The following is a 55,432-nucleotide window of genomic DNA, read 5'->3' on the forward strand; positions in this document are numbered from 1 at the left end:
CCCTACTGCTTCACCGGCCGCTTTGCCAGCTTCCTTTGCAGCGTCCGCCGATGCATATTGAGCGCCCTCGCCGTGGCCGAAATGTTGCCGCCGTTCTCGGCCAGCGCGCGCTGAATATGCTCCCATTCGAGCCGCGCCACCGAAAGCAGCGCCGGGCTTTCGAGTGCCGCTTCCGCCTGCTCGACGCTCGCTTCTTCCTTCAGCGCGCTCAAGATCGACTCGATATTGGCCGGCTTCGCAAGGTAATTGTCTGCCCCGTCCTTGACCGCCTGCACAGCCGTAGCGATGCTCGCATAGCCGGTCAGCACCAGCATGCGCGCGTCGGGCTGAAGCTCGCGCAGCGGCGCGACGAGGTTCAAGCCGGAGTCGCCGCCCAGATGCAGATCGACCGTGATCAGATCGAACTTGTGTGCATTGGCAAGGTGGATCGCCTCCTGCGCGTTATGCGCCTGATGAACCTCGTAGCCGCGGCGCGTCAGACCGCGCGCAAGAATGCCCGAGAACACTTCGTCATCGTCGATGACGAGAAAAGGGGTGTCGCTCATCGTAGGGTCTCCCTGGAATCGGATGAAGAAGAGGCGGCGGGCACGCGCAGAATCGCGCGCGTGCCTCGCGGCACGCCATCGGCCAGCTCGATCGAGCCGCCCAGGCGCGCTGCCGCCGAAAACGCGAGATAAAGCCCGACGCCATGACCGCCTTGGGCGCTATCGACCGGCGTCGCGCCGAGTTGCGCACGCAGCGCGGGCGCGATGCCGGGCCCGCAGTCGCGCACTTCGAATTCAATGACGCCCGCCGACACCATCGCCGCAAGCGTCACGCTGTCGCGACTCACGCGCGCCGCGTTGTCGAGAAGGATGGTGAGGATCTGCCCAACGGCCGTCGTATCGTCGACCCACGCTTCGGCGCAAGGTGCGCCGAGCCGCTCGTATTTCACGTGGGGATGGCGCAGGCGCCATTGCTCGGAAAAACCGCCCAACCATTGCTCGAGATTTTCGCGATGCGAAGATTCGGAGGCACGGCTGCGCAGCCGTGCGAGCGCCGACGTGCAAAGCATCATCTGCTGCTCCAGCAGATCGAGGTCCGGCGCATAGGGCGCGAGTCCCTTGTCGTGCTGGGCTGACACGCGCAGCTCCTCGGTCAGCATGGCGATCGTCGAAAGCGGCGTGCCCATCTCGTGCGCGACGGTTGCCGCCTGCACCCCGAGCGCCACGGCGCGCTCGTCGCGCAAGAGCCGCTGCTGCGCCTCGCCGAGCGCGGCGTCGCGCTGGCGCAGCGCATTCGACATGCGTGCGACGAACCAGGCGATGAGCCCGACGCTCACCATGAAGTTGACCCACATGCCGGCGCGGTAGTAATCGAACAGATTGGCCGGGTTGTCCATATTGAGCGGCACGGAATCGAAGCCGAGCGCGACATAGCAACACATCGCAAAAATGGCCAGCCAGATCATGTGTCGCCAGGGCAGCACGGCGGCGGCGATCGCAAGCGAGGGCAGATAAAGCGAAACGAATGGATTCGTCGTGCCGCCCGACAGAAAGAGCAGCCCCGAAAGCGCCGCGAGATCCACCCAAAGCTGGCCGAGCAACTCGAGATCGGTTTCCGGCCGGGCGCTGGCGACGCGAACCCAGGTCAACGCATTGAAAAGCACCTCGAGCCCGATGATCGCGAGCATCGCCGGCAGCGGCAGATGGACGCCGAAGAACTGCTCGACGACGGCGATCGTCGCAAGCTGACCGATGATGGCCAGCGAGCGGAGCCAGAACAGATGGGCCAGGTTCACGCGGCCGGTATTGGTGATTCGGTGCATCGAAAGACTCAGTCGGGAAACGCAGGCGTGGGCGGGCAGCGCGGCGCGCTCGCTTCGGCGAGACACCGCGGGCACAGGCACCCACACCCCGGTACGAGCCGCTCGGCCGCCACCGGCGGCAGCGAAGCACACCAGCACTCGAGGGGCTTCGCATCGCGGCCGCAATCGAACGGCGTACCGCACCGGGGACACCGGGCAGGGCGCGCCGCCGCGCACTCGGGCGATTTGTGCTGCGAACGGCTCATGACGATTGCCCGCAAAAAACCGAAACATGGACGACAAGTGCATCATGCCAGCGTTCCCGGCACGGCGCATGCGTGCCCTCCCGCCAAGCCGCATGCGGCCGTGGGACCTGCGACCAAAAACCGCGGAACATAGCACCAGTCCTGTACAATTCGGCCTGTTTTCGCCTGTCCCACTCGTTCGAACCCCTGTTGCCTGCCGAGCTTGCCGCCATGTCCGAGCCTCACGACCTCGCCCAGATCGCGCCTACACTGAAAGCCGAAATACTGGCCGAGGCCCTGCCTTATATCCGTCAGTACCACGGCAAGACCGTCGTCATCAAATACGGCGGCAATGCGATGACGGAAGAGAGGTTAAAGCAAGGATTCGCACGCGATGTGATCTTGCTCAAACTTGTCGGCATCAATCCCGTCATCGTGCACGGCGGCGGCCCCCAGATCGATCAGGCGCTCAAGAAGATCGGCAAGCAAGGCACGTTCATCCAGGGCATGCGGGTGACCGACGAAGAAACGATGGAAGTCGTCGAATGGGTGCTGGGCGGTGAAGTCCAGCAGGACATCGTCACGCTCATCAATCACTTCGGCGGCCAGGCCGTAGGTCTGACAGGCAAGGACGGCGGCCTCATCCATGCGCGCAAGCTGATGATGCCGGATCGGGACAACCCCGGGCAGTACGTCGATATCGGCCAGGTGGGCGAGGTGGAGGCGATCAATCCGGCCGTCGTGAAGGCGCTGCAGGACGACGCGTTCATCCCCGTCATTTCGCCGATCGGCTTCGGCGAGGACGGCCTGTCGTACAACATCAACGCGGACCTCGTGGCCGGCAAGCTGGCCGTCGTTCTCAATGCCGAAAAGCTCGTCATGATGACGAACATTCCCGGCGTCATGGACAAGGCCGGCAATCTGCTGACCGATCTTTCGGCACGCGAGATCGACGCGCTTTTCGCCGACGGCACGATCTCGGGCGGCATGCTGCCGAAGATCGCCTCGGCGCTCGACGCCGCTAAAAGCGGTGTGCGCTCGGTACACATCATCGACGGCCGGATCGAGCACTCGGTGCTGCTGGAAATTCTGACCGAGCAGCCGTTCGGCACGATGATCCGCTCTCACTGAGGCCACGAGCGCGGCGCGGCTGCCTGCGGCCCCGGCGCGCCGCGCCGCCCCCTGCCCGCCCACGTCATGCCAATTCCCGCTTCCCGCCGGCGCCGTCCCGCACATCGCGGCGGCGGCCCCGTCTGGCTGTTCGATCTCGACAACACCCTCCATAGCGCATCGCACGCGATCTTTCCGTCGATCAACGAGGGGATGACGCGCTACATCATCGACGCGCTCGGCATCGGGCGCGCCGAAGCCGATGAATTGCGGCTCGCCTATGTGCGGCGCTACGGGGCAACGCTGCTCGGCCTCGCGCGCCATCATCCGATCGATCCGCACGAATTCCTGCGCGTGGCGCACGCGATGCCCGAACTGCGCCAGATGCTGCGCGCCGAGCGGGGGTTGGCGCGCCTGATCGACGCGCTGCCGGGCCGCAAGATCGTGTTGACCAACGCGCCCGAGGGCTACGCGCGGGCCGTGCTCGATGAACTCGGCATCGAGCGCCTGTTCGAGCGAGTCATCGCGATCGAACATATGCGCCGGCGCGGCCAGTGGCACGCGAAACCCGATCTCGCGATGCTGCGCCACGTGCTGCGAGCCGCGCGCGTGCGGCTCGCCGAAGCCGTGCTCGTGGAAGATACGCGCTCCCATCTGAAGCGCTACCGGCGCCTCGGCATCGGCACCGTGTGGATCGTCGGACACCTCGTCGCACCGGTGCGCGGCGCAGGCGGCGAGCGCCGCGCGGCTCGAATGCCCGGTACAGGACGCCCCCACTATATCGATAGCCGCATTCGTTCGCTAAAATCGCTCCGACGGGTCATCTCGCGGAGCTCCCATGCGCTCGACTGAACGGCAAGCAGCGATCCTCGACGGCGAGGCCGAAGGTGTAGCGAACCCCGTGGGGGCCGGCAAAGCGCCGCGCATGAAACCGGGCGAGCGGCGCGTGCATATCCTGCAGACGCTCGCCACGATGCTCGAAGCCCCGAAAGGCGAGAAAATCACGACGGCGGCGCTCGCCGCCCGGCTCGGCGTCTCCGAGGCGGCGCTTTATCGGCAGTTCGCGAGTAAGGCGCAAATGTTCGAAGCGCTGATCGAGTTCATCGAAAGCACCTTTTTCGGGCTCATCAACCAGATCGCGGCCAAGGAGCCGAACGGCGTGCTGCAGGCGCGCGCGATCGGCGTCATGCTGCTGAACTTCGCGGCCAAAAATCCCGGCATGACACGGGTGCTGACGGGCGAGGCGCTCGTCGGCGAGCACGAACGCCTGAGCGCGCGCGTCACGCAGATGCTCGAACGCGTGGAGACCTCCGTGAAGCAGTGCCTGCGCGTCGCGCTCATGGAGGCGAACCAGGGCGCGCACGACGCGGCCGCGCCGCTGCCGGCCGACTACGATCCCGCGCTCCGAGCCAGTCTGCTCGTCAGCTACGTGCTCGGCCGCTGGCACCGCTATGCGCGAAGCGGCTTTGCGCGCGCGCCGGCCGAACACGCCGAAGCCGAATTGCGGCTGATTCTCCAATAGCGCAAGCACCGGATTTCCGCTATTCTTTGCCGTCTGCTTGCTGGATGCGGCCCCGGTCATGGGGTACCGTGTCGGGTGGCTCGAGGGTTCGAGCTCAAGCTGCGCGCCGATTTGTCGACTTGATTGCGGGCGCGCGAATCCCCCGAGACGGGATTCACTATAAATGCGGCTAAAGAGGTCGTCAGCCGCGCCCGCCTTGCCCCGCGCATCGCCGACACCATTTAGCCGCCCTGTCATGAGGCGGAATGAATGGAATCGATCGGTATCGTCACGCCACAACGTATGCAGTTCAATGAGCCGCTCGCGCTGCAAAACGGCAGCACGCTCGCAGGCTACGATCTCATGGTCGAAACGTATGGCACGCTCAACGCCGCGCGCTCGAACGCGGTGCTCGTCTGCCATGCGCTCAATGCCTCCCATCACGTCGCAGGCTTCTATGCGGATCAACCCAAGGACATCGGCTGGTGGGACAACCTCGTCGGCCCCGGCAAGCCGCTCGATACGAACCGGTTCTTCGTCATCGGCGTGAACAACCTGGGCTCGTGCTTCGGCTCGACGGGGCCGATGAGCATCGATCCGGCCACCGGACGCCCGTATGGCGCGAGTTTTCCCGTCGTGACCGTCGAGGACTGGGTCAACGCGCAGGCGCGCGTGGCCGATGCGTTCGGCATCGAGCGTTTCGCCGCCGTCATGGGCGGCAGCCTCGGCGGCATGCAGGCGCTCGCCTGGAGCACGATGTATCCGGAGCGCATCGCGCACTGCATCGACATCGCTTCGACGCCGAAGCTTTCGGCACAGAACATCGCGTTCAACGAAGTGGCGCGCTCGGCGATCCTGTCCGATCCGGATTTTCACGGCGGCGACTACTACGCTCACGGCGTCAAACCGAGGCGAGGCCTGCGGGTCGCCCGCATGATCGGGCATATCACCTACCTGTCCGACGACGACATGGCGACGAAATTCGGCCGAGCGCTGCGGCGGGAGAACGGCGAGAACGGAGCCGCCGGTGGCGCCGCCTACAACTTCAACTTCGAGGTCGAATTCGAAGTGGAGTCGTACCTGCGCTATCAGGGCGATAAGTTCGCCGATTACTTCGATGCGAACACCTACTTGCTGATCACGCGCGCGCTCGATTATTTCGATCCCGCCCGCGCTTTCGGCGGCGATCTGACGGCCGCGCTCGCCGCGACGCGCGCGAAATATCTGGTCGTCAGCTTCACCACCGACTGGCGCTTCGCGCCGGCGCGCTCGCGCGAGCTCGTCAAGGCGCTGCTCGATCACAAGCGGCAAGTCACTTACGCGGAAATCGACGCGCCGCACGGTCACGACGCGTTCCTGCTCGACGACGCGCGCTATCACAATCTGCTACGCGCCTATTACGCGCGCATTGCCGAGGAGGTCGGCGCATGAACCAGTCCGCTATCGATTCGCTCGCCACACGCGCCGATTTTCGCGCCATCGCGCGCTGGGTCGAGCCCCGCTCGACCGTGCTCGACCTCGGCTGCGCGGACGGCACGCTGCTCGCGCTGCTCACCGAGGAGCTCGAGGTGCGCGGCTACGGCATCGAGATCAACGACGCCGGCGTGCTGGCGTGCGTCAAGCACGGCGTGAACGTCATTCAGCAGAATCTCGAAGATGGCCTGCGACTCTTCGAAGACGACAGCTTCGATTTCGCGATCCTCTCGCAAACGCTGCAGACGATCCATCAAACGGCGGCGATCCTGCGCGAAACGGTGCGCGTCGGCAAGGAATGCATCGTCTCCTTTCCGAATTTCGGTTACTGGCCGCATCGCCTGTCGGTGCTGTGCGGACGCATGCCCGTTTCGCGTTCGCTACCTTATCAATGGCACAACACGCCGAACGTGCGCGTACTGACGATCGAGGATTTCGAAGCGCTCGCTCCCGAAGTGGGAATCGAGATCCTCGATCGCGTCGTCCTGCATGAAGGCCGGACGGTGCGCTGGGGCCGAAACTGGCGTGGTAGTCTTGCGGTCTATCGCGTGAAGCGCGCCGCACCGGGTGTTCCGTCCCCGGGCTGACGCCGCACCAATCCGAGAGGCCGCCTATCAAACGAGATATTCCGAACCCGCCGCACGAGCATGCCCCGCTGGGCGCTCACGAGGACCATCCCGGCTGGCGGGCATTCCTGAACCGGCACATGCTGATTTGCGTCTTTCTCGGCTTCACGTCGGGATTGCCGCTTTTTACGCTCGTCTATCTCGTACAAGCCTGGCTGCGCTCCGAAGGCGTCAATCTCAAGGAAATCGGCCTGTTCGCACTGATCCAGTTTCCCTATACGTGGAAGTTCGTCTGGGCGCCGTTGATGGACCGGTACGTCCCACGGCTGCCGGGCTGGCGTCCGGGGCGCCGTCGCGGCTGGATGCTCGTTACTCAGTTGCTCGTCGCCGGCGCGATCGCGGCGCTCGGGTTCGTGTCGCCGCGCGAGGAAATCTGGACCGTCGCGGCACTGACGGCGCTCGTCGCGTTTTTCGGGGCGAGCCAGGACATCGTCATCGATGCCTATCGACGCGAGTTGCTCGCCGATACCGAGCAGGGGCTGGGCAACGCGATACATGTGAATGCCTACAAGGTCGCGGCGCTCATTCCGGGCTCGCTTTCGCTGATCCTTTCCGATCACCTGCCGTGGACCGTCGTGTTCGCTGCGACCGCCGCATTCATGCTGCCGGGCATCGTCCTGACGCTCGTGGTGAGGGAGCCGCAGGTCAGCGGTAAGCCGCCGAAAAACCTGCGCGCGGCTATCGTGGAGCCATTCACCGAGTTCATTTCGCGCGACGGCTGGAGCGCAGCACTGCTGATCCTCGCGTTCATCTTCCTCTACAAGCTCGGGGATGTGATGGCGACCACGCTGTCCACTTCGTTCTTTCTCGACATCGGCTTCGACAAGACCGCGATCGGGGTGATCGCCAAAACGACGGCGTTCTGGGCAAGCCTCGCGGGCGGCATCATCGGCGGCGCCTGGCTCGTGAAAGTCGGCATCGCCCGTGGGCTTTGGGTGTTCGGCGTGGTACAGATCGTCTCCACGCTCGGCTTCGCCTGGCTGGCCAAGATCGGCCCGTCGCCCGCGGCACTCGCGCTCATCTACGGGTTCGAGACATTTGCCACGGGTTTGACGCTGGCAGCCTTCACGGCCTATATCGCCAGCACCACCGATCCGCGCTACACCGCGACACAATTCGCGCTGTTCACGAGCCTCGCTTCCGTTCCACGAACGCTTGCCTCGGCGGCGAGCGGTTACATCGTCACGGAAATCGGCTGGTTCGACTATTTCTTTCTCTGCGCCTTGCTTGCGGTACCCGGCATGCTGCTATTGCCGAAAGTAGCCCCATGGAACTCGCGCGCATGAAGCGAGGGGCCACCTCGCGCCGTTCCCGCCACTGCACGGTGCGGCCCCTCGTGCGAATACCCGCGCTGGCATCGGCCGCCCTCGTGTTGCTGGCGGCGCAACCGGTGCAGGCCGCCAATCCCGGCGCCAGCTCGGCGGCGAGTGCGCCGGCCGCGGCACCCGCCCCGGCATCGAGCCCACTCGCGCCGAATGCGACCGTGCGTTTCGGCAGCGGCCCGACGTTCCGCAGCCTCGTTCCGTCGCCGCTTCTCGAAGCGCAGTCGGCCGTCGAGTACACGCAGTTGATCGAGCGGGCGCGCGGCGAGGGACGTCTGCTGCCGGCGAGCGACCCGCGCGTCGAGCGCGTGCATTCGATCCTCATGCGCGTGGCGCCTTACGGCGATAAATGGAGCGAGCGCGTCAAGGATTGGCGATGGGAAGTCAACGTCGTACGCTCGCGCGAGATCGGCATGTTTTGTCTGCCGGGCGGCAAGCTCGTCGTCTATAGCGGCCTGCTCGATCGCATGCGCCTCAAGGACGACGAACTCGGCGTACTGTTCGGCCACATGATCGCCCATGCGCTGCGCGAGCAGGTGCGCGACCGGCTCAGCGCTCAACAAGCGGCACCGTTCGGTACCGATCCGCTGCCGCAGCTGTTCGGCGTGACCGAGTTCGACGGCTCACCGCCCCAGGCGCCGGGCCTCGGCAGTCCGATCCTGGCCATGCGCTACGATGCGACCGACGAAACGGAGGCCGACGTGATCGGCGCCGACATCGCGGCGCGCGCCGGCTTCGATCCCCGCGCGGCGCTTTCGCTCTGGGACAAGCTGGCCGACGCGACACGCGGCGACCGTGGCACCGGCTTCATTCACATCCATCCTTACAGCGAAGCACGCAGGCTCGATATCATCAAGCGCCTGCCCGACATGCTCGCGCAGTACGCGAAAGCGCGCGGCGTCGACCCCGACCGGCTGCCCGACTATCCCGGCGTCAAATCGCCGAAGGCGCGGCCTACGCGCGATCGTTGACCGCGACGCCCCGTCGCGATCAGCCCCAGTGATCGTAATCGACGGTAAGCGGCGCGTGATCGCTGAACTTGATGTCGCGGAAGATGGAGGTCCGTTTGGCCTTCGCGGCAATACCGGGTGTCGCGATCTGATAATCGATCCGCCACCCGACGTTCTTGGCGTAGGCTTGGCCCCGGTTGCTCCACCACGTGTACTGCTCGGGGCGCGGATCGAGCGTGCGAAAGACATCGACATAACCGACTTCGTCGAACAGCGTCGTGAGCCATGCCCGCTCCTCGGGCAGGCAACCGGAGTTCTTCTGGTTGCTCTTCCAGTTCTTGATGTCGATTTCCTTGTGGACGATATTGACGTCCCCGCAGAGAATGACCTCGCGCGATTCGCGCAGCTTGGCCAGATGCGGCATGAATTCGCCCATGAAGCGGTACTTGGCCTGCTGGCGCTCGTCGCCGCTCGAGCCGGACGGCACATACACCGAAACGATCGACAGTTCGCCGAAACGCGCTTCGACATAACGACCTTCCGGATCGAATTCCGCGCTGCCGAACCCGATGACGACATCGTCGGGCTGGCGCCGCGTGTAAAGGCCCGCGCCGCTATAGCCCTTTTTGACGGCGTGCTGGAAATAGCCCGTGAAATCGTGCGGCGCAAGGAACTCGGGCGTCATGTCCTCCTGCGAACATTTGACTTCCTGTACGCACAGAACATCGGCTTCCTGGTTGCCGAACCATTCGAAGAAGCCTTTTTTCGCGGCAGACCGAATGCCGTTCAGGTTGGCGGTAATCACGCGCAGCATGCTCGTTTTCCTTTCGTTGCTCGTTGTTCGTTGATTCGACTGCGGCCCGCGATACCGAGGCACGCGTCAGACGACGGTCACGCCCGTCAGGGACGCCTTGGCGGGCGGATACTCGAGCGAAAGACTTTCGAATACGCGCAGCAGCAATGCCGCCACCATCACGTTCCGATGCGATTTCGAGTCCGCCGGCACCACGTACCAAGGGGCGTAGTCGGTCGATGTGGCCGCCAACGTATCGCGGTACGCCTTCTGGTAGTCATCCCATTGTTTGCGCGCATCCAGATCGGACACGTCGAATTTCCAATGTTTGGTCGGGTCGTCGATGCGCGCCTGCAGGCGGCCGCGCTGCTCTTCCTTCGAGATGTGCAGGAAACACTTGAGAATCGCCGTCCCGGAATCCGCAAGGAGCGCCTCGAAATGACGGATATGGCGCGTGCGGGCGGCGAACGCCTCGTCGTTCAGTTGTCCGTGCACACGCGGCACGAGCAAATCCTCGTAGTGGCTCCGATTGAAGATCGTCAGCTCGCCCGCCGCGGGCGCGTGGACATGCACGCGCCAAAGAAAGTCATGCGCGGCTTCGTCGAGTGTCGGCGCGCGAAACTGCACGATGCGCAGGCCCAGCGGGTCGACCTCGTGGAACACCGCGCGAATCGTGCCGTCCTTGCCGCTCGTATCCATGCCCTGCAAGATCAGCAGGACACGCTCGCGGCGTTGCGCGTGCAAGCGCTCCTGCATTTCGTCGAGTTGGACGGCGAGCGCCGCCAGCCGCTCGCGATCGGCCTGCTTCGAGCGGGCGGAGAACGGCTTGCCGGCCGGATCGAAGTCCGTCAGATTGAAGGCGTCGCTTTTCTTGCCGCTGTCGAAGAAGGGGACTCGGAAGTCGTCCAGATGCACTTGTTTTGCCATGACTTCATTCACGCCTTTCGAAGCCGCCGCCGTACCGCTTCATGAGAGCTTCTTCTTCAGTAGCTCGTTGACCTGCTGCGGATTGGCCTTTCCTTTCGTCGCCTTCATCGCCTGCCCGATCAGCGCGTTGAACGCCTTTTCCTTGCCGGCCCGATACTCGTCGACCGATTTCGGATTGGCCGCCAGCACTTCATCGATGATCGCTTCGAGTGCGCCCGTATCGGATATCTGCTTCAAGCCCTTGGCTTCGATGATGCGGTCCGCCGCAGCGTCGTCGGTCGCCTTCTCGTCCCAGATCGCAAGGAAGATCTCCTTGGCGATCTTGTTCGATATGGTGCCGTCGGCGATCCGTTGCAGCACAAGCGCCAACTGCGCCGCCGACACCGGGCACGCGCCGATCTCGAGACCATCGCGGTTCAGTTGCGACGAGACCTCGCCCATCAGCCAGTTCGCGGCCGTTTTCGCCTGCGAGGCGCCGAGCTTCGCCACGACAGCCTCGAAGTAGGCCGCCATTGCCTTGCTCGATGTCAGTACAGCGGCATCGTAGGGCGTCAACCCATACTGCTGCACGAACCGTTCCTGCATCGCGGCCGGCAATTCGGGCATCTCGAGCTTCACGCGCTCGATCCAGCCCGCATCGATCACGAGCGGCATCAGATCCGGGTCGGGGAAATAGCGATAGTCGTGCGCGTCTTCCTTGCTGCGCATCGAGCGCGTCTCGCGCTTATCCGGATCGTAAAGACGCGTTTCCTGCACCACGGTGCCCCCGTCTTCGATCAGTTCGATCTGCCGGCGCACCTCGTATTGAATCGCCTCTTCGAGAAAACGGAACGAATTGAGGTTCTTGATCTCGGCGCGCGTACCGAACTGCTCCTGGCCTACCGGGCGCACCGATACGTTGGCATCGCAGCGGAACGAGCCTTCCTGCATGTTGCCATCGCAAATGCCCAGCCAGACGACGAGCGCGTGGAGCGACTTCGCGTAAGCGACGGCCTCCGCCGCGCTGCGCATGTCGGGCTCCGTCACGATCTCGAGCAGCGGCGTGCCGGCACGGTTCAGATCGATACCCGTCATGCCGGCGAAATCCTCGTGCAGCGACTTGCCGGCATCTTCCTCGAGGTGCGCGCGCGTCAAATGGATCGTCTTTTCATAGGCGGCGGTGCCCGTCTTCTCGTTGGCCGGAACCTGGATCGTGATCGCGCCGCCCTGCACGACGGGGATTTCGTACTGGCTGATCTGGTAGCCCTTGGGCAGATCGGGGTAGAAGTAGTTCTTGCGCGCAAAAATGCTGCGCGGCGCGACCGTCGCCCCGACGGCGAGTCCCAGGCGGATGGCCCGCTCGACCGCGCCCTTGTTCATGACCGGCAACACGCCGGGCAGCGCCAGATCGACGGCGCATGCCTGCGTGTTGGGCTCGGCGCCGAAGCGCGTCGAGGCGCCCGAAAAGATCTTGGAGGCCGTCGAGAGCTGCGCGTGCGTCTCGATGCCGATTACGACTTCCCATTGCATGGTCATGCCTCCGGCGCTCGTTGGTGCCAGTCGGTCGCGCGCTGATACGCGTGAGCGATCTGCAACATACGGGCCTCGTTGAAGTAATTGCCGATGATCTGCAAGCCCACCGGGCGCTTCGCGCCCGCACCGGCGCCGAAACCGCAAGGCACGCTCATGCCGGGCAGGCCGGCCAGGCTCACCGAGAGCGTGTAGACATCCGCCAGATACATCTGCACGGGGTCGTCGCCTTTTGCGCCGATATCCCATGCGACCGTCGGCGCGACGGGCCCCATGATGACATCGCAGTGGTGGAAGGCTTCCTGGAAATCCTGCGCGATGATGCGGCGAATCTTCTGTGCCTGCAGGTAGTAGGCATCGTAGTACCCGTGCGAGAGCACGTACGTGCCGACGAGAATGCGGCGCTTGACCTCGGGGCCGAACCCTTCGGCGCGCGACTTCTTGTACATTTCGAGAAGGTCACCGTACTGAGCCGCGCGATGACCGTAGCGCACGCCGTCGAAACGCGACAGGTTCGATGAGGCCTCGGCCGGCGCGATCACGTAGTAGACCGGGATCGACAGCTCGGTCTTCGGCAGCGAAACGGGCACGAGCGTCGCGCCGAGCGCCTCGTACTCCTTGAGCGCTGCGTCGACGGCCGCGCGGACGTCATCGGCCAGACCGGCGCCGAAATACTCGTTCGGCAAGCCGATACGCAGGCCGGCAAGCGGTTTGTCCGCGCTGCCCGACGCACCCCAAGGCTTGTCGAGATAACGCCCGAAATCCTCGTCCTCTCTCGCGAGGCTCGTGGAATCGCGTTCATCGAAACCGGCCATCGCATTGAGCAGCAGCGCGCAATCCGCGGCGCTCTGGGCCATGGGCCCGCCCTGGTCCAGCGACGACGCGAACGCGATCATGCCGTAACGCGATACGCGGCCGTAGGTGGGCTTGATGCCCGTCACGCCTGAAAACGACGCCGGCTGACGAATCGAGCCGCCCGTATCGGTGGCGGTCGCGGCGGGCGCGAGCCGGGCGGCGACGGCCGCGGCCGAGCCGCCCGACGAGCCCCCCGGTACGGCTCGCGTATCCCACGGATTACGCACCGGCCCGAAGGCGGAGTTCTCGTTCGACGAACCCATCGCGAATTCGTCCATGTTCGTCTTGCCGAGCGTCACCATGCCGGCTCGCGCGAGCCGCTCGACGACGGTCGCATCGAACGGGCTCTCGTAGCCGGCGAGCATTTTCGAGCCGGCCGTGGAGTGCCAGCCGCGTGTCACGAACACGTCCTTGTGGGCCACCGGCACCCCGGTGAGCGGGCCGGCGTCGCCCGAGGCGATCCGGGCGTCGGCCGCGCGCGCGGCCTCGAGCGTGCGCTCCGGCGCGACTTCGATGAAGGCGTTCAATTCGCGCGCGGATTCGATGCGCTCGAGAAAGAGCTGCGCGAGCTCGACGGCCGAGATCTGCCGCGTCGCGAGCGCGCGGGAGAGCTCGGTCAAACTGTTGGCGTGCATGTCTGGTTCGTTCCTGTCTTGAAGACGATTCGGTTACTCGATCACCTTCGGTACGAGGTAAAGGCCGTCCTGGACGGCCGGCGCGCACTGCTGGTTGCCTTCGCGGGCGACTGTTTCCGTGACGACATCGTCCCTGAGCCGCAACGCGACATCCTCGATCTGCTCGATCGGATGCGCGAGCGGGGCGATGCCGGCCGTGTCGACCGCCTGCATCTGCTCGACGAGGCCGAAAAACTCGTTGAGCTGGGCGAGCGTCGGCTCGGCGTCGGCCTCGGGCAGCTCGAGCCGCGCGAGATGGGCGATGCGTTTCACATCGGTCAGGGTCAAGGCCATGCGTCTCACCGGAGAAAAAGGGGCCTCGCGCGGTGCCCGAAACGGCGCCGCGCGAAACTGTTGGAGTGCCGCTCCAGACCCCCGAACAGCGGGCCGGGAACGGCAAAAAGGACCGTCCGTTTACTACAAATAGGTCGAAATTATAAGGTATCATTACGCGTTCGAACCAAACCCGGACCGTCCCTCGCAGGGGGTTTTGGCGCTGAAAACCACGCTGCCGCCTCGCCTCGTGCGGCCTTCCGGTCGAATTCATCGCAGCTTCGCGCTCGCGGTGGGCGGTACGCAGGTATCGGCGCACCGTTCACGCCCGATCCCGAGGCTTTTATTTTTTCCGCTGCCGCGGCAGCGCCCAAGGTGGCGAAGCCCGGCTCTTCCCCGGCGAGACAGGAATTTCATGTTCGGCTTTTTGCGCAGCTACTTCTCGAACGATCTGGCGATCGATCTCGGCACCGCCAACACCCTCATCTACATGCGCGGCAAGGGCATCGTCCTCGACGAACCTTCCGTGGTATCGATCCGCCAGGAGGGTGGTCCGAACGGCAAGAAAACCATCCAGGCGGTGGGCCGGGAAGCCAAGCAGATGCTCGGCAAGGTGCCGGGCAACATCGAGGCGATCCGGCCGATGAAAGACGGCGTCATCGCCGATTTCACGGTCACCGAGCAGATGATCAAGCAGTTCATCAAGACGGCGCATGAATCGCGCATGTTCTCGCCGTCGCCGCGCATCATCATCTGCGTGCCCTGCGGCTCGACCCAGGTCGAGCGCCGCGCGATCAAGGAAGCCGCGCACGGTGCCGGTGCCTCGCAGGTCTACCTCATCGAAGAACCGATGGCCGCGGCGATCGGCGCGGGCCTGCCGGTGTCGGAGGCCACGGGGTCGATGGTCGTCGATATCGGCGGCGGTACCACGGAAGTCGGCGTCATCTCGCTCGGCGGCATCGTCTACAAAGGCTCGGTGCGTGTCGGCGGCGACAAATTCGACGAAGCCATCGTCAACTATATCCGCCGCAATTACGGCATGCTCATCGGCGAACAAACCGCCGAAGCCATCAAAAAGGAAATCGGCTCCGCGTTCCCGGGCTCGGAAGTCAAGGAAATGGAAGTCAAAGGGCGCAACCTGTCCGAAGGCATTCCGCGCAGCTTCACGATTTCGAGCAACGAAATCCTCGAAGCGCTGACCGATCCGCTGAATCAGATCGTCTCCTCGGTCAAGATCGCGCTCGAGCAGACCCCGCCGGAACTCGGCGCCGATATCGCCGAGCGCGGCATGATGCTCACGGGCGGCGGCGCGCTGTTGCGCGATCTCGATCGCCTGCTCGCCGAAGAAACGGGACTGCCCGTGCTCGTGGCAGAAGATCCGCTCACCTGCGTGGTCCGCGGCTCGGGCATGGCGCTCGAGCGGATGGACAAGCTCGGCAGCATCTTCTCGTACGAGTGATGAGCTTCGCGGGCGCGGCGCATACGCCATCGCCGGGTCTCCCGGTGCGCTGAAGCACTGCGCCGCCGCCCGCTCACGATCACGCCCCCGGCGTCGACCATGGAATACAGTCCGCCGCCTCTGTTCAAGCAAGGCCCGTCCGCGCTTGCGCGGCTCATTTTCTTCGTTGCACTCGCGCTTGCGCTGCTGATCTCGGACGCGCGTTTCAAAACGCTCGAAATCGTGCGCGGCGTGCTCGACGTCGGACTCTACCCGCTGCAGCGCGCGGCGCTGATCCCGCGCGATCTCGCGCTCGGTGCCACGAGCTTTGCGGTGTCGACGGTTACGTTGCGCAGCGACAACCAGAAGCTCGCCGCAAAAAACCTTCAGCTTTCGGTCGAAGCCAATCTGAACGCCTCGCTGGCGGCGCAAAACGCTCACCTGCGGGCATTGCTCGATCTGAGCCACGAAATCGGCACCCAAACGACACCTGCTGAAATCCAATACGACACGCGCGATCCGTTCACGCAAAAGGTCGTGATCGGCCGCGGTTCGCAGCAAGGCATTCAGAACGGCTCGCCCGTCGTCAGCGAAGACGGCATGATCGGCCAGGTCACGCGCGTATTCCCGATGCAATCCGAGGTGACGCTGCTCACGGACAAGGATCAGGCAGTGCCCGTGCAGATCGTCCGCACGGGGCTGCGTGGCGTCGTCTACGGCACGCCCGCGGGCAATGCGCTGGAGCTGCGCTTCGTGCCGATCAGCGCCGATATCGTCGCCGGCGACGAACTCGTGACGAGCGGGCTCGATGGCGTCTATCCGCCGGGATTGCCCGTTGCGAAGGTAGCGCGCGTCGACAAACTGGCCGATACGGCGTTCGCGCGCGTGATTTGCGTGCCTGTGGCCAAAGTGCGCGGTGCGCGCGCCGTCCTCGTTCTTCATTACCAGAGCAATCTGCCGCCACGTCCGGAGCCGCAGCCGGAGCCTGGCGCGAAAGACCCGAAAGGCAAGAAAACCGGCAAGGGCGCGGATAAAGGGCAAAAGGGCGAGAAAGCGGCAGACAAGGCAGCAGACAAGGACGCGGAAAAAAGCCCGGGCTCGGAAAAGGGCGCGACGAACAGCGTGCCGAAAGCCGGCGAGAAACCTGCGGCTTCCCAGCCGCCCGCCGCGAAGCCGGCCGATCGCGCAACGACGCAAGCCGCGGCGCCGGCAGGAGCGCGGCGATGAACCGTCCGCAATACATTCTGCTGCCGGTCAATCCGTACTTCATCGCGTTCAGCCTCGCCGCGGCGTTCTTACTGAATCTGATGCCGTGGGGTCATCTCATCGGCGTGCCGGACTTCGTCGCGCTCGTCGTGCTGTTCTGGAACGTGCATCAGCCGCGCAAGGTCGGCATGGGCATCGCGTTTTTTCTCGGCTTGCTGATGGATGTACACGATGCGAGCCTGCTCGGCGAGCACGCCCTCGCTTACACGTTGCTTTCTTACGGGGCCATCACGATCCACCGGCGCGTACTGTGGATGCCGCGCGGTCTGCAGGTGTTCGCCGTGGCGCCGTTGCTCGTCATCGCCCAACTCGTGCCGTTCATTACACGGCTTTTGATGGGCGCGGCATTCCCGGGCTGGGGCTATCTCGTGCACGGCTTCGTGGAAGCGGCGCTCTGGCCGCTTGCCTGCACGCTGCTGTTGATGCCGCAACGCCGTCCGGCGGATCCCGACGACACGCGGCCCATCTGAGCATGCAGAGCTCGCGCGCATGACCGAATTCAAGAACACCCAGCAGCAGCTCTCGCGGTTTCGCGTGCGCGTCGCGGCCGCGGGCCTGTTCGTGCTCGTGTGCTTCGGGCTGCTCGTCTTCCGTTTTCTGTTTCTGCAGGTCTGGCATTACAGCAAGTACTCGCTGCAGGCCGACGAAAACCGCATCTCGGTGGCGCCGATCGTGCCGAACCGCGGCGTCATCACCGATCGCAACGGCGTCGTACTCGCGCGCAACTACTCGGCTTATACGCTCGAAATCACGCCCTCGAAGCTCGACGATTCGCTCGAAAACGTCATCGACAAACTCGCCACCGTCGTCAACATCGACGCGGTCGACCGGCGCCGCTTCAAAAAGCTTCTCGAGGATTCGAAGAATTTCGAGAGCCTGCCGATCCGCACCCGGCTCACCGACGAGGAAGTCGCGCGCTTCACGGCGCAGCGCTTTCGTTTTCCGGGTGTCGACGTCCGCGCGCGGCTGTTCCGTCAATATCCGCTCGGCATGACGGCGGCACACGTAATCGGCTATATCGGGCGGATCTCGCAGCGCGATCAGGAGCGCATCGACGCGGCCAGCGAGCAAAACGACAGCGACCCGGATCATTACGATCCGCGGCTCGACGCGAACAACTACAAGGGCACCGACTACATCGGCAAGATCGGCGTCGAGCAAAGCTACGAAACAGAGCTGCACGGCCTGACGGGTTTCGAGGAAGTGGAGGTCACGGCCGGCGGCCGCCCGGTGCGCACGCTGTCGCGCACGCAGGCCACGCCGGGCAATAATCTCGTGCTGTCGCTCGACATCGGGCTGCAGCAAGTGGCCGAGCAGGCGTTTGCGGGAAGGCGCGGGGCGCTCGTGGCCATCGAGCCCGCGACGGGTGACGTGCTCGCGTTCGTGTCAGCGCCGAGTTTCGACCCGAACGCGTTCGTCGACGGCATCGATCAGCCGACCTGGGATGCGCTGAACAACTCGCCGGACCATCCGCTTTTGAATCGGCCGCTTCACAGCGCCTATCCGCCGGGCTCGACTTACAAGCCGTTCATGGCGCTGGCCGCGCTCGCGCTGAAAAAGCGGACGCCCGAATGGGGATTCCACGATCCGGGCTTTTATACGTTCGCCGGCCACACGTTCCGCAACGACGTGCCGCAGGGGCAGGGCTGGATCGACATGAACCGCGCGATCATGGTGTCGAACGACACCTATTTCTACATGCTCGCGCACGATCTCGGCGTCAACGCGATCGCCAACTTCATGAAACCCTGGGGTTTCGGCCAGATCACGGGCATCGACATCGCGGGCGAGGCGCGCGGCATTCTGCCTTCGACGGACTGGAAGAAAAAGGCGTATCGCAAGCCCGAACAGCAGCGCTGGTACGAAGGCGAAACGATCAGCCTCGGGATCGGCCAGGGCTATAACTCGTTCACGATGCTGCAGCTCGCGCACGCCACGGCGACGCTCGCCAACGACGGCGTCGTCATGCGGCCGCACCTCGTCAAGGAAATCGAGAACCCGATCACGCATCAGATGCGCCTCACGGTGCCGCATGAAAGCGGACGCATCACCACGGTCACCCAAGCCGATCTCGATCTCGTGAAACGGGCGATGGTTGCCGTCACGAGCAATCCGTCCGGCACCGCCTATCAGGTTTTCCGCAATGCGCCCTATGTCGTCGGCGGCAAGACTGGGACGGCGCAGGTGTTTTCGTTGCAGGGCCAGAAATATCATGGCGGCGCGCTGGCCGAGCATTTGCGCGACCATTCGCTTTTCATCGCGTTTGCGCCGGCCGACCATCCTCAAATCGCCGTTGCGCTCATCGTCGAAAACGGCGGCTGGGGGGCGAGCGTCGCCGCGCCGATCGTGCGCAGCGTGCTCGACTACTATCTGCTTCAACGTAACAAGCCCGGTGTGCTGCAAGCCGCCGTCGCGACCGCGGCCTCGGCCACGCAGGCGGCGTCGGAGCCGGCAATCGGGCAACCCGCGGCCCAGCCTGCAAGCGCGGCCACACCGGTCACAGTGGCACCGGGCTTCAAGCCGCTGCCGCTGCCCGAGGTTCCGGCCTCGGCAGCCGCGGCGCCGGCACCGTCGGCGGCCGCACCACAGCCCGCACCACAGCCCGCGCCGACACCGCCCAAGCCGCACACCGTATCCGACGAGGCTCTGGCGCCGGCGCGCGACAATCGCGCGGTGCGGACATCGGGCACGGCGAGCGCGAGGCCGGCTTCGGCCGGCGCCGACGATTAACGGAGGGCCACTTGAACTTCGATAAACGGGTCTGGCTCGAACGGCTCAAGAGCATGTTCATCGGCTTCGACCGCCCGCTCGCGCTGACTGTCTTTCTGCTGCTTTGCGTCGGTATCGTCACGCTATACAGCGCGAGCCTCGACGTTCCCGGGCGCGTGGAAGATCAAATGCGCAACATCGTGCTCACGTTCTTGCTGATGTGGGTGCTCGCCACCGTGCCGCCGACCACCCTCATGCGCTTCGCCGTGCCGCTCTACACGTTCGGTATCGCGCTGCTCGTGGGCGTAGCGGTCTTCGGCATCACGAAAAAGGGCGCCAAACGGTGGATCAACGTCGGTGTCGTCATCCAACCGTCCGAGATCCTCAAAATCGCGACGCCGCTGATGCTGGCCTGGTATTACCAAAAACGCGAAGCCGGCCTGCGCTGGTACGACTTCATCGTCGGTTTCGCCTTGTTGCTGCTGCCGGTCGGTCTGATCGCCAAGCAGCCCGATCTCGGCACGGCGATGCTCGTGTTCGCGGCCGGCTTCTTCGTCATTTACTTTGCGGGACTCTCGTTCAAATTGATCGCGCCGGTGCTGATCGCGGTGGTCATCGGCGCGAGCTCGGTCGCCATTTTTCAGGATCGGATCTGTCAGCCCGAAGTGCAATGGCCGCTCATGCACGATTACCAGAAGCACCGCATCTGCACGCTGCTCGATCCGACATCCGACCCGCTGGGCAAGGGCTTCCATACGATCCAGGCGGTGATAGCGATCGGTTCGGGCGGACCGCTCGGCAAGGGCTGGCTAAAGGGCACGCAGGCGCATCTCGACTTCATCCCCGAAAAACATACCGACTTCATCTTCGCCGTTTTTGCCGAGGAATTCGGGCTGCTCGGCGAAGTGGTGCTGCTATTGCTCTATACGGCGTTGATCGCGCGCGGCCTGTTCATCGCCGCCAATGGCGCCACGTTGTTCGGGCGATTGCTGGCCGGTTCGCTGACGATGGCGTTTTTCACCTATGCGTTCGTCAATATCGGCATGGTGAGCGGGGTCCTGCCCGTCGTGGGCGTGCCACTGCCGTTCATGAGCTACGGCGGTACCGCGCTGACGACGCTTGGTATCGCCGTGGGCCTCATCATGAGCGTCGGGCGGCATAAGCGGCTGATGAAAAGCTGAACCGCCGGCCGGCGTTCAGTTCGATTTGGGCGGGCTCTTCGCCTCGCGTTGCAACTCGAGGCTCAGCTCCCTGAATTTGAGCCGCGCCGCCGGATCGCCCTGTGCCGCCGCAGCCGCGTAGTAGGCACGGGCGATATTGAGATTGCGCGTCACACCGTCCCCGCCGCGTTCGTAAAACGAGCCCGCGACATATTGCGCCGTGGCGTCGCCGCCCTCCGCGGCCTTTTTGTACCAATAGAACGCTTGCTGGTTATCGCGCGGGGTGCCGCGCCCGTCGAGGAACTGATTGGCGAGCGATAGCTGCGCTTGCACGTGGCCTTGCCGCGCGGCTTTCAAGAACCACCGGTGTGCTTCGGCGGGATCCCGCGCGACGAACTCGCCATCGTCGTACATCCTGCCGTAGACATACTGCGCATGCGACATGTTCGCGTCGGCGGCTTTGCGCAACCATTTGCGCCCTTCGTCGACATTCGCCGGCCCCCCTTCGCCGTTGAGCAGCATCATCGCGTAGTCGAACTGGGCCAGCCGGCTGCCATGCTCGGCCGCGTGGCGAAAACCTTTGAGCGCGGCCTCGAAAGCGCCGGCGTTGTAGTCTGCAACCGCGCTTTGCGTCTCGGCATCGGCCGCGGCCTGGGGTACCCCCGCTAACGGCGAGACGCCCTGGGCGAGCGCGAATTCGCCGGGACCCGCCGCAGCGAGGCCCAACGCGAGCATCGCCAACGCTTTGAGGGGATTCGTGAATGGGCTCATCGTGCGCCTCCTCGCGCCAACCGGCTCTCACGATCATACCGTGACAATCGAGCCAGGGCTGTTCACGCTGACGGCACGCCGGCGAACGGGGCCTTTCAAGCGCCGCGAGCGAAATCGGCCCAGCAGTTCGGCGTTTCGAAGAGCCGCACACGCGCGAGCCGCAAATTGACGCCATAGTGCGCGTCATAGACCGCGGCCAGCGTCTCGAAGGCGATCGCTGCGAGATTCTCGACGGTCGGTATCCGATCGAGTACGACGGTCTTATGCCCGGGCATCGAGTCGAGAAACGTCCGCACCGGCGTATCCCCGGCATAGACGAGAAACGCGTGATCCCAGCGATTGACGAGATGCTCCATCGCCAGCGATTTCACATCGGCGAAATCCATCACCATGCCGCGATCCGGCGCGCCTTCCGTCTCCACGATATCGCCTTGCAGCGTGATCTCGAGCACGTAGCGATGCCCGTGCAGGTTGCGGCATTGGCTGCGGTGGTCGGGAATGCGGTGCCCCGCATCGAACTCAAGTTTTCGGGTAATCGTCAGCACGAGAAGCTCAGGGAATATTCAAATACTTATGGGTTTGCATCGACAGCCGCCACAACGGATGCCGCTTGCACCAGTCGATCGCGAGCCGCGTATTGAGGTCGCGCGCCGGCCCGTCCATCGGTTGCACGAGGAAATGCTCGAAATCGAGCAAAGCGTACTCCGCGAGGCGCTGATTGTCCTGAGGAATCACGACCTTCAACTCATTGCCTTTCGTCACGACGAGCGGTGCGTCCGCTTTGGGGCTCACGCACACCCAATCGATCGATTCGAGCACGGGCAGCGTTCCGTTCGTTTCGATGGCGACCTCGAAGTCCGCCGCGTGCAGCGCATCCACGAAGGCCGCATCGATCTGCAGCATCGGTTCGCCGCCCGTGCAGACGACGAAGCGGTGAGCCTCGCCGTCCGGCCACAGCGATGCGATCTTCTCGACGAGGGCAGCCGCGTCCCGATATTTGCCGCCATTTTCGCCGTCGGTACCGACAAAATCCGTATCGCAAAAACGGCAGACGGCTTGCGCGCGATCTTCTTCCCGACCCGACCATAGGTTGCAGCCGGCGAATCGGCAAAACACGGCAGGCCGGCCAGCGTTCGCGCCTTCGCCCTGCAGCGTGTAAAAAATTTCCTTGACCGCGTACGTCATGATTTCTTTCTGTCCATCTCGATGGGCCGGGCGGCGAATGAACGAGCGCCCGTACCGATATCGCCGAGCCGCGCTACGTCGCTACGTCGGCGCCTGCGTCACTTTTTCGCCCGCGCGAAACGCCTCGTAACCGCGCTTTCGCAGGCGGCATGCCGGACATTCGCCGCAGCCGAAACCCCAATCGTGCAACTCGGAGCGCTCGCCGACGTAGCAGGTGTGGGTCTCCACGCGGATCAACTCGACGAGCGCGTGGCCGCCGAGCGATTCGGCGAGCCGCCATGTATCGGCCTTGTCGAGCCACATGAGCGGCGTCTCCAGCACGAACCGGCTCGCCATGCCGAGATTGAGCGTGACTTGCAGCGCCTTCATCGTATCGTCGCGGCAATCGGGGTAGCCCGAAAAATCGGTTTCGCACATGCCGCCGACGAGGACTCGCAGCCCGCGCCGGTAAGCGATCGCCGCCGCAATCGTCATGAACATCAGATTGCGTCCGGGTACGAAAGTGTTCGGCAGTCCATTCGCCGCCACCTCGATCTCGATTTCGCGCGTCATGGCCGTATCGCTGATCGTGCCGAGCACCGACAGATCGACCGTATGGTCTTCGCCCAGACGTTCGGCCCAAGCAGGAAATGCGCGCGAAAGCTGCTCGCGCACACCCTCGCGGCATTCGAGCTCGACGCGATGACGCTGGCCGTAATCGAAGCCGATCGTCTCCACGGTGTCGTAGCGATCGAGGGCCCACGCGAGACACGTGGCCGAATCCTGCCCGCCCGAAAACAACACGAGCGCGCCGTTCTTAGCGTCTGTCTGAACCACCGTTAGAACTCCGTGAACCAGGATGGGCGCGAACGCTCGCGCAGCGCCACCCGTGCAGTATATGCCTCGGCTTTTGGGGACAGGCGCCGTGGCGCTTATACGCAGTACCCGCCGTGACGCATCCGGATGCCGGGCCGATGCCATGAGAAAAACCCCAAGGACCTTTCGGTTCTTGGGGTTCGATACTGCTGGTGGCCTGGGGCGGAATCGAACCACCGACACGCGGATTTTCAATCCGCTGCTCTACCAACTGAGCTACCGGGCCACGAAGAAGCGAGAGTATATCAAGGACCTAGGGCGTGCTCAAGTGCTTTTGGAGCACCGCTCATTCGCCCTTGTTCTTGCCGAGATCGACACCGAGCTGCTTGAGCTTCCGGTAAAGATGCGTACGCTCGAGCCCTGTCTTCTCGGCAACGCGCGTCATGCTGCCGTTCTCGCGCGCCAGATGGTATTCGAAGTAGGCGCGCTCGAACGCGTCACGCGCATCGCGCAGCGGAATATCGAACGAGATCGATGCGGTCTGCGCCACGGCGGCCGTGCCCGCCAGGTTGTCGGAAGCGAGGACGGGCAACGCGACGGCCGCCGCGACGGCGTTCGAAGGCCCCCCAGAGGCCGCCTTGGCAGCCGCCGCGGCCGCTGCCGGCAGCGCGGTGCCGCGCGCAAGCCCTTGCTCGACTGCTTTGAGCAGCTTTTGCAGCGCGATCGGTTTTTCGAGAAAGTTCAGCGCGCCGATTTTGGTGGCCTCGACCGCCGTATCGATCGTCGCATGCCCCGACATCATGATGACCGGCATCGTCAACAAGCCCTGCGCGGCCCACTCCTTGAGCAGGGTAACGCCGTCGGTGTCCGGCATCCAGATATCGAGCAGCACCAGATCGGGCGTCTGACGCAAGCGGTATTCGCGCGCGTACTGCGCGTTTTCCGCGACTTCCACGGCATGTCCCTCGTCGCTCAGGATTTCCGAGAGCAACTCCCGAATACCCATTTCGTCGTCTACCACCAGGATGGTCGCCATTTATGCTGCCCTTATCTGCGCTATTGCTTTTGTCGTTCCCGGCGATGCGCCTGAACGCGTTGCCGCCTGCCCCGGTTCGAGCGGGGCGCTGTCGTCCGCCATTTGCAGGAACAAAATCGAGATCTGCGCACCTTCAACCGCCGCGTCTTTCCCGCGATTGCGAATGTCGATGCGTGCACCGTGCTCGTCGACGATCTTCTTGACCATGGCGAGCCCGAGCCCCGTGCCTTTTGCCTTCGTCGTCACGTAAGGCTCGAACGCGCGCGTCAAGATGCGCGCGGGGAAGCCCGGTCCGTTGTCCGACACCGTCAGGCGCACGGCGACGCGCACTTTGCCCTGCGCGTCGGGATCGCCATATTCTACTGTCTTGGTTTCGAGCACGACACGCGGATTTTCAAGCTCGGCCACCGCGTCCTGCGCGTTTTGCAGCAGATTGTGGATGACTTGGCGCAGCTGCGTCGCATCGCCCTTGATAACCGGAAGATCGTGCATGTTCACGACGATCGGACTCTTGCCTTCCTCGATGCCGTATAACGCGAGCACTTCCGCAACGAGATCGTTGAGCTGCAAATTGACCAGCACCGCGGGCGGGGTGCGCGCGTAATCGCGGAAATTGTCGACCATCCGCTTCATCGCCGCCACCTGGTTGACGATCGTCGTCGCACCGCGCTTGAGCACATCCGCATCGTGCGGCGACAGCTTGTCCGCAAGCTTCATCTGCAGGCGCTCGGCCGACAGCTGGATCGGCGTCAACGGGTTCTTGATCTCGTGGGCGAGCCGCCGCGCCACCTCGCCCCAGGCGGCCGAGCGCTGCGCCGAGATCACGTCGGAGATGTCGTCGAATACCACGACATAGCCCGCCGTGCGACCCTCGTCCGGCACGCTGTCGACCGTGCCCGACATCAGGCGCGAACCGCGCACGAGCAGCGTGACAGGCTCGCTCTCGCCCGGCAATTGAACCGCGAACTGCTGCTGCCAATGCCCATCGTCGAGTTCGCCGTGATCGGCGGCGTCACGGTCCGCGAACGCCTTGCGCACCATGGCACCGAACTCGGCCGCCACACCGATGTGCTCGAGCGAGGCACCGAGCATCGACTGAAACGGCTGCCGGAAAATACGCTCGGCACCGCGATTGGCCGTCGTCAGCCGGAATTGCCGGTCGAGCACGAACACGCCCGCCGTGAGGTTCGCCAGAATGCGCTCGAGATAGGCCTTCGAATGCTCGAGCGCGATGCGGTTTCGTTCGACGGCCGCCCGTGCCTCGGAAAGCTGGCGCGTCATCGCATTGAACGACTGCGTCAGAAAGCCCAGCTCGTCGCGCGTCTTGATCTCGCGCTTGGGCGTGTAATCGCCCTCCGCCACCTCCTTCGTGCCCTGCGCGAGCAAAAAGAGCGGCCGGGCAAGCTGATTGCCGAGCGCGAGCGCCAGCATCATCGCGATGAACGTGGCGAGAAAAAGCGCGAGCGTCAGCGTGCCGATGTACATCTTGCGCAAGCCGGTGCGCCCGAGGGCCTTTTCCTGATACTCGCGATAGGCGCGCTGTACCGCATCGGCATTGCGGGCAAGCGTCGGCGAGACCGGCTGCGTGATCTGCAAGAAGCGCTCGGTCGGCTGCAACAGCGAGGTCGTCGCGTCGGGCACGCGCTCGACGACGCGCAAGCGCAGCGAGCCTTTGCTACCCGTCGCATGCGGATCGCCGTCGATCTCGCCCTCGATGGCCGCAAAGCCGCGCCCGCGCGCCTGATCGATCATGAGCGGGGTCGGCAGATCGTCCGGCACGAGCTTGGCGATGTTGTTCGACGCCTGCGCCAGCACGTGCAGATCGGGCGAGGCGCCCACTCCGCGCGTCGTCTCGATCAGCATGGCCTCGTGCACGCCGAACTGATCGCGCAGCCGCAGCAGCGTGATCGTGGTGTTGGCAGGATTCGCGCTCGCCAGTTGCTCGGACATCAGACGCGCCTTGGTCTGCAGATCCGAGAGCGACGCGTCGAGCATGCCGCGCCCGAGATTGAGGCCTGAAGTCAGCGCGGTCTCGATGTTCACATCGAACCACGATTCGATGCTGCGCGAGACGAATTGATACGAAACGACGTAGATGATCCCGCCCGGCACGACGCCGACGAGTGCGAAGAAAATCGCGAGCTTCGCCAGCAGCCGCGTGCCGAACTTGCCTTTGCGCAGGCGCGCGAGAATCATCGCGACGAGTGCGACGACGACGAGCAGGAAGACGAGCGCGACCGCGATATTGGCCGCATAGAGCCACGAGTAATAGCGGTCGAAAAACTCGGTGTTCGCGCTCGCCGCCGCGAGCAGCACCAGCAGCAGCAGCGCGACGACGGCGACCGTCGCCACGAGCACGCGCAGGACGATGCTCTTCACATTCGCAATGCGGCGCACGCTACTTAGCATGTTCGTTCACCGTGAAAGTAAACCGCTTCCAGTCCGATGCCAGCGCCCAGTCGCGATTGTTCACCGCATCGACCTGAAACGGCTTCGGCATCAATGCGGTGTCGAGCTCCATGCGCACCGATGCCGTGTAGCTTTCGCCGGGCCGCACCTGCGTGCGATCGATCACGTGCCACGAGCTCACGTGTTTGATCACGGCAAGCGCATCGGCGAGCGAGGCGAAGCCGAGCTGCAGCCCGCCGCTCGAGACGCGATATTCGCGCGTGAGCGGCTGAAACGACAGCCGCAGCGTCTGCGATGCCGATACGGGCTGCTCGTCGAACCAATACCAGCGCGCACGCGTGAGGTCGAACTCGGTCGTGAAGTACAGCGGAATGCCTTTGTTGACCGCATCCTCGAGGCTGTTGTTGAGCTCGAACTCGAAACGGGCATCCAGGCTCCATCCCGTGCCGTCCGCCTGCAGCGACGCGCGCTGCACGGCGATGGAATCGGCGAACGCCGACGCCGCCGCGGCAACGCAAAGGGTCAGCCCGATCAGGAGCACGGCCACGAGCCGAAGCGGAAAAGAGCGTTTGCTGATCGTCACCGTTTCTGAAAGCGCGCGTAGAAAAAACCGTCGTGGTCGATGTCTGACCCGGTGCGCCCGGCGGCGCGCATTCCGGCCGATACGAGAGCGCCGGATGGAAGTGCCGCGCCGGCCGAGACCGGCGCCAGCTGCCCTGGCGCGTCCAATCGTACCGCATCTTGATGAACGCGTTCAAACCGCGCGGCCTGAGCCTCGCCTTCTTCCGGAAAGATCGAGCAGGTCACGTACAGCAGCTCGCCGCCGGGCGCCACGAGCGGCCATAACGCATCGGCAATGCGCGCTTGCTCGGCCGCGAGCGCGGCGATGTCGCCCGGCCGGCGCAGCCAGCGAATGTCGGGATGACGCCGGACGATGCCCGAGGCCGAGCAGGGGACATCGGCGAGAATTCGGTCGAAAGGCCGTCCGTCGTGCCAGGCGTCCGGCGCGCCGGCATCGCCGATCCGCACCTCGGCTGAAAGCCGCAGCCTGTCGAGGTTTTCGACGATGCGTCCGGCGCGCGCGGCGTCGCTTTCAAGCGCAACGAGCGTCACATCGGCCAACTCGAGCAGGTGCCCTGTCTTGCCGCCCGGCGCGGCGCAGGCATCGAGCACGCGCATGCCGTCGCGCACGCCGAGCCACTCGGCCGCCAGTTGCGCGCCCGCATCCTGTACCGAGACCACGCCGTGGGCGAAGCCGGGAATACGTTCGACCGGCATCGGCGACGCAAGCCTTACCGCGTACTGTCCGATGGCGGCCCCCTCGATCCCCGCCTCGCGCAGCGTTTGGAGATAGTCGTCGACCGTCGTGCGGCGCGCGTTCACGCGCAACGTCAGCGGCCCGGGCGCATTACCGCTGGCGAGGATGGCCTCCCATTGCGCCGGCCAGGCATGCCGAACCGCGTCGATCCACCAGCCCGGATAGTTCCAGCGCGCCACCGGGTCGGCCTGCGCGCTTTCGATGAGTGTCTCCCGCTCGCGCAGGAAGGTTCGCAGCACCGCGTTGACGAGTGCTTTCGCAAATGCGAGATCGCGCCGCGCACCGACGGCATGCACTGCCTGATCGACAACCGTATGCCCGGCATAGGCCGCGTTTGCCGCGTCGTCGATCAACAAGGCGAGCGCGCATACGAGCAGATTGCCGACATGCGGAGGCGGCGCCTTGCGCACGAGCCGCGCCACGATCCAATCCGCTGTGCCGAGGCGGCGCAACGTCCGGTAGGCGATGTCCTGGACCGCTTGGCGCGATAGCTCGGCGGCTGCAGGCAGGGAACTCGCGCGAACGGCAGCCAGCGCCGCAGGCAATGCGCGGCCGGCGCGCACCGCCGCCACCGCCTGCGCGGCGGCATCGAGCGCGAAGCCTAGCGAATCGGGCACGAGCGGAAGCGCCGGCAGACGCTTTTCACGGACGGCTCGCGGCGAGCCGTGCTGCCGGTGCGCTGAAGAGGATCGGGTCATGGAGACAACGGTGGAGCGAGGGCGCCACGTGACGCCCTCGGCAGGACAAACGCAGCATTTTAGCGCGCTTGCCCGACGAGCTCGCCGCGCGATATGCGCGGCGGCCGCGCAGGAATCGCGGCGCGTCAGTCGTAGCGGCCCGTGCGCGCCATTTCCATCAGGCGCGCGATACGCTCCTCCGTCGCCGGGTGCGTGGAGAACAGATTCGCGATCCCACCGCCCGACAGCGGGTTGAGAATCATCATCTGGGCGGTCGTCGGATGAGCCTCGGCGGCCGCAAAAGGAATCCCCGCCGCATAACGGTGGATCTTGTCGAGCGCCGAAGCGAGCGCCTGCGGGTCACCCGAGAGCTCCGCGCCGCCGCGATCGGCTTCGAATTCGCGCGCGCGCGAGATGGCCATCTGAATCATGGCCGCAGCGATCGGCGCGAGCAAGGCAACGGCGATGCTGGCGATCGGGTTGGCGGGACGCCCTTGCTCGTCACGCCCGCCGAAGAACATGGCGAAGTTGGCGAGCGCGGAGATGGCACCGGCCATCGTCGCCGAAATGGTCGAGATCAGAATGTCGCGATGCCTCACGTGCGACAGCTCGTGCGCCATGACACCGCGCATCTCGCGCTCCGAGAGAACGCGCAGGATACCCGTCGTGGCAGCCACGGCCGCGTGTTCGGGATTGCGTCCCGTCGCGAAAGCGTTCGGCGCGTCTTCGTTGATCAGATAGACGCGCGGCATCGGCAAATTCGCCCGCGTCGCGAGTTCGCGCACCATTCGATAGAACTGCGGCGCACTGGTCTCGTCGACTTCCTGAGCGTTGTACATGCTGAGGACCATCTTGTCCGAGAACCAGTACGAAAAGAAATTCATCGCGAGTGCGATGACCAGCGCGATCGTCATGCCACGCGAGCCGCCGATCATGCCGCCGATCACGACGAACAGGGCCGTGATCGCCGCCATCAGCATTGCGGTTTTGACCCAGTTGAACATGAGCTCTCCTTTTCCCGTTTGCCTGGTGCATGGGGACCGCGCGGCGACAATACGCCCACGGCGGCCACCGATCGATTGTAAGCGATTCGTTAGTTTGCGGCGCGGGCAAAAAATTCAACCCCCGGCACGGAAAATCAACGCTGAGCCGTCGCGAGCTTCAACCCGAGCCCGACGAACGCGCTGCCGACCACGCGGTCGAGCCACTTTTTCACGCCGGGCTTGCCGCCGAGACGCTCGGTCACGCTGCCCGCAACCCATGCAACGAAGCTGTTCCAGACGGTGCTCATGGCGACGAAAACCAGGCCGAGAAAGAGGAACGCCAGCGCCTTGGCGTCGCTATCGGCCGAGACGAATTGCGGAAAGAACGAAACGAAGAAAAGCACGACCTTGGGATTCAGCACGTTCGTCCAGAACCCTTGCACGAACAGCTGCCCGAGCGGCTTGCGCCCACCCGGGGCGCCCCGCGGCTGCTCGAGCTGCGCTTGCCGCGGTTCGCCACGCGACGCGAACAGCATGCGGGCGCCCAGATAGATCAGATAAATGGCGCCAACCAGCTTGATGACCGTGAAGGCGGTGGCCGAAGCGGCGAGCAGCGCCGTCAAGCCGAATGCGCACGCCAGCGAGTGCACGCAACAGCCAGCGGAGATACCCAGCGCGGAGACCAGCCCCGCGCTGCGCCCCTGCGCCACGCTGCGCCCGACGATGTACGCGGTGTCGGGGCCGGGCGTCACGTTCAGCAAGAAAACGGCTGCCAGGAAAAACGGAAAGTGAACGATGCCGAACATGCGCGAAATCTCCTGACCTCAAACTTCCAAAACCCGTGATTCGACAGACTGCCGAGCGCACGCGGCGCGGCAGTCTTCAGCTTGGCTGCGGCAACACGAACCGCTGCCCGGCCGCGAGTGCACTGCCGGCGAGAAATTCGCGCACCGGCAGGCGTTTGCCGCCCGGCTTTTGCAGCTGCGTCAATCGCAGTGCGCCCTCGCCGCAGGCCACGACGATGCCGTCCGGCGACACCTCTACGATCGTACCCGGTGCGGCATCGGGCGCCCGCACCGCGGTGGGCTGCGCAGCCCAGACCTTCAGCACCGCGCCGTCCTCGAGCGTCGCCGCGCCACCCGGGAATGGGTCGAACGCGCGGATTTGCCGGGCCAGTGCGTCGGCCGGCCGACGCCAATCGAGCGCCGCTTCGTGCTTGCCGATCTTCTCCGCATAGGTGGCGCCAGCTTCCGGCTGAGGCGACGCGGCTAGTGGGCCGTTGCGCTCGAGCTCGCCGAGCGCCTCGACGATCAACCGCGCACCCAGCGTGGCGAGCTTGTCGTGAAGCGTCGCCGTCGTGTCTTGCGGATCGATCGGGACGCTGGCCGCGTGCAGCATCGCGCCCGTATCGAGTCCCGCATCCATCTGCATGAGCGTGATGCCCGTTTCGGTATCTCCGGCTTCGAGCGCCCGATGGATCGGCGCGGCGCCGCGCCACCGCGGGAGCAGCGAAGCGTGAATATTGATACAGCCGTGGCGCGGAATGTCGAGCACTTCCTGGGGCAGCAGCAACCCATAAGCGGCTACGACCATCACATCGTGCGGCGTTTCGCGCAGCGCATCGATGGCCGCGCTCGCTTCGGCCGGATATTTGCCGTTACGGCGCAGCGAGGGTGGCTGGGCCACCGGCAAACCGTGCTCGAGGGCATAACGCTTGACAGCACTTGCCTGCAGCTTCATTCCACGCCCGGCCGGGCGATCCGGCTGCGTTAGAACGAGCGCGATCGGAAACCCGGCCGCATCGATCGCGGCGAGCGCCGCGGCCGCGAATTCCGGCGTACCGGCAAAGATGACGCGCAGCGAATGTGTCATGGATTCCAACGGGGACGGGCCGCTCACATCGCGTGGGCGAGCTTTTTCATCTTTGTCTTGATGCGGGTTTGCTTGAGCGGCGAAAGGTACTCGACGAACACCCGCCCCATCAAGTGATCCATCTCGTGCTGAATGCAGACAGCCAGAAGACCTTCGCAATCGATCTCGAATGTCTCGCCACGCTCGTTGAGCGCGCGCACGCGAACCTTCTCGGCCCGCTCGACGCTGTCGTAGATACCCGGCACCGAGAGGCACCCCTCTTCGGCGAGCTTGCGCTCATCGCTGGACCAGACGATCTCGGGGTTGATGAACGCGCGCAGCTCGTCATGCGTCTCCGAGACATCGATGACGATGACGCGCTCGTGAACGTCCACCTGGGTTGCGGCGAGGCCCACGCCCGGGGCGGCATACATCGTTTCCGCCATATCGGCGACAAGCTTGCGGATGCGCTCGTCGACGTTCGCGACGGGCTTCGCGATCTTGTGCAGGCGTTTATCGGGGTAATGCAGGATGTTCAGCAATGCCATGGTCGGAAAGTTACTGGCGCTCGAGCAGCCACGCTTCAGTGGTGCCGCGCGCGAATCAACAATTGCCGTATGCGGCGATAGGCCGTTCGGCTGGCTTGTGCCGCCGTGCTCGCACATCGAAGATAGCGCGATGTCATGCGTCGCTTCGCCGCGGGAATCAGAGCAGGCGAGCGTTCGCGCCGCGTTTACGAGGGCACGGGGGGCTTTTTCGGATGGTGAAAATTTTAACATGCCGCGGGGGTCTGCGCAGGCGGCCGGGGCGGGGGCGATGAAAGCGCTACCGATGACCGACGATGAACGGGCGGCGTGGTTGGCGTTGGCCGCCACCCGCAGTCTCACGCCCGCCGCGCTGCGGGCATTGCTTGCCGCCTTTGGAATGCCGCACGCCTTACGCAGCCAATCGTTCGACGCGCTCGCGGCGGTCGGGGGCGAAGCCGCCGCGCAGGCCATCCTCGCGCCGTTGCCCGCGGGCTGGGACGCGCAGGTGGCCCGCGTCGCAAGATGGTGCGAACAGCCGGGCAATGCACTCGTCTCGCTCGCCGATCCCGCCTATCCGCCCGCGCTGCTCGCGATGCCCGATCCGCCGCCACTGCTGTACGTCAAAGGGCAATTGGAACTGCTGCACGCGAGCGCGATCGCCCTCGTGGGTAGCCGCAACGCCACGCCGCAGGGGCTCGAAGACGCCGCGCAATTCGCCCGCGAGCTCGCGGCGGCGGGTCTCGTGATCGTGTCCGGTCTGGCGCTCGGCATCGATGCGGCGGCGCACTGGGGCGCGCTCGAAGTCATGGGCCACACGGTGGCTGTCATCGGCACGGGTATCGACATCGTCTACCCCTTGGCACACCGCGAGCTTGCTCAACGGATCGCCTCGCACGGGGCGCTCGTCTCCGAATGGCCGCTCGGCACACCGGCTCGGCCTTCGCACTTTCCTCAGCGCAACCGGCTCATCGCCGGGCTCGCGAAAGGTGTCCTGATCGTCGAGGCAGCGCTTCGGTCCGGCTCACTCATCACCGCGCGGCTTGCCAACGAGATGGGGCGCGACGTCTTTGCGTTGCCTGGGTCCATCCATTCGCCGCTTTCGCGCGGCTGCCATCGCCTGATCAAGGAAGGCGCCCGGCTGACCGAGGAGCCCGCGGAGATTCTCGAGGAACTGGGGCTCGTCGGCATGGCCCGGTCTCACGCCGATGTTGCAGCCCCGGACTCCGGCGCGCCAGCGACACCGGCAGTCGCACCGGCAGCGCAGGCAGGCGCCGACGCGCGCACGGCGCCATCCTATGCGCAAGGCAGCGCCGCGGCACGCGTGATCTCCGCACTCGGCCACGCACCGGCCACCCTTGAAGTTCTCGCCAGACGCACCGACATGGGTGGCGCGGCATTGCAGGCCGCGCTGCTCGAACTCGAATTGGCCGGCCACGTGAATGCGCTGCCGGGTGGCCGCTTCACGCGTACGGCAACGCGCCGGGGCTAAAGCAGCGTGCGCAGGTCTGCAATTCGCGCCGGCAGGCCTCGACGCTGTACAACGGCCGCCGTGCTACATTCGCTCGAAACGCACTTCGACCGACACAGGAAGACCCAGCATGCCCGCGCTGAACCTCGATACCGACTCCGACCGGATCGCCGAGCGCGTCACCGACAGCGACACGCTTCTCGTCGCCTGCCTTTGCGCACAGTGGTGCGGCACGTGCCGCGATTACCAGGCCGAATTCGACCGCCTGGCCGAGGCGCACCCCGAGATCTGCTTCGTCTGGATCGACATCGAAACGCACGCGGATCGATTCGACGACCTCGACGTCGAAAACTTCCCGACGCTGCTGATCGAGGACGGCGTCACGACACGCTTTTTCGGCACGGTACTGCCGCATATCGCGATCGCCGAGCGCCTGCTGTCCGATCTGACCGCGTTGCCGCCGGCAGTCGGGGCGCCCAAATTGAGGCCCGCACTCGTCGCAACCTGACCCTTTTTGTTCTTCCCGCGCCGCGGTGCTCCGGCACGTGCGATGCTTGCGTTCCGCGTTTGCGCAGACTCTGGAAAAAACCGGCTTGAAAACACAGGCCTTTTCCGATCGTGGGGCGCCCCGAGGGCGCCGTATGCTATAAAGCGGTCGTTAAAGGAACCACCATACGGGGATCGACCCCGGAGACTATTACATCCTGTCATGTCCAAAGCACTGATCATTGCGGAGAAGCCCTCTGTCGCGAACGACATCGCGCGAGCACTCGGCGGCTTCACCAAACATGACGAGTACTACGAAAGCGACGAGTACGTTCTCTCGTCGGCAGTCGGCCATCTGCTCGAGATCGCCGCGCCCGAGGAATACGAAGTCAAGCGGGGCAAATGGAGCTTTGCTCATCTGCCGGTCATTCCGCCGCACTTCGACCTCAATCCGATCGCCAAGAGCGAATCGCGGCTCAAGGTGCTGACCCGGTTGATCAAGCGCAAGGATATCGACCGCCTCATCAACGCATGCGACGCGGGCCGTGAAGGCGAGTTGATCTTCCGTCTGATCGCCCAGCACGCGAAAGCGAAACAACCCGTTCAGCGGCTGTGGCTGCAATCTATGACGCCGGCCGCGATTCGCGAAGGTTTCGCGCACTTGCGCAGCGATGGCGACATGCAGCCGCTGGCGGATGCCGCCCGGTGCCGCTCCGAGGCTGACTGGCTCGTCGGCATCAATGGCACGCGCGCGATGACGGCATTCAACAGCAAGGGCGGCGGCTTTTTCCTGACCACTGTCGGGCGCGTGCAGACGCCGACACTATCGATCGTCGTCGAGCGCGAGGAGAAAATCCGGCGCTTCGTGCCCCGCGATTACTGGGAGGTTCGCGCCGAGTTCGTCTGCGCGGGCGGTTTTTACGAAGGGCGGTGGTTCGATCCGAAATTCAAGCGCGACGAATTCGACCCGGAGAAACGCGATTCGCGGCTCTGGAGTCCGGCCGCCGCCGAGACGGTCGTGGCGGCCTGCCGCGATCAGATCGGTGTCGTCAGCGAGGAGTCGAAGCCTTCGACGCAGCTCTCGCCGCTGCTGTTCGATTTGACGAGCCTGCAGCGCGAGGCGAACGGACGTTTCGGCTTTTCGGCGAAGAACACGCTCGGGCTCGCGCAAGCGCTCTATGAAAAGCACAAGGTGCTCACTTACCCGCGAACCGATGCGCGCGCGCTGCCGGAAGACTATCTCGGCACCGTGACGAGCACGCTCGAGATGCTGAAGGAAAGCAACAACTACCTTCCGTTTGCGAAACAGGTGCTCGACAAGAACTGGGTCAAGCCCAACAAGCGGATCTTCGACAACTCGAAGATCAGCGATCACTTCGCCATCATTCCGACGCTGCAGGCTCCGAAGGCACTGTCCGAGCCCGAGCAGAAACTTTACGATCTCGTCGTCAAGCGCTTTCTGGCCGTGTTCTTTCCGGCAGCCGAATATCGCGTGACGACGCGCATCACCGAGGTGGTTGGCCACCACTTCAAGACCGAGGGCAAGGTTCTCGTGGAAGCGGGCTGGCTGCAAGTCTATGGGCGCGAGACGGGTGGCGAGGAAGCCAACCTCGTGCCGGTACAGAAGGACGAGAAGGTCAAGACCGACAAGATTGCCGCCCATGAGCTGACCACGAAACCACCGGCGCGCTACAACGAAGCGACGCTGCTGTCGGCCATGGAAGGTGCGGGCAAGCTCGTCGAAGACGACGAGTTGCGCGAAGCGATGGCCGCCAAAGGGTTGGGCACGCCGGCCACGCGCGCGGCCATCATCGAAGGGCTGCTCGGTGAGAAATATCTGGTGCGCGAGGGGCGCGAGCTCATCCCCACCGCCAAGGCATTCCAGCTCATGACGCTGCTGCGCGGGCTGGGCGTGAAAGAGCTCACCGCCCCCGAGCTCACCGGCGAATGGGAGCACAAGCTGGCGCAGATGGAGCGCGGCAAGCTTGCGCGCGACGCCTTCATGCAGGAAATCGCGCGCATGACGCAAACGATCGTCAAACGGGCGAAGGAATACGATTCCGATACGATCCCGGGCGATTACGCGACGTTGACGACGCCCTGCCCGAACTGCGGCGGCCAGGTAAAGGAAAACTACCGGCGGTTCGCTTGCACACAATGCGAGTTCTCGATTTCGAAGATTCCGGGCAGCCGCCAATTCGAGATCGACGAAGTCGAAACGCTGCTCGCCAAGAAAGAGATCGGGCCGCTCTCCGGTTTCCGCAGCAAGATGGGCCGGCCTTTCTCGGCCATTCTCAAGCTGACGTTCGATGACGAAATCAAGAACTACAAGCTCGAGTTCGATTTCGGTCAGGATCAGGGCGGCGAGGACGGCGAGGCACCGGACTTCTCGGAACAGGAAGCCGTCGGCGCATGTCCGAAATGCCATGCGCGCGTCTTCGAGCACGGCATGAGCTACGTGTGCGAGAACTCGGTCGCCGTGCCGAAGACCTGCGATTTCCGCTCCGGCAAAGTCATCTTGCAGCAGGAGATCGCGCGTGAGCAGATGGCGAAGCTGCTCGAGGCGGGCCGCACCGATTTACTGACCGGCTTCAAGTCGTCGCGCACCGGACGCAACTTCAAGGCGTATCTCGTCAAGCAGAGCGACGGCAAGATCGGCTTCGAGTTCGAGAAGAAGGAGCCCTCGGCCAAGACGGCGGCCAAATCGAGCGCTCGCACCGCGGCTGCCTCGGCCGCCGCGTCTGATGCGGCGGCGGACGAGGCGGGCGACACGACCGTGGCGACGGCCCGTAAGACAACGGCTAAGACAGCAACCAAGACGGCCGCAAAGACAGCCGCCAAGCCGGCAGCGAAGGCTCCGGCCAAGAAGGCTGCCGCCAGAAAAGTCGGCGCGTGAGCGCGTAGCCGCTACGAGCCGCGGCGGCGCGCTTCGGCGTTAGCTCTATCGGCCGGAATGCCTGCCTCGGCAGACGTTCCGGGCCTTACAGCGCGCTGTGCGACGGCGCGCAGGGGCCGCCGTCGGCCGTCCCCGCACCCCATTCATTTCAGAGCGGCGTTGGCGTACTCATGCGCGAGCGGCCCGCGCGGGGCACTTTCGCGAGGGTACCGTCGTGGCGAGCCCCGGCGTACCGCTTTTCCCCGTCCTCGAGCGGCTGTGCTGTTTCGTGCTCTTGCGCGGCCACCGGAGCCGGAGCCGGCAGCGCCGTGCCGTCCTTGAGCCACAGTTCGCCCAGCGTGCCGTTCGGCGTCTGGCTGAAGTGCTCGACGAGATGGTCGATGAAAGTCCGCACCTTGGCCGGCAAATGGCGCCGGCTCGGATAGCCGATGTTCACCTCGACCTGCGGCAGCCGATAGTCCGACAGCACGCGCACCAGGTTGCCGCGCGTCGCGTCGCTACCGATCAGGTAACTCGGCAAAATCGCGACACCCATGCCGAGCAGCGCGAATTGACGCAGCATTTCGGTGTTGTTCGCCACGATCACGTTCGACGGACGCACGCGCACCTCGCCCTCAGGGCCCGTGAATACACGTTCATCTCCCCAATATTCCGAGGGCAGGCTCAGGCAGGCGTGATCGGCCAATTGCTCGGGCCGTGTCGGCGTTCCGTGCTTCTCGAGGTACGCGGGCGTGGCGCAAACGATCATGCAGCCGGTCGTCAGGCGGCGCGTGACGATGCTCGCGCTGCGCATTTTCTGGGCGATGACGATGCCGACGTCGAAGCCTTCTTCGACAAGATCGACACCCCGGTCGACGAGCGTCAGATCGGGAAGTACTTTCGGGTAGCGTTGGACATAGGTCTGGAGCACCGGCGCGAGGTTGTGCAGCCCGAAAACGACGGGCGCCACGATGCGCAGGGTGCCGACCGGCTCATGGTTGCGGGCGACAACCATTTGCTCGACGTCTTCGAGTTCGTCGAGGATTTGTCTGGCGCGTTCGAGATAGACCTGGCCCGATTCGGTCAACGAGAGGCTGCGGGTGGTGCGATTGAGCAACCGCGTGCCGAGCCTGGCCTCCAGGTCGGCGACATGGCGCGTGGCAACGGCGTTCGAGATATCCATCGCGCCTGCCGCGCGAGCAAAACTGCCGAGATCCGCCACTTTCACGAACACACGCATCGACTGCAAATGATCCATTGACGACTCCTGCCGCTGTGATTACTCAGAAAAAAAATTCCGAGCCAATTCGTAATTGTCCTACGACTCCGAAAACAGCGCAGAGTTGCTTCGCATCGCCGAATTTTCGAGACTAAAATCGCGACGGATCACATTAGCGGGGAAAAGGCGACGCTCAGCATGCGTAATACGTAAAAGAATCGCCCCGAGCCGGCGATTCCCTACGTACAAGCTGTCGAAGCGGTCGGATTGAACTGGAGCCAACGAAGGCCGGCGCACGCGGGGCACGGGGGCACGGCGCGGGAATGATCGAATCCCCGCGCCGTCGAAAGGTCGTCGTCAGGAGGCCGCGAGCCGACTTTCGATGCCAGCCTTCGTGCGAGTCAGCGCATCGGGCAAGCCATGACGGAGTTTTTCGAAGAGTTCGGCATGCAACGCGAGCTCGTCACGCCAGGCCGCATCGTCGATCGAGATCACCTGCTCGAACTGCTCGCGCGTGAAACCGAGGTTCGTCCAGTCGATATCCTCGTAGCGCGGCGAGATGCCGAACGCGTGCTCCACGCCCTCGGCCTGGCCTTCGATGCGGCCGATCATCCAGCGCAGCACGCGCATGTTTTCGCCGAAGCCCGGCCAGACGAACTTGCCGTCGGGGCCCTTTCGGAACCAGTTGACGCAGAAAATCTTCGGCACCTTGCCGCCGAGCGACTCGATGCGTTCGCCCACGCCCAGCCAATGGCCGAAGTAATCGGCCATGTTGTAGCCGCAAAACGGCAGCATCGCGAACGGATCGCGCCTCACCACGCCTTGCTGTCCTGCCGCCGCGGCCGTCGTTTCCGAACCCATCGTCGCGGCCATATAGACGCCTTCGACCCAGTTGCGCGCCTCGGTCACGAGCGGCACCGTACTCGAACGGCGGCCACCAAAAATGAAGGCATCGATCGGCACCCCGGTGGGATTCTCCCAATCGGGATCGACCGAGGGACACTGCGCCGCGGGTGCGGTGAAGCGCGCGTTCGGGTGAGCCGCCTTGCGCCCTGTCTCCTTGGCGATCGCGGGCGTCCAGTCCTGCCCTTGCCAATCGATGAGATGCGCGGGCGGCGTATCGGTCATGCCCTCCCACCAGACGTCGCCATCGTCGGTCAGCGCCACGTTCGTGAAGATGACGTTGCCCTTGAGCGTCGCCATGGCGTTGTAATTGGTTTTCTCGCTCGTGCCGGGCGCCACGCCGAAATAGCCCGCTTCAGGGTTGATGGCGTAAAGGCGGCCGTCCTTGCCGGGCTTGATCCAGGCGATATCGTCGCCGATCGTCGAGATCGACCAGCCGCTCATGCTGGGCGGCGGGATCAGCATCGCGAAGTTCGTCTTGCCGCAGGCCGACGGAAACGCCGCCGCCACGCGGTACTTCCGCCCCTCGGGCGAGGTGACCGTGAGAATCAGCATATGTTCGGCAAGCCATCCTTCGGAGCGGCCCATCGTCGATGCGATGCGCAGCGCGAAGCATTTTTTGCCCAGCAGCGCGTTGCCACCATAGCCGGAGCCGAAGCTCCAGATCTCGCGCCTTTCCGGAAAATGCACGATGTATTTTGTGTCGTTGCACGGCCATGGAACGTCGGGGGTGCCGTCGACGCGCGGCGCGCCGACCGAATGCACGCAAGGCACGAAGCTGCCATCCGTGCCGAGCACTTCGTACACCCGCCGCCCCATGCGCGTCATGATTCTCATGTTGACTACGACATAGGGGCTATCCGTGAGCTCGATGCCGATGTGCGCGATGGGCGAGCCGAGCGGCCCCATCGAGAACGGCACGACATACATCGTCCGCCCGCGCATCGCGCCGTCGAACAAGCCGTCGAGCTTCGTGCGCATTTCTTGCGGATCGAGCCAGTTGTTGGTCGGCCCGGCGTCTTCGCGGCGCTCCGAGCAAATGAAGGTGCGGTCTTCGACGCGAGCGACATCCGAGGGTGCCGAGCAGGCGAGATAGGAGTTGGGCCGTTTGGAGGGGTTCAGGCGCTTGAGCGTTCCCGCCTGGACCATTTCGTCGCAAAGACGGTCATACTCTTCCTGCGAGCCGTCGCACCAGACGATGCGCGCGGGCTTCGTCAATGCCGCAACGCGCTCGACCCACTCGAGCAACTCGCGATGTCTGACGTATGCCGGCGCTTCGATAGTCGGGGCGCCCGCCGGGGCAGATGATTGATTCATCGAGGTTGTCTCCGTTTTATGTTCGTTGAAGGGAAACGGTGGGCTCGCTGACGCTGCATGCGAGAGGCATGTGCGCAGACCTACGTCGCGCGGGCGCCGGTGGGACGGCGCGTCAGGAGCATCGCAGCTTGCGCGTCGCCGCCGCAAGCTGCTAAATAGGAACGGTCCTGCCTATCGAAGGAGGCAATCAGCATCGTAGCCCAAGCCGGTGCATGGTTCATGCCAGCTCCTTTTTTTCGATGGGTGGAACCGGGAAGGATATCACCGCGTCTATTGCGTTCATCGTGCGCTGCAAAACCAAACTTGCCCTATGAAAATTGCCATACTCGACGACTACCAGGATGCAGTTCGTAAACTCGATTGCTTTCAAATGCTTGCGAACCACGAGGTCAAGGTGTTCAACAACACCGTGCGCGGCCTCGGGCAGTTGGCAAGCCGTCTGGCGGAAGTCGACGCGCTCGTGCTCATTCGCGAGCGTACGCGTGTGACCTCGCAATTGCTCGACAAGTGCCCGCATCTGCGGATGATCAGTCAAACGGGCAAGGTATCGAGCCATATCGATCTCGATGCCTGTACCGAGCGCGGCATTGCGGTGCTCGAGGGCGTCGGCTCGCCCACCGCGCCGGCCGAGTTGACCTGGGCGCTCATCATGGCCGCGCAGCGGCGCATCCCGCAATACGTTGCGAATTTGAAGCAGGGCGCGTGGCAGCAGTCGGGATTGAAAACCTCGGCTCTGCCGCCGAACTTCGGCCTCGGACAGTTGCTGCACGGGCATACGCTGGGCATTTGGGGCTATGGGAAGGTCGGGCGGCTCGTAGCGGGCTATGGAAAGGCGTTCGGCATGCGGGTGTTGGTCTGGGGGCGCGAGCACTCGCTCGAAGCCGCGAAAGCCGACGGCTATGAGGCGGCCGAAAGCCGCGAGGCCTTCTTCGAACAGAGCGATGTCCTGTCGATCCACCTCCGGCTGCACGACGACACCCGCGGCATCGTCAAACAAGCCGATCTGTTGCGCATGAAGCCAACGGCGCTTTTCGTCAACACGAGCCGCGCCGAGTTGCTCGAGGAGAACGCGCTCGTCAACGCGCTCTCGCATAACCGGCCGGGGATGGTTGCGATCGATGTTTATGAGAGCGAGCCGATCCTTCAGGGTTATGGGCTGCTACGGATGGAGAACGTGATCTGCACGCCGCATATCGGGTATGTCGAGCGCGAGAGCTACGAGCTCTACTTCAGTGCCGCCTTCAAGAACATCCTTGCGTTCGACGATGGCGACGTCTCGAGTGTCGCCAATCCGGATGCGTTGTCGGTCGTCAAGCGCCGTTGAGCGAAGGGCGCGCGTGTCGGTTTGGCTCGCGCGGCATGCGCGTTTGCGTGCTCGAAGCGGACATCATGCGGCCGCGTCGACGGCACCTTCGGCGTGGTCGAGTTGCGGCAGGCGGCGCAAGAACGCCTCGCCATCGCGCCGGCCGAGTTCGTAGGCAGGGCGCATCAGTGCGGGCTGAGTGTAATCCCAGCTCGAGATCGGTACTTTGCTCGATGGCTGCACGTAAAGACGCCGCTGTTCGCCGTGCGCGACGACGAACATCTGTGGGCGTGGATAGCGGCGTGTCACCATGACGAGCACACGTCCCGCCGAGGAGTCGAGCGCGTCGACCGGGACATTGTCGACCATGCCGCCGTCGAGCACGGGCTTGCCATCGCGACGCAACACGGGCGTGAAGGGCGGTGTGCAGGACGACTGGAGAATCAGGTCCGCGAGCGCATCGACACTCGCGCAGTCCTGCGCGCGCACGTACTCCGGCCGAAAGCCAAGCGTGCGGCCCAGCGTCGGATGCAATGTCTTGCGCACGTGTTTTTCGATGTTGTAGGCGATGAGTCCCGCTGCGACCGATACGTGTGCGCCGAGCCAGCGCGGTATGTGTGAGACGCCGATGCGGATCTCGGGCGCGCTGGCCAGTTCGGCGAACGATTCGCCATATATGTCGAGCAAGGCCTGGCGGTAGATTCGATAGTGCGGAAAGACCGATGCGCCGCGGCGCAAGAGATTGCCCCAATAGGCGTTTTTCGTGTTGCCGCGTAGCACGTCTTCGTAATAGCGCATGACCCACTGCGAATTCCGGGTGTAGAGCATGCAGGCGGTGGCGGCACCAGCCGAAATCCCGGCAATGACGCGCGGCTTCAACCCGAGTTCGGGCTGCACGACTTCCCAGAATCCGGCCTGCCACCAGCAGCGGTTGCCGCCGCCGGCGAAGACGACTTGATCGAACATGTTCGGGTGGTTTTTGAGGGTTTTGCGGATTTTTGGGCGGACTGTGCAGCGGGCCGCGGGAGGGAGGCTGCGCAAGGCGTCATGATACTGGCCGCCGTTGTCCGGAATCAAAGAGGGAGTGCTCGGGAAGATGCGGGCCATGGAGCCAGGGCTCGTGACGCTGGGAGAGGGTCCTCGGGTACCGGCCGCGGATTTTTTTGCGAGAAATGCGTACCGGCACTAGCCAAGCAAGAAAAAGTCCTGCATAATTGACGATCTGTTGGGGCGTTAGCTCAGTTGGTAGAGCAGCGGACTCTTAATCCGTAGGTCGAGTGTTCGAGTCACTCACGCCCCACCAAGGAATTCAAAGGGTTACAGCGCTTCGCGGCTGTAACCCATTTTTCGTTGTCTGACCATGTAACCGGTCTGTAACCGGACGCGCGCGGCGGTGCCAACAGTTTGCGCATTTGGCATCAATCAACCGCGGTTCTTCGCCGCCTTTTTGGCGCTAGCTGGCAAATGTACCGCCATGCCCTAAGCAGCGGTGGCGCGGGCAACTTGAGGTCGCGTTTGGACAGCTCAACGAGCGTCTGGCGGCAGAACGCAACCTCTGACTGCTCTTCCATGACGTGGTCGAACCAGCTCGGCGCCCGCGGGCGCTCCACGAGGACACGCTCAAGCGCTGACTGCACGCCTGCCGAAAAGAAAAACGCTCCGACGTGCGCGGCCTTTCTAATCCGAGGATAACCCGCTCTCGACTGCTCCGACAGCCTTTCGTGATGCTCCTCAGTCATCTAAGTGCCCGGCATCCGTACGTGAAGTGTTCGTCGTAGTAATGCTCGACATCAGACAATGCCTCAATCACTGCCTGGTAAGCGGCCACCTTGAGTTCCCAGTATTTTCGAAATCGATGATCACGGTTCTGGAACCAAGACGCGAGGGCGGCGGAAACCAAGCCAGCTAAAACGAGGCGGACCGAGTCGTACACTAAAGGATTGGCAGTCATTGCTTCGCATCCGAAAGAACGGCGTAAAATCGCGGCATCCTGAGGCTCCTCAACGGAGCGACAGAACTTTGCAGCCGCCCCCCCCAGATGACTTTCGCGCCACGCCCAGATGCGCCCCCCCCTTTCCACCTCGCCGCTCCGCGCGCAGCGCACGCACCGTTAACACGTGACGGGAATGTCTCGTCTCGCGAACCCATGGTTAGCCGCTCTAGAACGGCTTGAAAAACGAATGTTCGTGATTTATCGACGTCAACCGCGCAAAAAACTCCATTGCATATCTATCCGTCATTCCCGCGATGAAATCACATATCACGCGCGTCTTTTCCTCTTTTTTAGTGGATTCATACGTTTCCCGCCAATCATCCGGAAGCAGCAAATTACCTTTTTGCTTATCCTCTGTCAGCGCAGAAAAAATGCGCTTCACGATGTCTCTACCGCGATATTCGACGAGCCGCATTCGCGGCGACATCGTCAAAGCCTCGAAGGTAAGGTGCTTAAACGTTTCAATTTTGATCCGCACATTTTCCTTCACCACAATCTCGGAAAGAGCGGGAAACCTATCGTTGTATGCTGCCGATACACCACCAATAAACTCCCTCACAAGCTCAGAGGTGAATTGCGTCCTAAGAAATCCATCCGATGCTATCTTTTTGGACTGCCGATAAATAGCGATAATATTCAAAATGTCGCTGATAGATTTTTCGCCAGCAACTGCAGCATTTCTATTATCAAAAAGAGTGCCGAACGCATCGATAATCGTTTGCTGAATATCAGCCTTCGATAGCTTCATACCCGTTGCTTCGTTGACCTTCTCGGTGACTGCGCCAAGAATCGTTTCGTCCGCCGTCAAGCTAAGCATTTCCAACGGATTGAAGAATCCGGCCTTGAGCGCGTCCTCCAAATCATATGTCGAGTATGCAATGTCGTCCGCGATATCCATGATCTGACACTCGATCGTCTTGAACTTTGAAGCGCGAGAGCCGGGCGCTACTGATTTACGAACCCAACTGACGAGATCGCTTTCCGATTCGTAATATCCTTTAGCGAGCTTCTCCGGGTCTTTGCGATCCTTTCTTTTTCGCGGAATTTGGTTGTTATATTTGAGCAATGCGGCGATACTACGATAAGTCAGGTTCAGGCCGTTGCGACTCGACGCGTCGCCTCCATTCGCTTCTCTTTTTTCCAATCGCGCGATAATACGAAGCGTTTGAGCATTGCCTTCAAAGCCGCCATACTCCCCCATGCATTCATCGAGCGCATGTTCCCCGTTATGCCCAAAAGGCGGGTGACCAATATCGTGGGCTAGTCCAGCCAGCTCAACAAGATCCGTGTTGATTGGATACTCGTTAAACGGCGCTTCTGCGTTCAACTTTAGCGTGATGCCTTTAGCGATCTGCGCAACCTCCACCGAGTGCGTCAACCGGTTCCTAAAGAAATCCGATTCGACACCCGGGAATAGCTGCGTCTTTCCTTGCAATCGACGAAATGATGCGCAATGCACAAGCCGAGCGTAGTCCCGTCGAAACTGCGCCCGAACCGGATCGCTGGGATCAAACTTATCGCCATTCGTAAGCGAGCTCGCGCGCTCTATGTCTTGCTCTGTGTATAGTTGTTTCTGCTGGTCTCGGATGTTCTTCTTTTTCATCTTTCTTTTGTTTCAAAAAAAAGAGCTAGGGCGATCCCTAGCTCATCGTCAAACTCGTAGCAGGCTTCAGCGCTTTGGGGTCCTAGCTTTGCTCGGCTGTACGCCCTTTGCTTCCCCGGCGTGCGCGGCAGCCTTCGATTCCGCTCGACTCCGCGTCGTGTCGAGGGCTCGCTGCAAAAACCCCGCCATCTCCTGGTCCACCTGCCGCCTGGCGGCGTCGAACGCGGCGTATTGGGGAAACTTAGTCATGATGGGTCCTCAGTGTGTCTTCGCGGTCTAGTAACGGTTTGTTGTTCGGGACCTTCACTGTGTCCTCTCGATCTGTTAACGGCTTGTTCAAGATCAACTTGAGTCGAGATTGTCAAGTATGCGGTGATGGAACTCAAGTGAAATATTCGTCGCACCGTGAGGTGGCTAGCAGTCCTGCCATCAAGCGATCCGCACCAGCGCATGGGACAAGTCACCGTTCGCTGACGCGCGTTCGACGTTGCCGCCATACAACGCTGAGGATGCGCTGTGCCAGTTAAACGGTTACGGCACGCACCTCGATAAGCAAAACTCGCGCCACCAACAATCAGTGACAGATGAGGCGGTGGCCGCCAAACGCGAACAGGAGGGGGCCCCAGTTTGGCACCCGGCCTTTTGGTTTCCGCGCCAGAACCATACCGCGCTGCTCGCCGATGCTATTTGCGGCCCCCTGCCGTGCTAGGCCCCCGGTAGGAGCCGTTTGTAACGGTCTGGGCATCCCTCCTCATCGATGAAAGAAAGAAACGCGCTCCAGTGTCCTTGCTATGCACCTCGTCATAACGATGCAGAGCAGCGTTTATTCAATCATCGAAGGTTCGCATACAATCTCACAAATCGCTGCGACCGTTCGCAGAATAGGACCGATTCCGTACCCGCATGATGGTCTGCCGTGTCGTCTCATAGTCGCGAGCAAGCTGTGACACCGATACGCCCCGCGCAAGGCGTGTCCGAGCTTCGGCTTGTTGGGCTGGTGTAAGTGCCGGCTTGCGGCCCAACGCTTTCCCTTCGGCCTTCACACGTGCGAGCCCGCTTTGCGTCCGCTCGATCAACAGATCGCGCTCGAACTCCGCCACAGCGTTAAGAACACCCATGGTCATCTTGGCTGCTACGGACGTGAGATCAACGCCACCGAGAGCAAGACAGTGCACGCGCACGCCTATGCCCGCCAAGCGCTCAACCGTGGCGCGCACGTCCATCGCGTTGCGCCCGAGGCGATCCAACTTGGTCACGACAAGAACGTCGCCTTCTTCCATCCGGTCTTCGGGCTTCGCGAAGCCCGGACGATCTCTTGCAGCTACCGAACCGCTGATCGACTCCTCCAAGATGCGGCGCTTGTCGAGCGCAAAGCCCGCAGTCTCGATCTCCCGTCGCTGATTCTCGGTCGTCTAATCGCGTGTGCTGACCCGACAATACGCGAAGGCCCTAGACATGTTGTAGCCCCCGATTTGTAGCCCAATGGTGTACGAATGCCGTGTACGAATCGTAGGTTGGGTACGAAATACTTCGAAGCCAATTTTCGTACGGCCTGTGGCAAACCGTACGCAATCGTCCGTTTTCGTCCAGGGCGAGAAGTAAGCTCGGTGTACTATGGCGCATTGCGCGGCATTGCTCTCCGTCCGGGTATCCACGCACCGCCAATCGAGGCCGACTGTTTGCGTCCGACCATACAACTAGAATCTTTTGTCGCCGCATATCGTTGACGCGTAGCGCTTGGCGCGAGCGCGAAATTAGGGCTGGGTTCATTCAAAAAAAGCGCCTCGCTCAGCCCGAATCAAACGGAAGCGGTACAACGGGGACTCACGCACCATGAACACCTATCTCTTGACCTGGAATCCGAAGCGTTGGCATTGGGATCTAGCCTCCGACCTTACGATGCTTAAGACGATCAACACAAAAATCCAGATAACAGGGCTGAAAACCTTATGCACCAGAGGTCACAGCGGTTACATGAGCAACGGTCAACACTGAGAAATGTGCACTTTGTCGGACTCTTAATCCGTAGGTCGAGTGTTCGAGTCACTCACGCCCCACCACCGAGTTCGGTAGTTGAAAATCAAGCACTTGCGAGCGATCGCGGTGCTTTTTTTCGTCTGTAGCTAGCGCGTGGCGGCGTCAAAAACTGGCCTTTGCCGAAATGAGCTGAATCCCAGAAGTTGGACGGTGGTTGAAACACGAGAGCTAGTGCGAGGCAGGGCTTCCCTCATCACTTACAGACCTCCCAGCGGTTGCCAACCCGCACGATCAATGTCCCGCTTCCTTCTGATGCCGAAACGCGAGCGCATAAACTACATCGACTTCAGGTTCGTGTCGATACACGGCCACATAGCCAGAGCCGCCGAACGGAATGGCAGCGCGCCACTCTGGCTGGGTTTTCCGGAAAAGGGCGACCAACGGCCGGCGCCGTTTCCAGCATCAGAAATCGTTGCTCAATGGCCTGAGTTGCCCGCCGAATGGCGGTTTCGCTCTTGTCGGCCAGAAAGCGCCGGCAGCGCTCCAACCCTTGGCCGGCGCGGGCCGTGATAATTACGCGTGACACTCAGGCAGCCCCGTTTCATCGTCCGTGCCCCAAGTTTTCAGCCAAGTGCGAACCTCTTCCCCGGTCAAATGTAGGCCGGTTCCCTCATATTCAGCCCATGATGCCGTAGCCTCTTGCTTGTAGCTTTCACGGGCTTCTTCCCGCTCCACGTACTGCTTGATCGCTTCACACATGATCCAGTGTGGCGACCGATCGCGCAGATTGGCCAAGTGCTGCACGCGCCCTTTCAACTCGTCGTCGATTTTGAGTGACGTTGCCATACGCCAGCCCTCCGTTATCAATGAGTGATACCTAGCGATACTCTAGTCCTGCTCCCCTCATTGTCCACGCGAGCCATCACGACAATCGACGGGGCGGCCGCTTCGGGGACCGACTTGGACAGCGGCTGCAAATGCTCCCAGCAGCAGAACGCCCCTATCCGTGCAACGTTGCGACGAATCGCGCAATGATCTGCGCCACTTCGACCGGCGCCTCCAGCTGCGACAGGTGTCCAATCCCGGGCAGAATATGCATCCGTGCGTGCGGGATACGAGGCATCAGTTCCGCCTGCAGCGTTGCGACGCGCTCCACCTGATCGAGCTCACCGGAAATCACAACGGTCGGCGCGTCGATCGATGCCACCGCCGCGGTGATGTCTTCGCGCATGGCTATGTTTGGCCAAGCCGCCTTCGCCTGCGGTGCGGCCCTCAGGCTATCCTCGATGACTTGCTCCCGGCAAGCAGCGCTGAGCGATTTCGCGGTGAGCACGTGATCGATAACGAATTCGACCGATTCGCGTGACTGATACGCGCCGGTCAACGTCGCACGTTGCTCCTCGGAAAGTTGCATCGGCGAAGGCGGCGACGGCGCGACGAGTACAAGACCCTCCAGCCCACCCGGCCGACGCGATGCGATCAGTTGAGCAACCTTGCCGCCCATCGAATGTTCGACCAGAACGTAGCGCCGCAGACCCAACTGCTCAATAACCCCTTCTGCGTCGGCGGCAAGATCGGCCACGCGGTAGCCGTCGACAGGGGCATCGGAGTGGCCCCAGCCTCGGTGATCGATAGCAACAATGCGATAGCGGTCGGCCAATTCGCTTGCTACGCCGTCCCATGTACGCGACGAGCCGCCGTAGTAATGCAGGAACACAAGCGCCAACTCGCCGCTGCCGCGCTGCGCGACATAAATCTGCGTACCGTTCGATCTGATTCTCATTTCCGCGCCCTTTCCGTTAGAGGATGGCTAAATGGTAGATTCATGTCGTCCTTTTGATAATTGCCCCTATAGTTTATTGAGTCGATAATGGCACTATCGAATTGGAGGACTAAATGGACCGGCTGACGAGCCTCGGGGTATTCGTCGCTGCAGTCGAGGAAGGCAGTTTTGCAGCTGCGGCGCGCCGTTTCGGGCTATCGGCAGCGATGGCCGGCAAGCATGTAAGCGCAATTGAGGCCGAGCTGAATACACGGCTACTTCAGCGCACTACACGGCGCTTGAGTCTGACCGATGCCGGCCAGACTTACTACGAGCGCAGTAAGCGGATTCTCGAAGCATTCGAGGAAGCCAATCGGGAAGTGGGAGATTCACAAGGCACGGCACGCGGCGTCCTGCGGGTCGCAGCGCCAGTCACGTTCGGTGCGATGCACCTGGGGGAGGTCGTTGCCCGCTACCTTGACGACCATCCGCACGTCAAAGTGGAAGTGGTACTCGGAGACCGCTACGTCGACCTGATGGAGGCGGGTGTCGACGTGGCAATCCGGATCGGACGGTTGCAGGATCCCGGACTGGTGATGCGCCGGCTTGCACCGTGTCGAATGGTCGTCTGTGCGTCTGCAGCGTACCTCGAGCGCCATGGAACGCCACGCCAGCCCGAAGACTTGCAACGCGCGCATCGACTAGCTTTCAGCGAGGCCGTGTCGGCCGGCGACTGGACGTTGCTCGATGCGAAAAACCACGCGCACGTCATCGACGGACCATGCCGGATGGCCGCTAACAATACGCAAATGCTACTTGCCGCGACCCTCGCTGGCGCCGGCATCGCTTACGGCCCGACCTTCGTGTTCGGAGAGCACCTCCGTCGTGGCGAACTCGTGGCGCTACTGCCGGCGTATCGCGCAGCCGACCTGGCGATTCAAGCGGTTTATCCGAGCGCACAGCGCATACCGCTCAAAGTGCGTCGCTTCGTCGATTATCTTGCCGAGGCGTTCGGGGATGAACCGCCTTGGGACAGGAAGGCACGGCAAACCACATAGTGAGCGCGTCGTTATCCAGACACATCGAAGCCATCCACGCCTGGCTTCGGAGCAAAAATCTTTAATGCAGCGAGAAACGGCTCAGAGCGTTTGCATCAATCAGTTAGCGCCTCACGGCACACGCGGGAGGAGATGGCAATTGCTGCGCGCACGCTATCGAAGTCATCCACTGGCTGCTCAGGGTCGGTAACGCGCTTCGCCTGCTTCCCGCGCCTCGCGCGCACACAGCCGCCCGTCGAAACGATCGAAAGGCAACCGCTTTCGGCTATCCTTCGCAGATCCCTCCCACCAGCATCCAATGAAGCGGCCATCGTTCTCTACGCAACTCGTCACGTCGTGGATACTCGTGGCCGCGATCTGCGCCATGCTGATCGCGCTCGTCTGGTTCACGGCGAATTCCGCCCAAAGCCAGCAGATCGCCGGTGCAAGGCAGCAAGCCGCAGCCGCTTGCGAAGCGGTCGCCGCACGCTACAGCCGGTCTATATCGCCCGCCGATTCCGCGCAGAACACCGACCTGATGCATTCGGTGCTCGACATCGTCCTTGCACAAGCGCCTGGGATCGAAGGCGGATTCTGGGCGTCGGCGCGAGCTCGGGCTTCCGCGCCCGGCCGCTTTCTCGCCTACGCATTTCCCACCTATCAGGGCAGCGGAGTAAAACGCGATGTCCCGGAGGCTGAAACCCCGCTCATCGTGAGCACGCTACACTCGGCCGCTGCAGCGCACCGCACCGTCACGAACGTTATTTCGAGCGGACAAGATGCGGTCATCGCGGCCGCCTGCCCGGTGTCAAACACAACCGATGTCTTCGCCTGGATGCTCAATCGCGCCCGGCCGCCGCTCGGGCCATACGGCGAGGCATTGGTCGCGACGTTGGCCGCGGTACTCGCCGTCATTCTCGTCGTCGCAACCGCCCTCGCCCTTGCACTGCGCCGCTGGAAGCAAGACCTCGCGCGGGTCGAAACATCGCTCGCGACGCAACGCGATGGAGCGCGCCTGTCGCTGCCGGGCGAGCCCGACCTCGATCGGATCGTCGCCGCACTGAACCGATATATCGAGCGCACGGATGTCTTGCAACGGCAAGCCTCGGACTTGGGTAGCAAACTGGCGCAAGCCGAACGATTCAGCGTTCTCGGCAAACTCGCCGCTCAAGTGGCTCACGAAATACGCAATCCAGCCGGTGCCATGCGTCTGAAGGCCGAAAACGCCCTGGCAGGCGACAGCAGCCGACATCGGGACGCCCTGCAGACGATACTCGAACAGATCGGTCGCATCGAAACACAGCTTTCCAGTCTGCTTGCCTTAACGCAGCCGGTCAGCGTAAATGTGAAAAAAACCGATCTCGCCGCGTGGCTGACCGACGTCGTCGAATCGCATCGCGAACTCGCGCAAGCGCGCGGCATCACACTGATGCCCGCAACAGAACTCGTCGATGACAGAGGATCCGCCGGACACATCGACACCGCTCCCGAGTTCGACCCGGAACAATTGCGTCGTGCGTTGGATAATCTGCTGGTCAACGCGTTGCGCCATGCAGGCGAGGGCGGCGTTGTGAATGTGCACGCCTCGCACGAATGTTCCAGCGACACGTCACATCTGCGAATCGCCGTGTCCGATAGTGGGCCGGGCGTGCCCGCGTCGCAACGGGAACGTATCTTCGAACCCTTCGTGACAGGCCGCCCGGATGGGTCCGGCCTCGGCCTCGCCGTCGTCCGTGAAGTAGCTGCCGCTCACGGCGGGCGAGCGTGGCTCGACGACACGCCCAAGGGCGCCTCATTCGTGATCGAGATTCCATGGCAACGATCCTCGTAATCGACGATGACGACGCATTTCGCGACGGACTCGCCCAGACGCTCAGCGATCTGGGCCATCGCGTGCTCGAAGCTTCCTCGGCACAGGCCGCGCTGCGGATGCTGCGGGAAGCGCCCGCCCCGGAGTGCATCTTTCTCGACTTCCGTTTGCCCGACCTGGACGGGCTCGCCCTGTTGACGCAGCTGCGCGACGAGCCCTCGCTCAAAGCAGTTCCCGTCGTCATGCTCACTGCTTATGCAACGAGCGACAATACGATCGGCGCCATGCGGCTGGGCGCGTTCGAGCATCTCATCAAGCCCGTCGGCCGCAAGGACATTGCGTCACTGCTTCAACGAATCTTCTCGGCCAACGAGCCGCCCGTCGCAACCCGCCCCGCCGACATGTCGTTTGCCGAGGCGCCCGCCCGGAACCGGACGCAACTGCTCGGCATTAGCGCCGCCCTGCGCGAGGTGCAAAAGCAATTGGGCCGCGCAGCGATGACGGACGCAACGGTGCTCATCACCGGGGAGACGGGAACGGGCAAGGAAGTCGCCGCGCGTGTGCTGCACGAGTCGTCGAGCCGGCACGAAGGCCCGTTCGTCGCGGTGAACTGTGCCGCCATTCCTCACGAATTGCTCGAAAGCGAATTGTTCGGCCATGGGAAAGGCGCATTCACCGGGGCTGCGGGCGAACGTATAGGCCGGCTCGTCGAAGCCGATGGGGGCACGCTCTTTCTCGATGAAATCGGCGATATGCCCGCGGCAATGCAGGCGAAACTCCTGCGGGCGCTCCAGGAGCGGCAAGTCACGCCGCTCGGCACAAACCGGACGACCACCGTCGATATTCGTGTGGTCGCGGCCACGCATCGCGACCTCGATGCGATGGTAAGCGCGGGAACGTTCCGTCAGGACCTGCTGTACAGGCTAAACGTCGTATTGCTTCACCTGCCGCCGCTACGCGAGCGCATCGCCGATATCGTTCCGCTTGCAGAGCACTTCCTTGCGCAGGCTGCGCAATCCTCGGGGCGCAAGATGTATTTGTCGGCCGAAGCCCAGCGGCGGCTCGTCGAACACTTGTGGCCCGGCAATGTGCGCGAACTGAAGAACGCAATGGAGCGGGTCTGTTCGCTCGCGCCGGGCCCGGGGGTGACCATCGACGATCTATCGTTTCTTCGTCCCCCCGCGGCACCGGCGCAAGACCTGTTCGGCCCCGGTCTTCTCGAACTGCCGTTACCGCTCGCCATCGAGCGCATGGAACGCGCGATGATCGTGCGCGCCCTCGAGATGGCCAACGGCAACCGCGCCGATGCGGCACGCCGGCTCGGCATCAGCCGACAGTCGCTTTACGCAAAGCTTGCGAGCCTGGGACTCGACTAGGTGTTAGGTGAGCTCGCCGCGCACACGCGAACCGAGCTGTCAACAAACCCGACACCCGGTGTCAAGCAACCGGACAGCGTTCGCGCTTCCTTCGACGCTTAACCCTCTCCACACCTGCCTCGACGGCATGGCATACCCCTTGCGTTTGACGGGCGGCCACCAGGCGAGCCGGTTGCCACCCTCGCCGCACGACGAGGGACTGCGCAATCCCGGCTGCGCGCTGCAAGGCCTTCACAACGCCCCAACCGAAAGGAGAAACACCATGCATTGGATCGATCCCGCATGCCTGCCCGAAACGAACGGCACGGTCACACAGTTCCTGATGAACCCGCACGGCGAACTGGATGGCTTCATTCTCGACGGTCAATGGCAGGTTCACTTCCCACCGCATCTTTCCGAGCGCATCGGCGCGCACATCACGCTAGGCGAGAACGTGAGCGTGCGAGGCGTCAAGCCGCGCACGGCGGATATCGTCGCGGCGGTCTCCATCGAGGCCGCGAACGGCGGGCTGATCGTCGACGAAGGGCCGCATGGCGATCACCACAAGCACGAGCATGAGGCGCCGGACGTCGAGCGACACGCTGCCGAAGTAGCGGGCACCATCGCGCTGTCGCTGTTCGGGCCGAAAGGCGAGCTGCGCGGCGCACTGCTGAGCGATGGCATTTCGCTGCGCGTTGAGCCTCACGCCGCCGTCGAACTCGATACGTATCTGACGCCCGGTGCACGAGTACGCGCCTGGGGCGAAATGGTCGAGACGGGTTTGGCCCGCACGCTCGATGTGAGCGAGATCGCGTACGAGGACGAAGGCGAGCCCGCAGGAGCGCTCACCGACAACGGCGAAGCGGACGATGCCGCTCTCGACGCGCCCGCCGATGCCGGCGTTCGCGCCAACGGATGAGCCGACGGATCAGTCGATGGAGACGCCGATGAGCCGGCCCGCAGAGAATGCCCACAGCGATCGGCAACGCGGGGGGCCGCCGTCCGCGCGCAGCCTCAGAGGCCTCGACGTCCTGAGCTTTCTGATGGCGGATGTCCATGACGGCATCGGCCCATTCCTCGCTGTGTTTCTGAAGGGTACGCAGCACTGGTCTTCCGCGGACATCGGACTCGTGCTGGGCGCAAGCGGCCTTGCCGCCGCTTTCGGCCAGATTCCGGCGGGCATGCTCGTCGACGCTGTACGCGCCCGACGGGCAATGATCGCTCTCGCAACGTGCGCCATCGGAGGAGGCTGTCTGCTGATCGCACTGTTTCCGGTGCGCGCGGTCATCGTGCTCACGCAGATCGCACTCGCACTTGTCGCGACCGTCAACGGGCCCTGTCTTGCCGCACTGAGCCGCGGTGTGGTCGGGCCCCGGCTCATGCCGGGGCGTGTCAGCCGCAATGAAGTCTTCAACCATGGCGGCAACTTCATCGGCGCGATACTGGCCGGCACGCTCGGCCAGCACTTCGGTACGCTCTGGCTTTTTTACGTCGTCTGCGCATTTGCATTCGCCAGTGCGCTCGCAGTCGCGTCGATACGGCCCGGCGACATCGATCACGAGCACGCGCGAGGCGGCGACCCACTAGACGACGGCCAAGCCAACACCCCGCCGCTGCCGCTTCGACAAATGCTGCAGCGGCGCGATCTGCTGATCTTCCTCATTACCGTGGTGCTCTTTCACTTCGGCAATGCCGCCATGCTGCCGCTTGCGGGACAGATGATCGCCGTGGACGCGCCCGGGACCGACGTCATCAGCCTCGGCGCATGCATGATCGTCGCTCAGCTCACGATGGTCGCCGTGGCGCTTGGGGTGGGACGCGCTCTTCGCGCTGGGGTGAGCAGCAAGAAGATCTTTCTCGTCGCGCTCATGCTGCTGCCGGTGCGCGGCCTGCTGTTCGCGCTGGCGCGCAACGCGTACGCCGTAGTCGCCATTCAGCTTCTCGATGGCGTCTGCGCGGGCATCTTCGGCGTTATCGCGACAGTCATCGTCTCGGACCTCATGCGCGGGACGGGGCGCTTCAATCTCGCGCAGGGTGCGATGTCGCTCGCCGTCGGTACGGGCGCCGCGTTGAGCAATCTGATAGGGGGCTTCGTCGCAGATCGCTTCGGGTTTGCGACCGCATTCGTGGCGCTGTCGATGGCGGCGACCGCCGC

At 63.4% G+C, this 55,432-nt stretch carries 49 protein-coding genes, 2 tRNA genes and 1 pseudogene; 22 read left to right on the plus strand and 30 right to left on the minus strand.

The features are described from left to right. Positions 1–2: 2 nt before the first annotated feature. The 3 genes from VGL01_RS16555 to VGL01_RS16565 are packed head-to-tail and all read right to left on the minus strand — an operon-like array spanning position 3 to position 2,052. The gene (locus tag VGL01_RS16555) at positions 3–545 is read right to left on the minus strand and encodes a response regulator transcription factor (protein WP_331571184.1); all 543 of its coding nucleotides are present in this window, start codon (positions 543–545) and stop codon (positions 3–5) included. Continuing rightward, a complete protein-coding gene (locus VGL01_RS16560; protein WP_331571186.1) occupies positions 542–1,807 on the minus strand; it encodes an ATP-binding protein in 1,266 nt (421 codons plus the stop codon). Before VGL01_RS16560 ends, VGL01_RS16555 begins: the two co-directional genes overlap by 4 nt. Before the next feature lie 8 nt (positions 1,808–1,815). Beyond that, entirely contained in the window at positions 1,816–2,052 is a 237-nt protein-coding gene (locus VGL01_RS16565; protein ID WP_331571188.1) for a cysteine-rich CWC family protein, read from the minus strand. Between the two features lie 210 nt (positions 2,053–2,262). On the opposite strand from VGL01_RS16565, the gene argB reads away from it, so the two are divergent. The 7 genes from argB to VGL01_RS16600 all read left to right on the plus strand — a co-directional run bounded on the left by argB (position 2,263) and on the right by VGL01_RS16600 (position 9,034). Continuing rightward, the gene (argB, locus tag VGL01_RS16570) at positions 2,263–3,162 is read left to right on the plus strand and encodes an acetylglutamate kinase (protein ID WP_173255834.1); all 900 of its coding nucleotides are present in this window, start codon (positions 2,263–2,265) and stop codon (positions 3,160–3,162) included. 66 nt (positions 3,163–3,228) lie between these two features. Next, on the plus strand, positions 3,229–3,993 hold the full coding sequence (locus tag VGL01_RS16575) for a pyrimidine 5'-nucleotidase (RefSeq protein ID WP_331571190.1): 765 nt from the start codon (positions 3,229–3,231) through the stop codon (positions 3,991–3,993). Further along, on the plus strand, positions 3,980–4,663 hold the full coding sequence (slmA, locus tag VGL01_RS16580) for a nucleoid occlusion factor SlmA (RefSeq protein ID WP_331571192.1): 684 nt from the start codon (positions 3,980–3,982) through the stop codon (positions 4,661–4,663). The genes VGL01_RS16575 and slmA overlap by 14 nt, the downstream gene beginning before the upstream one ends. Positions 4,664–4,912: 249 nt before the next feature. Continuing rightward, the gene (metX, locus tag VGL01_RS16585) at positions 4,913–6,073 is read left to right on the plus strand and encodes a homoserine O-succinyltransferase MetX (RefSeq protein ID WP_331571194.1); all 1,161 of its coding nucleotides are present in this window, start codon (positions 4,913–4,915) and stop codon (positions 6,071–6,073) included. After that, positions 6,070–6,702, plus strand: coding sequence for a methionine biosynthesis protein MetW (gene metW, locus VGL01_RS16590; protein WP_331571196.1), 633 nt, complete (start codon positions 6,070–6,072; stop codon positions 6,700–6,702). The genes metX and metW overlap by 4 nt, the downstream gene beginning before the upstream one ends. A gap of 38 nt (positions 6,703–6,740) precedes the next feature. Further along, positions 6,741–8,027 carry an AmpG family muropeptide MFS transporter gene (locus VGL01_RS16595; RefSeq protein ID WP_331571268.1) on the plus strand — a complete coding sequence of 429 codons (1,287 nt, stop codon included), beginning with the start codon at positions 6,741–6,743 and terminating at the stop codon, positions 8,025–8,027. Next, positions 8,024–9,034 carry a M48 family metallopeptidase gene (locus tag VGL01_RS16600; RefSeq protein ID WP_331571198.1) on the plus strand — a complete coding sequence of 337 codons (1,011 nt, stop codon included), beginning with the start codon at positions 8,024–8,026 and terminating at the stop codon, positions 9,032–9,034. Before VGL01_RS16595 ends, VGL01_RS16600 begins: the two co-directional genes overlap by 4 nt. Positions 9,035–9,053: 19 nt before the next feature. On the opposite strand, the gene VGL01_RS16605 is transcribed toward VGL01_RS16600, so the two are convergent. The 5 genes from VGL01_RS16605 to gatC all read right to left on the minus strand — a co-directional run bounded on the left by VGL01_RS16605 (position 9,054) and on the right by gatC (position 14,065). Then, on the minus strand, positions 9,054–9,827 hold the full coding sequence (locus VGL01_RS16605; protein ID WP_331571200.1) for an exodeoxyribonuclease III: 774 nt from the start codon (positions 9,825–9,827) through the stop codon (positions 9,054–9,056). 66 nt (positions 9,828–9,893) lie between these two features. Continuing rightward, a complete protein-coding gene (locus VGL01_RS16610) occupies positions 9,894–10,733 on the minus strand; it encodes a PPK2 family polyphosphate kinase (protein WP_331571202.1) in 840 nt (279 codons plus the stop codon). 39 nt (positions 10,734–10,772) lie between these two features. Continuing rightward, complete coding sequence (gene gatB, locus VGL01_RS16615) at positions 10,773–12,248, minus strand: Asp-tRNA(Asn)/Glu-tRNA(Gln) amidotransferase subunit GatB (RefSeq protein ID WP_331571204.1); 1,476 nt, start codon at positions 12,246–12,248, stop codon at positions 10,773–10,775. After that, positions 12,245–13,732 (minus strand): Asp-tRNA(Asn)/Glu-tRNA(Gln) amidotransferase subunit GatA, encoded by a 1,488-nt coding sequence (gene gatA / locus VGL01_RS16620; RefSeq protein ID WP_331571206.1) that lies wholly within the window; start codon positions 13,730–13,732, stop codon positions 12,245–12,247. The genes gatB and gatA overlap by 4 nt, the downstream gene beginning before the upstream one ends. 33 nt (positions 13,733–13,765) lie before the next feature. Further along, entirely contained in the window at positions 13,766–14,065 is a 300-nt protein-coding gene (gene gatC, locus VGL01_RS16625; protein WP_331571208.1) for an Asp-tRNA(Asn)/Glu-tRNA(Gln) amidotransferase subunit GatC, read from the minus strand. Positions 14,066–14,459: 394 nt separating this feature from the next. On the opposite strand from gatC, the gene VGL01_RS16630 reads away from it, so the two are divergent. The 5 genes from VGL01_RS16630 to rodA all read left to right on the plus strand — a co-directional run bounded on the left by VGL01_RS16630 (position 14,460) and on the right by rodA (position 20,638). Next, positions 14,460–15,503: a rod shape-determining protein gene (locus tag VGL01_RS16630; protein ID WP_017772379.1), complete on the plus strand. Its 1,044-nt coding sequence runs from the start codon at positions 14,460–14,462 to the stop codon at positions 15,501–15,503. Positions 15,504–15,602: 99 nt separating this feature from the next. Further along, positions 15,603–16,709 (plus strand): rod shape-determining protein MreC, encoded by a 1,107-nt coding sequence (mreC, locus tag VGL01_RS16635; protein WP_331571210.1) that lies wholly within the window; start codon positions 15,603–15,605, stop codon positions 16,707–16,709. Further along, positions 16,706–17,218, plus strand: coding sequence for a rod shape-determining protein MreD (mreD, locus tag VGL01_RS16640; RefSeq protein ID WP_173255846.1), 513 nt, complete (start codon positions 16,706–16,708; stop codon positions 17,216–17,218). The genes mreC and mreD overlap by 4 nt, the downstream gene beginning before the upstream one ends. Before the next feature lie 19 nt (positions 17,219–17,237). Beyond that, positions 17,238–19,478, plus strand: a complete 2,241-nt coding sequence (mrdA, locus tag VGL01_RS16645; RefSeq protein WP_331571212.1) for a penicillin-binding protein 2 — start codon at positions 17,238–17,240, stop codon at positions 19,476–19,478. Positions 19,479–19,489: 11 nt separating this feature from the next. Further along, complete coding sequence (gene rodA / locus VGL01_RS16650) at positions 19,490–20,638, plus strand: rod shape-determining protein RodA (protein WP_331571214.1); 1,149 nt, start codon at positions 19,490–19,492, stop codon at positions 20,636–20,638. Between the two features lie 15 nt (positions 20,639–20,653). Here rodA and VGL01_RS16655 read toward each other — a convergent pair whose 3' ends face one another. The 13 genes from VGL01_RS16655 to def all read right to left on the minus strand — a co-directional run bounded on the left by VGL01_RS16655 (position 20,654) and on the right by def (position 32,190). Then, complete coding sequence (locus VGL01_RS16655) at positions 20,654–21,388, minus strand: tetratricopeptide repeat protein (RefSeq protein ID WP_331571216.1); 735 nt, start codon at positions 21,386–21,388, stop codon at positions 20,654–20,656. A 95-nt stretch (positions 21,389–21,483) separates the two neighbouring features. Further along, positions 21,484–21,930 (minus strand): 6-carboxytetrahydropterin synthase QueD, encoded by a 447-nt coding sequence (gene queD, locus VGL01_RS16660; RefSeq protein WP_331571270.1) that lies wholly within the window; start codon positions 21,928–21,930, stop codon positions 21,484–21,486. A gap of 10 nt (positions 21,931–21,940) precedes the next feature. Beyond that, positions 21,941–22,573, minus strand: coding sequence for a 7-carboxy-7-deazaguanine synthase (gene queE, locus VGL01_RS16665; RefSeq protein WP_331571218.1), 633 nt, complete (start codon positions 22,571–22,573; stop codon positions 21,941–21,943). Positions 22,574–22,654: 81 nt separating this feature from the next. Continuing rightward, on the minus strand, positions 22,655–23,389 hold the full coding sequence (gene queC, locus VGL01_RS16670; RefSeq protein WP_331571220.1) for a 7-cyano-7-deazaguanine synthase QueC: 735 nt from the start codon (positions 23,387–23,389) through the stop codon (positions 22,655–22,657). A 189-nt stretch (positions 23,390–23,578) separates the two neighbouring features. Further along, positions 23,579–23,654, minus strand: a tRNA-Phe gene (locus tag VGL01_RS16675). A 60-nt stretch (positions 23,655–23,714) separates the two neighbouring features. Then, positions 23,715–24,404, minus strand: a complete 690-nt coding sequence (gene esaR, locus VGL01_RS16680) for a response regulator transcription factor EsaR (RefSeq protein ID WP_173255850.1) — start codon at positions 24,402–24,404, stop codon at positions 23,715–23,717. Then, on the minus strand, positions 24,405–26,813 hold the full coding sequence (locus VGL01_RS16685) for a PAS domain-containing sensor histidine kinase (protein ID WP_331571222.1): 2,409 nt from the start codon (positions 26,811–26,813) through the stop codon (positions 24,405–24,407). Continuing rightward, positions 26,803–27,396: a DUF4390 domain-containing protein gene (locus tag VGL01_RS16690; protein WP_331571224.1), complete on the minus strand. Its 594-nt coding sequence runs from the start codon at positions 27,394–27,396 to the stop codon at positions 26,803–26,805. Before VGL01_RS16690 ends, VGL01_RS16685 begins: the two co-directional genes overlap by 11 nt. Further along, positions 27,393–28,829 carry a 16S rRNA (cytosine(967)-C(5))-methyltransferase RsmB gene (gene rsmB / locus VGL01_RS16695; protein ID WP_331571226.1) on the minus strand — a complete coding sequence of 479 codons (1,437 nt, stop codon included), beginning with the start codon at positions 28,827–28,829 and terminating at the stop codon, positions 27,393–27,395. The genes VGL01_RS16690 and rsmB overlap by 4 nt, the downstream gene beginning before the upstream one ends. A gap of 125 nt (positions 28,830–28,954) precedes the next feature. Beyond that, positions 28,955–29,812: a zinc metalloprotease HtpX gene (gene htpX / locus VGL01_RS16700; protein ID WP_331571228.1), complete on the minus strand. Its 858-nt coding sequence runs from the start codon at positions 29,810–29,812 to the stop codon at positions 28,955–28,957. A 134-nt stretch (positions 29,813–29,946) separates the two neighbouring features. Continuing rightward, the gene (locus VGL01_RS16705; protein ID WP_331571230.1) at positions 29,947–30,597 is read right to left on the minus strand and encodes a LysE family translocator; all 651 of its coding nucleotides are present in this window, start codon (positions 30,595–30,597) and stop codon (positions 29,947–29,949) included. Between the two features lie 76 nt (positions 30,598–30,673). Next, entirely contained in the window at positions 30,674–31,663 is a 990-nt protein-coding gene (fmt, locus tag VGL01_RS16710; RefSeq protein WP_331571232.1) for a methionyl-tRNA formyltransferase, read from the minus strand. 23 nt (positions 31,664–31,686) lie between these two features. Then, a complete protein-coding gene (gene def, locus VGL01_RS16715) occupies positions 31,687–32,190 on the minus strand; it encodes a peptide deformylase (protein ID WP_331571234.1) in 504 nt (167 codons plus the stop codon). 268 nt (positions 32,191–32,458) lie between these two features. Here def and dprA point away from each other — a divergent pair, with 268 nt between their 5' ends. From dprA to VGL01_RS16730, 3 genes are all read left to right on the plus strand, one after another. Further along, on the plus strand, positions 32,459–33,658 hold the full coding sequence (dprA, locus tag VGL01_RS16720; protein ID WP_331571236.1) for a DNA-processing protein DprA: 1,200 nt from the start codon (positions 32,459–32,461) through the stop codon (positions 33,656–33,658). Between the two features lie 109 nt (positions 33,659–33,767). Beyond that, positions 33,768–34,145: a thioredoxin family protein gene (locus tag VGL01_RS16725; RefSeq protein ID WP_331571238.1), complete on the plus strand. Its 378-nt coding sequence runs from the start codon at positions 33,768–33,770 to the stop codon at positions 34,143–34,145. Between the two features lie 201 nt (positions 34,146–34,346). Next, entirely contained in the window at positions 34,347–37,019 is a 2,673-nt protein-coding gene (locus tag VGL01_RS16730; RefSeq protein ID WP_331571240.1) for a DNA topoisomerase III, read from the plus strand. A 148-nt stretch (positions 37,020–37,167) separates the two neighbouring features. On the opposite strand, the gene VGL01_RS16735 is transcribed toward VGL01_RS16730, so the two are convergent. Next, complete coding sequence (locus VGL01_RS16735; RefSeq protein ID WP_414720281.1) at positions 37,168–38,256, minus strand: LysR family transcriptional regulator; 1,089 nt, start codon at positions 38,254–38,256, stop codon at positions 37,168–37,170. 318 nt (positions 38,257–38,574) lie between these two features. Beyond that, positions 38,575–40,437 carry a phosphoenolpyruvate carboxykinase (GTP) gene (locus VGL01_RS16740; RefSeq protein WP_331571242.1) on the minus strand — a complete coding sequence of 621 codons (1,863 nt, stop codon included), beginning with the start codon at positions 40,435–40,437 and terminating at the stop codon, positions 38,575–38,577. A 310-nt stretch (positions 40,438–40,747) separates the two neighbouring features. Here VGL01_RS16740 and VGL01_RS16745 point away from each other — a divergent pair, with 310 nt between their 5' ends. After that, positions 40,748–41,761 carry a D-2-hydroxyacid dehydrogenase family protein gene (locus VGL01_RS16745; protein ID WP_331571244.1) on the plus strand — a complete coding sequence of 338 codons (1,014 nt, stop codon included), beginning with the start codon at positions 40,748–40,750 and terminating at the stop codon, positions 41,759–41,761. A 63-nt stretch (positions 41,762–41,824) separates the two neighbouring features. Here VGL01_RS16745 and VGL01_RS16750 read toward each other — a convergent pair whose 3' ends face one another. Further along, complete coding sequence (locus VGL01_RS16750) at positions 41,825–42,706, minus strand: patatin-like phospholipase family protein (RefSeq protein ID WP_331571246.1); 882 nt, start codon at positions 42,704–42,706, stop codon at positions 41,825–41,827. Positions 42,707–42,967: 261 nt separating this feature from the next. On the opposite strand from VGL01_RS16750, the gene VGL01_RS16755 reads away from it, so the two are divergent. After that, a tRNA-Lys gene (locus tag VGL01_RS16755) sits at positions 42,968–43,043 on the plus strand. Between the two features lie 432 nt (positions 43,044–43,475). Here VGL01_RS16755 and VGL01_RS16760 read toward each other — a convergent pair. The 6 genes and pseudogenes from VGL01_RS16760 to VGL01_RS16785 form a co-directional block, all read right to left on the minus strand. Further along, a complete protein-coding gene (locus VGL01_RS16760; RefSeq protein WP_331571248.1) occupies positions 43,476–43,691 on the minus strand; it encodes a hypothetical protein in 216 nt (71 codons plus the stop codon). Positions 43,692–43,899: 208 nt separating this feature from the next. Beyond that, positions 43,900–45,336 (minus strand): dGTP triphosphohydrolase, encoded by a 1,437-nt coding sequence (gene dgt, locus VGL01_RS16765; protein WP_331571250.1) that lies wholly within the window; start codon positions 45,334–45,336, stop codon positions 43,900–43,902. Between the two features lie 854 nt (positions 45,337–46,190). After that, positions 46,191–46,793 (minus strand): annotated as a pseudogene (locus VGL01_RS16770) (recombinase family protein). Between the two features lie 866 nt (positions 46,794–47,659). Beyond that, positions 47,660–47,899, minus strand: coding sequence for a type II toxin-antitoxin system RelE/ParE family toxin (locus VGL01_RS16775; protein WP_331571252.1), 240 nt, complete (start codon positions 47,897–47,899; stop codon positions 47,660–47,662). Next, a complete protein-coding gene (locus VGL01_RS16780; protein WP_331571254.1) occupies positions 47,887–48,159 on the minus strand; it encodes a CopG family ribbon-helix-helix protein in 273 nt (90 codons plus the stop codon). The genes VGL01_RS16775 and VGL01_RS16780 overlap by 13 nt, the downstream gene beginning before the upstream one ends. Positions 48,160–48,313: 154 nt before the next feature. After that, on the minus strand, positions 48,314–49,096 hold the full coding sequence (locus tag VGL01_RS16785; protein ID WP_331571256.1) for an alpha/beta hydrolase: 783 nt from the start codon (positions 49,094–49,096) through the stop codon (positions 48,314–48,316). A 113-nt stretch (positions 49,097–49,209) separates the two neighbouring features. Between VGL01_RS16785 and VGL01_RS16790 the strand changes: the two genes are divergently transcribed. The 5 genes from VGL01_RS16790 to VGL01_RS16810 form a co-directional block, all read left to right on the plus strand. Beyond that, entirely contained in the window at positions 49,210–50,133 is a 924-nt protein-coding gene (locus VGL01_RS16790; protein WP_331571258.1) for a LysR family transcriptional regulator, read from the plus strand. Positions 50,134–50,431: 298 nt separating this feature from the next. Further along, positions 50,432–51,943 (plus strand): HAMP domain-containing sensor histidine kinase, encoded by a 1,512-nt coding sequence (locus tag VGL01_RS16795; RefSeq protein WP_331571261.1) that lies wholly within the window; start codon positions 50,432–50,434, stop codon positions 51,941–51,943. After that, complete coding sequence (locus tag VGL01_RS16800) at positions 51,925–53,298, plus strand: sigma-54 dependent transcriptional regulator (protein WP_331571263.1); 1,374 nt, start codon at positions 51,925–51,927, stop codon at positions 53,296–53,298. The genes VGL01_RS16795 and VGL01_RS16800 overlap by 19 nt, the downstream gene beginning before the upstream one ends. Before the next feature lie 262 nt (positions 53,299–53,560). Further along, complete coding sequence (locus VGL01_RS16805) at positions 53,561–54,196, plus strand: hypothetical protein (protein WP_331571265.1); 636 nt, start codon at positions 53,561–53,563, stop codon at positions 54,194–54,196. Between the two features lie 28 nt (positions 54,197–54,224). Next, the coding region (locus VGL01_RS16810) for an MFS transporter (protein ID WP_331571267.1) at positions 54,225–55,432 on the plus strand (1,208 nt) is incomplete at its 3' end.

This window comes from Trinickia sp. (assembly GCF_036503415.1).
In the GTDB taxonomy this organism is placed as follows: domain Bacteria; phylum Pseudomonadota; class Gammaproteobacteria; order Burkholderiales; family Burkholderiaceae; genus Trinickia.

Excerpts from the sequence above, each read along its gene's own strand:
- VGL01_RS16555 (WP_331571184.1), bottom strand. The coding sequence starts at position 545 with ATGAGCGACACCCCTTTTCTCGTCATCGACGATGACGAAGTGTTCTCG.
- VGL01_RS16560 (WP_331571186.1), bottom strand. The coding sequence starts at position 1,807 with ATGCACCGAATCACCAATACCGGCCGCGTGAACCTGGCCCATCTGTTC.
- VGL01_RS16565 (WP_331571188.1), bottom strand. The coding sequence starts at position 2,052 with ATGAGCCGTTCGCAGCACAAATCGCCCGAGTGCGCGGCGGCGCGCCCT.
- argB (WP_173255834.1), top strand. The coding sequence starts at position 2,263 with ATGTCCGAGCCTCACGACCTCGCCCAGATCGCGCCTACACTGAAAGCC.
- VGL01_RS16575 (WP_331571190.1), top strand. The coding sequence starts at position 3,229 with ATGCCAATTCCCGCTTCCCGCCGGCGCCGTCCCGCACATCGCGGCGGC.
- slmA (WP_331571192.1), top strand. The coding sequence starts at position 3,980 with ATGCGCTCGACTGAACGGCAAGCAGCGATCCTCGACGGCGAGGCCGAA.
- metX (WP_331571194.1), top strand. The coding sequence starts at position 4,913 with ATGGAATCGATCGGTATCGTCACGCCACAACGTATGCAGTTCAATGAG.
- metW (WP_331571196.1), top strand. The coding sequence starts at position 6,070 with ATGAACCAGTCCGCTATCGATTCGCTCGCCACACGCGCCGATTTTCGC.
- VGL01_RS16600 (WP_331571198.1), top strand. The coding sequence starts at position 8,024 with ATGAAGCGAGGGGCCACCTCGCGCCGTTCCCGCCACTGCACGGTGCGG.
- VGL01_RS16605 (WP_331571200.1), bottom strand. The coding sequence starts at position 9,827 with ATGCTGCGCGTGATTACCGCCAACCTGAACGGCATTCGGTCTGCCGCG.
- VGL01_RS16610 (WP_331571202.1), bottom strand. The coding sequence starts at position 10,733 with ATGGCAAAACAAGTGCATCTGGACGACTTCCGAGTCCCCTTCTTCGAC.
- gatB (WP_331571204.1), bottom strand. The coding sequence starts at position 12,248 with ATGACCATGCAATGGGAAGTCGTAATCGGCATCGAGACGCACGCGCAG.
- gatA (WP_331571206.1), bottom strand. The coding sequence starts at position 13,732 with ATGCACGCCAACAGTTTGACCGAGCTCTCCCGCGCGCTCGCGACGCGG.
- gatC (WP_331571208.1), bottom strand. The coding sequence starts at position 14,065 with ATGGCCTTGACCCTGACCGATGTGAAACGCATCGCCCATCTCGCGCGG.
- VGL01_RS16630 (WP_017772379.1), top strand. The coding sequence starts at position 14,460 with ATGTTCGGCTTTTTGCGCAGCTACTTCTCGAACGATCTGGCGATCGAT.
- mreC (WP_331571210.1), top strand. The coding sequence starts at position 15,603 with ATGGAATACAGTCCGCCGCCTCTGTTCAAGCAAGGCCCGTCCGCGCTT.
- mreD (WP_173255846.1), top strand. The coding sequence starts at position 16,706 with ATGAACCGTCCGCAATACATTCTGCTGCCGGTCAATCCGTACTTCATC.
- mrdA (WP_331571212.1), top strand. The coding sequence starts at position 17,238 with ATGACCGAATTCAAGAACACCCAGCAGCAGCTCTCGCGGTTTCGCGTG.
- VGL01_RS16655 (WP_331571216.1), bottom strand. The coding sequence starts at position 21,388 with ATGAGCCCATTCACGAATCCCCTCAAAGCGTTGGCGATGCTCGCGTTG.
- queE (WP_331571218.1), bottom strand. The coding sequence starts at position 22,573 with ATGACGTACGCGGTCAAGGAAATTTTTTACACGCTGCAGGGCGAAGGC.
- esaR (WP_173255850.1), bottom strand. The coding sequence starts at position 24,404 with ATGGCGACCATCCTGGTGGTAGACGACGAAATGGGTATTCGGGAGTTG.
- VGL01_RS16685 (WP_331571222.1), bottom strand. The coding sequence starts at position 26,813 with ATGCTAAGTAGCGTGCGCCGCATTGCGAATGTGAAGAGCATCGTCCTG.
- rsmB (WP_331571226.1), bottom strand. The coding sequence starts at position 28,829 with ATGACCCGATCCTCTTCAGCGCACCGGCAGCACGGCTCGCCGCGAGCC.
- htpX (WP_331571228.1), bottom strand. The coding sequence starts at position 29,812 with ATGTTCAACTGGGTCAAAACCGCAATGCTGATGGCGGCGATCACGGCC.
- VGL01_RS16705 (WP_331571230.1), bottom strand. The coding sequence starts at position 30,597 with ATGTTCGGCATCGTTCACTTTCCGTTTTTCCTGGCAGCCGTTTTCTTG.
- fmt (WP_331571232.1), bottom strand. The coding sequence starts at position 31,663 with ATGACACATTCGCTGCGCGTCATCTTTGCCGGTACGCCGGAATTCGCG.
- def (WP_331571234.1), bottom strand. The coding sequence starts at position 32,190 with ATGGCATTGCTGAACATCCTGCATTACCCCGATAAACGCCTGCACAAG.
- dprA (WP_331571236.1), top strand. The coding sequence starts at position 32,459 with ATGAAAGCGCTACCGATGACCGACGATGAACGGGCGGCGTGGTTGGCG.
- VGL01_RS16725 (WP_331571238.1), top strand. The coding sequence starts at position 33,768 with ATGCCCGCGCTGAACCTCGATACCGACTCCGACCGGATCGCCGAGCGC.
- VGL01_RS16730 (WP_331571240.1), top strand. The coding sequence starts at position 34,347 with ATGTCCAAAGCACTGATCATTGCGGAGAAGCCCTCTGTCGCGAACGAC.
- VGL01_RS16735 (WP_414720281.1), bottom strand. The coding sequence starts at position 38,256 with ATGGATCATTTGCAGTCGATGCGTGTGTTCGTGAAAGTGGCGGATCTC.
- VGL01_RS16740 (WP_331571242.1), bottom strand. The coding sequence starts at position 40,437 with ATGAATCAATCATCTGCCCCGGCGGGCGCCCCGACTATCGAAGCGCCG.
- VGL01_RS16745 (WP_331571244.1), top strand. The coding sequence starts at position 40,748 with ATGAAAATTGCCATACTCGACGACTACCAGGATGCAGTTCGTAAACTC.
- VGL01_RS16750 (WP_331571246.1), bottom strand. The coding sequence starts at position 42,706 with ATGTTCGATCAAGTCGTCTTCGCCGGCGGCGGCAACCGCTGCTGGTGG.
- VGL01_RS16760 (WP_331571248.1), bottom strand. The coding sequence starts at position 43,691 with ATGACTGCCAATCCTTTAGTGTACGACTCGGTCCGCCTCGTTTTAGCT.
- dgt (WP_331571250.1), bottom strand. The coding sequence starts at position 45,336 with ATGAAAAAGAAGAACATCCGAGACCAGCAGAAACAACTATACACAGAG.
- VGL01_RS16780 (WP_331571254.1), bottom strand. The coding sequence starts at position 48,159 with ATGGCAACGTCACTCAAAATCGACGACGAGTTGAAAGGGCGCGTGCAG.
- VGL01_RS16785 (WP_331571256.1), bottom strand. The coding sequence starts at position 49,096 with ATGAGAATCAGATCGAACGGTACGCAGATTTATGTCGCGCAGCGCGGC.
- VGL01_RS16790 (WP_331571258.1), top strand. The coding sequence starts at position 49,210 with ATGGACCGGCTGACGAGCCTCGGGGTATTCGTCGCTGCAGTCGAGGAA.
- VGL01_RS16795 (WP_331571261.1), top strand. The coding sequence starts at position 50,432 with ATGAAGCGGCCATCGTTCTCTACGCAACTCGTCACGTCGTGGATACTC.
- VGL01_RS16800 (WP_331571263.1), top strand. The coding sequence starts at position 51,925 with ATGGCAACGATCCTCGTAATCGACGATGACGACGCATTTCGCGACGGA.
- VGL01_RS16805 (WP_331571265.1), top strand. The coding sequence starts at position 53,561 with ATGCATTGGATCGATCCCGCATGCCTGCCCGAAACGAACGGCACGGTC.